At 67.4% G+C, this 53,679-nt stretch carries 51 protein-coding genes; 24 read left to right on the forward strand and 27 right to left on the reverse strand.

Annotation, left to right across the window (positions count from 1 at the left end; translation table 11 throughout):
- Positions 1-14 precede the first annotated feature (14 nt).
- Positions 15-329, reverse strand: coding sequence for a DUF1153 domain-containing protein (locus QFW81_RS05525; protein WP_202841310.1), 315 nt, complete (start codon positions 327-329; stop codon positions 15-17).
- 70 nt (positions 330-399) lie between these two features.
- Here QFW81_RS05525 and QFW81_RS05530 point away from each other — a divergent pair, with 70 nt between their 5' ends.
- From QFW81_RS05530 to QFW81_RS05555, 6 genes are all read left to right on the forward strand, one after another.
- Positions 400-711 (forward strand): hypothetical protein, encoded by a 312-nt coding sequence (locus tag QFW81_RS05530; protein WP_280577635.1) that lies wholly within the window; start codon positions 400-402, stop codon positions 709-711.
- Positions 712-1,440: 729 nt separating this feature from the next.
- Positions 1,441-3,714 (forward strand): S8 family serine peptidase, encoded by a 2,274-nt coding sequence (locus QFW81_RS05535; protein ID WP_280577637.1) that lies wholly within the window; start codon positions 1,441-1,443, stop codon positions 3,712-3,714.
- A gap of 105 nt (positions 3,715-3,819) precedes the next feature.
- Positions 3,820-4,086 carry a hypothetical protein gene (locus tag QFW81_RS05540; protein ID WP_280577639.1) on the forward strand — a complete coding sequence of 89 codons (267 nt, stop codon included), beginning with the start codon at positions 3,820-3,822 and terminating at the stop codon, positions 4,084-4,086.
- 390 nt (positions 4,087-4,476) lie between these two features.
- Complete coding sequence (locus tag QFW81_RS05545) at positions 4,477-5,061, forward strand: hypothetical protein (RefSeq protein WP_280577641.1); 585 nt, start codon at positions 4,477-4,479, stop codon at positions 5,059-5,061.
- A 140-nt stretch (positions 5,062-5,201) separates the two neighbouring features.
- Positions 5,202-5,903 (forward strand): DUF1353 domain-containing protein, encoded by a 702-nt coding sequence (locus QFW81_RS05550; RefSeq protein ID WP_280577642.1) that lies wholly within the window; start codon positions 5,202-5,204, stop codon positions 5,901-5,903.
- Between the two features lie 422 nt (positions 5,904-6,325).
- The gene (locus QFW81_RS05555) at positions 6,326-7,162 is read left to right on the forward strand and encodes an XAC0095 family protein (RefSeq protein WP_280577644.1); all 837 of its coding nucleotides are present in this window, start codon (positions 6,326-6,328) and stop codon (positions 7,160-7,162) included.
- A gap of 127 nt (positions 7,163-7,289) precedes the next feature.
- On the opposite strand, the gene QFW81_RS05560 is transcribed toward QFW81_RS05555, so the two are convergent.
- Complete coding sequence (locus QFW81_RS05560; protein WP_280577645.1) at positions 7,290-8,150, reverse strand: diguanylate cyclase domain-containing protein; 861 nt, start codon at positions 8,148-8,150, stop codon at positions 7,290-7,292.
- A gap of 499 nt (positions 8,151-8,649) precedes the next feature.
- Here QFW81_RS05560 and QFW81_RS05565 point away from each other — a divergent pair, with 499 nt between their 5' ends.
- Both QFW81_RS05565 and QFW81_RS05570 read left to right on the forward strand, forming a co-directional pair.
- Entirely contained in the window at positions 8,650-10,737 is a 2,088-nt protein-coding gene (locus QFW81_RS05565; RefSeq protein WP_280577650.1) for an alpha-L-arabinofuranosidase, read from the forward strand.
- A gap of 102 nt (positions 10,738-10,839) precedes the next feature.
- A complete protein-coding gene (locus QFW81_RS05570) occupies positions 10,840-11,175 on the forward strand; it encodes a hypothetical protein (protein WP_280577652.1) in 336 nt (111 codons plus the stop codon).
- Between the two features lie 384 nt (positions 11,176-11,559).
- On the opposite strand, the gene QFW81_RS05575 is transcribed toward QFW81_RS05570, so the two are convergent.
- The 4 genes from QFW81_RS05575 to QFW81_RS05590 form a co-directional block, all read right to left on the reverse strand.
- Positions 11,560-12,399 (reverse strand): hypothetical protein, encoded by an 840-nt coding sequence (locus QFW81_RS05575; RefSeq protein ID WP_280577654.1) that lies wholly within the window; start codon positions 12,397-12,399, stop codon positions 11,560-11,562.
- Entirely contained in the window at positions 12,396-12,977 is a 582-nt protein-coding gene (locus tag QFW81_RS05580) for a hypothetical protein (RefSeq protein ID WP_280577656.1), read from the reverse strand. Before QFW81_RS05580 ends, QFW81_RS05575 begins: the two co-directional genes overlap by 4 nt.
- Positions 12,978-13,323: 346 nt before the next feature.
- Positions 13,324-14,307 carry a hypothetical protein gene (locus QFW81_RS05585; protein WP_280577658.1) on the reverse strand — a complete coding sequence of 328 codons (984 nt, stop codon included), beginning with the start codon at positions 14,305-14,307 and terminating at the stop codon, positions 13,324-13,326.
- A gap of 22 nt (positions 14,308-14,329) precedes the next feature.
- Positions 14,330-15,772 carry a hypothetical protein gene (locus QFW81_RS05590; RefSeq protein ID WP_280577660.1) on the reverse strand — a complete coding sequence of 481 codons (1,443 nt, stop codon included), beginning with the start codon at positions 15,770-15,772 and terminating at the stop codon, positions 14,330-14,332.
- A 461-nt stretch (positions 15,773-16,233) separates the two neighbouring features.
- Here QFW81_RS05590 and QFW81_RS05595 point away from each other — a divergent pair, with 461 nt between their 5' ends.
- Positions 16,234-16,824 carry a GNAT family N-acetyltransferase gene (locus tag QFW81_RS05595; protein WP_280577662.1) on the forward strand — a complete coding sequence of 197 codons (591 nt, stop codon included), beginning with the start codon at positions 16,234-16,236 and terminating at the stop codon, positions 16,822-16,824.
- Positions 16,825-17,088: 264 nt separating this feature from the next.
- Complete coding sequence (locus QFW81_RS05600; protein ID WP_280577664.1) at positions 17,089-17,598, forward strand: YdbT family protein; 510 nt, start codon at positions 17,089-17,091, stop codon at positions 17,596-17,598.
- 72 nt (positions 17,599-17,670) lie between these two features.
- On the opposite strand, the gene QFW81_RS05605 is transcribed toward QFW81_RS05600, so the two are convergent.
- Entirely contained in the window at positions 17,671-19,050 is a 1,380-nt protein-coding gene (locus QFW81_RS05605) for a glutaminase (RefSeq protein ID WP_280577666.1), read from the reverse strand.
- A gap of 238 nt (positions 19,051-19,288) precedes the next feature.
- Between QFW81_RS05605 and QFW81_RS05610 the strand changes: the two genes are divergently transcribed.
- Positions 19,289-19,786 carry a nuclear transport factor 2 family protein gene (locus tag QFW81_RS05610; RefSeq protein WP_280577667.1) on the forward strand — a complete coding sequence of 166 codons (498 nt, stop codon included), beginning with the start codon at positions 19,289-19,291 and terminating at the stop codon, positions 19,784-19,786.
- Positions 19,787-19,809: 23 nt separating this feature from the next.
- On the opposite strand, the gene QFW81_RS05615 is transcribed toward QFW81_RS05610, so the two are convergent.
- Positions 19,810-20,163: a winged helix-turn-helix transcriptional regulator gene (locus QFW81_RS05615; protein ID WP_280577668.1), complete on the reverse strand. Its 354-nt coding sequence runs from the start codon at positions 20,161-20,163 to the stop codon at positions 19,810-19,812.
- Between the two features lie 103 nt (positions 20,164-20,266).
- Positions 20,267-22,078, reverse strand: a complete 1,812-nt coding sequence (locus tag QFW81_RS05620) for a CocE/NonD family hydrolase (RefSeq protein WP_280577669.1) — start codon at positions 22,076-22,078, stop codon at positions 20,267-20,269.
- Between the two features lie 116 nt (positions 22,079-22,194).
- Between QFW81_RS05620 and QFW81_RS05625 the strand changes: the two genes are divergently transcribed.
- Complete coding sequence (locus QFW81_RS05625) at positions 22,195-22,374, forward strand: hypothetical protein (RefSeq protein ID WP_280577670.1); 180 nt, start codon at positions 22,195-22,197, stop codon at positions 22,372-22,374.
- A 185-nt stretch (positions 22,375-22,559) separates the two neighbouring features.
- Here QFW81_RS05625 and QFW81_RS05630 read toward each other — a convergent pair whose 3' ends face one another.
- Positions 22,560-23,081 carry a hypothetical protein gene (locus tag QFW81_RS05630; RefSeq protein ID WP_280577671.1) on the reverse strand — a complete coding sequence of 174 codons (522 nt, stop codon included), beginning with the start codon at positions 23,079-23,081 and terminating at the stop codon, positions 22,560-22,562.
- Positions 23,082-23,165: 84 nt separating this feature from the next.
- Between QFW81_RS05630 and QFW81_RS05635 the strand changes: the two genes are divergently transcribed.
- Together QFW81_RS05635 and QFW81_RS05640 are read left to right on the forward strand one after the other, a co-directional pair.
- Entirely contained in the window at positions 23,166-23,495 is a 330-nt protein-coding gene (locus QFW81_RS05635) for a hypothetical protein (protein WP_280577672.1), read from the forward strand.
- A 60-nt stretch (positions 23,496-23,555) separates the two neighbouring features.
- Positions 23,556-25,556 (forward strand): M3 family metallopeptidase, encoded by a 2,001-nt coding sequence (locus QFW81_RS05640; RefSeq protein WP_280577673.1) that lies wholly within the window; start codon positions 23,556-23,558, stop codon positions 25,554-25,556.
- Between the two features lie 104 nt (positions 25,557-25,660).
- Here QFW81_RS05640 and QFW81_RS05645 read toward each other — a convergent pair whose 3' ends face one another.
- Entirely contained in the window at positions 25,661-25,981 is a 321-nt protein-coding gene (locus tag QFW81_RS05645) for a hypothetical protein (protein WP_280577674.1), read from the reverse strand.
- 286 nt (positions 25,982-26,267) lie between these two features.
- On the opposite strand from QFW81_RS05645, the gene QFW81_RS05650 reads away from it, so the two are divergent.
- Entirely contained in the window at positions 26,268-27,569 is a 1,302-nt protein-coding gene (locus QFW81_RS05650; protein WP_280577675.1) for a DUF3238 domain-containing protein, read from the forward strand.
- Positions 27,570-27,880: 311 nt separating this feature from the next.
- Here QFW81_RS05650 and QFW81_RS05655 read toward each other — a convergent pair whose 3' ends face one another.
- The 4 genes from QFW81_RS05655 to QFW81_RS05670 form a co-directional block, all read right to left on the reverse strand.
- Positions 27,881-29,092, reverse strand: a complete 1,212-nt coding sequence (locus QFW81_RS05655; RefSeq protein ID WP_280577676.1) for a S1 family peptidase — start codon at positions 29,090-29,092, stop codon at positions 27,881-27,883.
- 390 nt (positions 29,093-29,482) lie between these two features.
- Positions 29,483-29,812 (reverse strand): hypothetical protein, encoded by a 330-nt coding sequence (locus QFW81_RS05660; protein WP_280577677.1) that lies wholly within the window; start codon positions 29,810-29,812, stop codon positions 29,483-29,485.
- Positions 29,813-29,858: 46 nt separating this feature from the next.
- Complete coding sequence (locus QFW81_RS05665) at positions 29,859-30,842, reverse strand: N-acetylmuramoyl-L-alanine amidase (protein ID WP_280577678.1); 984 nt, start codon at positions 30,840-30,842, stop codon at positions 29,859-29,861.
- 332 nt (positions 30,843-31,174) lie between these two features.
- Complete coding sequence (locus QFW81_RS05670) at positions 31,175-32,059, reverse strand: LysR substrate-binding domain-containing protein (RefSeq protein WP_280578334.1); 885 nt, start codon at positions 32,057-32,059, stop codon at positions 31,175-31,177.
- A 224-nt stretch (positions 32,060-32,283) separates the two neighbouring features.
- Between QFW81_RS05670 and bla the strand changes: the two genes are divergently transcribed.
- Both bla and QFW81_RS05680 read left to right on the forward strand, forming a co-directional pair.
- A complete protein-coding gene (gene bla / locus QFW81_RS05675; RefSeq protein ID WP_280577679.1) occupies positions 32,284-33,180 on the forward strand; it encodes a class A beta-lactamase in 897 nt (298 codons plus the stop codon).
- A 137-nt stretch (positions 33,181-33,317) separates the two neighbouring features.
- The gene (locus QFW81_RS05680; RefSeq protein WP_280577680.1) at positions 33,318-34,631 is read left to right on the forward strand and encodes an aminotransferase class V-fold PLP-dependent enzyme; all 1,314 of its coding nucleotides are present in this window, start codon (positions 33,318-33,320) and stop codon (positions 34,629-34,631) included.
- A gap of 418 nt (positions 34,632-35,049) precedes the next feature.
- Here QFW81_RS05680 and QFW81_RS05685 read toward each other — a convergent pair whose 3' ends face one another.
- The 5 genes from QFW81_RS05685 to QFW81_RS05705 all read right to left on the reverse strand — a co-directional run bounded on the left by QFW81_RS05685 (position 35,050) and on the right by QFW81_RS05705 (position 39,634).
- Positions 35,050-35,907, reverse strand: coding sequence for a hypothetical protein (locus QFW81_RS05685; protein ID WP_280577681.1), 858 nt, complete (start codon positions 35,905-35,907; stop codon positions 35,050-35,052).
- Positions 35,908-36,101: 194 nt separating this feature from the next.
- Entirely contained in the window at positions 36,102-37,061 is a 960-nt protein-coding gene (locus tag QFW81_RS05690) for a phosphotriesterase family protein (protein WP_280577682.1), read from the reverse strand.
- 1,072 nt (positions 37,062-38,133) lie between these two features.
- A complete protein-coding gene (locus tag QFW81_RS05695; RefSeq protein WP_280577683.1) occupies positions 38,134-38,610 on the reverse strand; it encodes an OsmC family protein in 477 nt (158 codons plus the stop codon).
- 161 nt (positions 38,611-38,771) lie between these two features.
- Positions 38,772-39,236 (reverse strand): GNAT family N-acetyltransferase, encoded by a 465-nt coding sequence (locus QFW81_RS05700; RefSeq protein ID WP_280577684.1) that lies wholly within the window; start codon positions 39,234-39,236, stop codon positions 38,772-38,774.
- Positions 39,233-39,634 carry a rhodanese-like domain-containing protein gene (locus QFW81_RS05705; protein ID WP_280577686.1) on the reverse strand — a complete coding sequence of 134 codons (402 nt, stop codon included), beginning with the start codon at positions 39,632-39,634 and terminating at the stop codon, positions 39,233-39,235. Before QFW81_RS05705 ends, QFW81_RS05700 begins: the two co-directional genes overlap by 4 nt.
- Positions 39,635-39,831: 197 nt before the next feature.
- Here QFW81_RS05705 and ftrA point away from each other — a divergent pair, with 197 nt between their 5' ends.
- Positions 39,832-40,803: a transcriptional regulator FtrA gene (gene ftrA, locus QFW81_RS05710; protein ID WP_280578335.1), complete on the forward strand. Its 972-nt coding sequence runs from the start codon at positions 39,832-39,834 to the stop codon at positions 40,801-40,803.
- A 353-nt stretch (positions 40,804-41,156) separates the two neighbouring features.
- Positions 41,157-41,765: a class I SAM-dependent methyltransferase gene (locus QFW81_RS05715; protein WP_280577687.1), complete on the forward strand. Its 609-nt coding sequence runs from the start codon at positions 41,157-41,159 to the stop codon at positions 41,763-41,765.
- A gap of 45 nt (positions 41,766-41,810) precedes the next feature.
- On the opposite strand, the gene QFW81_RS05720 is transcribed toward QFW81_RS05715, so the two are convergent.
- Positions 41,811-42,287 (reverse strand): lysozyme inhibitor LprI family protein, encoded by a 477-nt coding sequence (locus QFW81_RS05720; protein WP_280577688.1) that lies wholly within the window; start codon positions 42,285-42,287, stop codon positions 41,811-41,813.
- Between the two features lie 230 nt (positions 42,288-42,517).
- Complete coding sequence (locus tag QFW81_RS05725) at positions 42,518-43,153, reverse strand: transposase (RefSeq protein ID WP_280577689.1); 636 nt, start codon at positions 43,151-43,153, stop codon at positions 42,518-42,520.
- A gap of 149 nt (positions 43,154-43,302) precedes the next feature.
- Between QFW81_RS05725 and QFW81_RS05730 the strand changes: the two genes are divergently transcribed.
- Together QFW81_RS05730 and QFW81_RS05735 are read left to right on the forward strand one after the other, a co-directional pair.
- Complete coding sequence (locus QFW81_RS05730) at positions 43,303-43,692, forward strand: cupin domain-containing protein (protein ID WP_280577690.1); 390 nt, start codon at positions 43,303-43,305, stop codon at positions 43,690-43,692.
- A gap of 354 nt (positions 43,693-44,046) precedes the next feature.
- Positions 44,047-44,802 (forward strand): hypothetical protein, encoded by a 756-nt coding sequence (locus QFW81_RS05735; RefSeq protein WP_280577691.1) that lies wholly within the window; start codon positions 44,047-44,049, stop codon positions 44,800-44,802.
- Positions 44,803-45,068: 266 nt separating this feature from the next.
- On the opposite strand, the gene QFW81_RS05740 is transcribed toward QFW81_RS05735, so the two are convergent.
- Positions 45,069-46,658, reverse strand: a complete 1,590-nt coding sequence (locus tag QFW81_RS05740) for an SDR family oxidoreductase (RefSeq protein ID WP_280577692.1) — start codon at positions 46,656-46,658, stop codon at positions 45,069-45,071.
- Between the two features lie 311 nt (positions 46,659-46,969).
- Between QFW81_RS05740 and QFW81_RS05745 the strand changes: the two genes are divergently transcribed.
- The gene (locus QFW81_RS05745) at positions 46,970-48,364 is read left to right on the forward strand and encodes a DUF1593 domain-containing protein (protein WP_280577693.1); all 1,395 of its coding nucleotides are present in this window, start codon (positions 46,970-46,972) and stop codon (positions 48,362-48,364) included.
- A 444-nt stretch (positions 48,365-48,808) separates the two neighbouring features.
- On the opposite strand, the gene QFW81_RS05750 is transcribed toward QFW81_RS05745, so the two are convergent.
- A complete protein-coding gene (locus tag QFW81_RS05750; protein ID WP_280577694.1) occupies positions 48,809-49,255 on the reverse strand; it encodes a VOC family protein in 447 nt (148 codons plus the stop codon).
- A gap of 239 nt (positions 49,256-49,494) precedes the next feature.
- The gene (locus QFW81_RS05755) at positions 49,495-49,986 is read right to left on the reverse strand and encodes a GyrI-like domain-containing protein (protein ID WP_280577695.1); all 492 of its coding nucleotides are present in this window, start codon (positions 49,984-49,986) and stop codon (positions 49,495-49,497) included.
- Between the two features lie 172 nt (positions 49,987-50,158).
- On the opposite strand from QFW81_RS05755, the gene QFW81_RS05760 reads away from it, so the two are divergent.
- Complete coding sequence (locus tag QFW81_RS05760; protein ID WP_280577696.1) at positions 50,159-51,289, forward strand: serine hydrolase domain-containing protein; 1,131 nt, start codon at positions 50,159-50,161, stop codon at positions 51,287-51,289.
- Between the two features lie 126 nt (positions 51,290-51,415).
- Here QFW81_RS05760 and QFW81_RS05765 read toward each other — a convergent pair whose 3' ends face one another.
- Together QFW81_RS05765 and QFW81_RS05770 are read right to left on the reverse strand one after the other, a co-directional pair.
- Positions 51,416-51,856 carry an FKBP-type peptidyl-prolyl cis-trans isomerase gene (locus QFW81_RS05765; protein ID WP_280577697.1) on the reverse strand — a complete coding sequence of 147 codons (441 nt, stop codon included), beginning with the start codon at positions 51,854-51,856 and terminating at the stop codon, positions 51,416-51,418.
- 343 nt (positions 51,857-52,199) lie between these two features.
- On the reverse strand, positions 52,200-52,556 hold the full coding sequence (locus tag QFW81_RS05770; protein ID WP_280577698.1) for a nuclear transport factor 2 family protein: 357 nt from the start codon (positions 52,554-52,556) through the stop codon (positions 52,200-52,202).
- Positions 52,557-52,732: 176 nt separating this feature from the next.
- Between QFW81_RS05770 and QFW81_RS05775 the strand changes: the two genes are divergently transcribed.
- A complete protein-coding gene (locus tag QFW81_RS05775; RefSeq protein WP_280577699.1) occupies positions 52,733-53,611 on the forward strand; it encodes a 1-acylglycerol-3-phosphate O-acyltransferase, YihG family in 879 nt (292 codons plus the stop codon).
- The last annotated feature ends 68 nt before the right edge of the window (positions 53,612-53,679 follow it).

Raw genomic sequence — 53,679 nt, forward strand, 5'->3', positions numbered from 1 at the left:
CTGGATCGAGACCATCAGGTCTCGTCCTTGCCCAACAGGGACGCCAATTTTTTTCGGGCGCGCAGCTCCAGCATGGCCTCGCCGTAGGCTTCCTGGAGGTCCTTGAGCTGGCGCTCGTACTGCTCCCGGACATCCTCGGGCTTGGCCCGCAGGGCGTTCTCCATGCCGCGCTTGGCGTCGTCCACCCAGCTCTCGATCTCCGAGGGCGTCAGGTCGAACTGCCGGCTCGCCTCGGCCACCGTCGTCTTGCCCTGGATGATCTCCAGCACCAGCGCCGACTTCCGCCGGGCTGTCCAACGCTTGATCTCTTCGTCCATCACTTGGCTCATCGTGCTCTCCTTCGAAAGGTAGCACCTGAGCAGGAAATCACTGGGTCATTACACCAAGTCCGAGGCCTTCGTGCGCCAGACCCTGACCGTGCTGGAGCAGAACCCCGACATCGTGCCGCCGGCGCTGGGCCTGCCCGAGGCGCAGGCCGACCTGGTGGCGATGGACCGCCTGCGCCCGGTGCTCAGCCGCCTGCAGCGCCTGACCGAGCGCGTGTCCGACTCGGAAATGGCGCTGGGCAGCGACCTGATGAACACCGCGCTCGAAGGCTACGGCCTGCTCAAGGTCTCCGGCCGCAACCGCAGCCTAGAAGGCGCCGCCGAAGCCCTGGGCGCCCGCTTCGCCCGCCGCGGCTCGCGGCCGAGCGCTGCGCCGGCGGAGTGATGCTCCGAACCTAGGGGCGGGCAGGGCCCGCTCCCGGCAGTGCACCTCCACCAAGGCCCCGTTCGCGGGGCCCTTCTGTTGGCCGGCGTTCGCAACACCGAGGCGCCGACCGGGTCGGCCTGACATGCGAGGGAATCTGCCGGCCCGTGCTTAGTGCCTTTCCTCTCAGTCAGTCACTCCGGCGGTGAAGACTCTAGCGTTGTGGTCGGCCGGCGTCATGGGCCGAGAGCGGCTCCGGGCGGTGCTCGTTGTTGGCTGTCAGGTCCTGTCACAAAGCCGTCGGCCGGAACACGCCGTTGCTGGTGCAGCTCCGCCTCGCTATAGGTGCGGCTGAAGCACCCCATGTAGGCGTTCTGGTTCCGTTTGCGAGGCCGGAACCCCATCGCCGGGCGGATTCTTGCATGCTGGCATGGATGCCTGACCGGCAGCCAGGCGCCACGGCTTGGAGTCAAAGCGATCCGGGTCTTGCGAACGTCGACGCTTTTATGGGCTTCTTGCTGAAGATCCCAGAAGCCATACCTTCTCGGAATATCCGTTGTAGGAGGCCTTGCGGACCGCAATTGGTGCTTGCACGCGCGGAGATGGCGGAGATATCGTCGGTCCGTGGGCCGACGTGTCAGAACGGCCCATGTTCGCGCCGAGATCTGAAGGATGTCCGGACGCAGTGAGGACGTATGTTGTGGATCTCGTCGCAATCGTGACTCAACTACTACTCAAGGATTCACCAAAATGTCAAAGGAACAGACTCGCGGCTTATTTGTGAATGCGCTGTCGGCCGCAACAGCGCTGGCAATTGCCTCGTTAAGCACCGTCTCGGCGAGTGAAGGAGTCAATCTCATTGACCTATCAGGGTCGCCGCAGCACGACCAACTCATCATCCGCTACAAAGAAGGGACACACGAACGCAATAATCCGTCTGCCATTGCGAGCGGGCTTGAGACCGCTGCCAGAGCCGTCGCAGCTTCCATGCACGACAAGACAATGAGAATCGACCATGTGCGCCGCATGGCCCTGGGCGCGGACGTGATCAGAATCGACCGTAAACTCAGCCGCAGCGACATCGAGCGGTTGATGCGTGAGATCGCTTCAGATCCAGACGTCGAGTATGTTGAACTTGACGTACTTCATCGTGCGCTGGTTAACCCGAATGACCCGCGCTATTCAGATCAGTGGCACTATTACGAAGCTCTTGGCGGCATTAACGCGCCCCAAGCATGGGATCTCTCGACCGGTCAAGGTGTAGTGGTAGCTATCGTGGATAGCGGACACATCTCTCATGCTGATCTGAATGGCAACGTCGTGGGTGGCTACGACATGATCAGCAGTACATCGGGCGGAAATGGTGGTTCCGGAGACGGGAACGGGCGCGATAGCGACTATTCCGACGTGTCCAATGTGCAGCATGGAAACCACGTTGCCGGGACGGTCGCCGCGGTGACTAGGAACAGCATCGGCGTGGCCGGGGTAGCTTACGACGCCAAGATTACCCAGATCCGCGTGCTTGGCAACAATGGCTATGGCAGTCTATCGGACATCGCGGATGGCATCGTATGGGCTGCGGGCGGCGCAGTTCCATTGGCGCCGAGCAATCCCAACCCCGCCGAGGTGATCAACCTCAGTCTCGGTGGGTCAGGCGGTTGCTCGAGTACTTATCAAAACGCTATCAACGCTGCTATACAGAGCGGCGCCGTTGTGGTGGCGGCGGCGGGCAACAGCAATGCGAATGTTTCCGGGTTTGCGCCCGCGAACTGCAGCGGTGTGATAGCCGTCGCGGCGAGCGATCGCCAAGGTAACCGGGCCAACTACTCCAACTATGGCTCGCTTATCGATGTGACGGCGCCCGGGGGTGAGACCGGCGGAAACACGACCAACGCTAACGGCGTGCTCTCTACAGTGGCGGGCAACGGTTACGCCTACTACGAGGGTACCTCGATGGCAGCGCCCCACGTAGCTGGCGTTGCGGCATTAGTGCAGGCGCGCGCTGCCGTTCCGCTAACGCCTTCTGAGATGGAACAGGTGCTCAAGGATACGGCGCGCCCGCTGCCGGGTAGCTGTACAGGTGGGTGCGGCGCGGGCATCGTCGATGCGAGCGCGGCGGTCGCTTCTTTAGCGAGCTCATTGCCGACGCAGAACGTAGGCGCAGATTTCGATGGAGATGGAGCCTTCGATATTCTGTGGCGTAATACCAGCAATGGGCAGAATGTGATCTGGCGATCAGGCAATAGCGCAACTCAACAGAGCGTAACGGCAGTTCCTAGCCAAGCTTGGCGGGTCGTTGGTGTAGGTGATTTCAACGGTGACGGCCAAGACGACATTCTTTGGCGCAACGACATTACCGGCGCAAACTCGGTATGGATGTCCGGCGACGGTGCGACTCAGCTGGGGTTGGAGACAGTTGCCAGCCAGGCTTGGGTCGTTGCTGGCACGGGTGATTTCAATGGCGACGGCAAAGATGACATTCTGTGGCGCAATGGCAGTACAGGCGCCAACGTGATATGGAGATCTGGCGACAGTTCAACCCAGCAGCCGGTCACAGCGGTTACCGATTCGCAGTGGTATGTGGCGGGTGTAGGTGACTTCAATAGCGATGGCTTGGACGACATCCTCTGGCGTAATCGCGATTCGGGTGCGAATTCGATCTGGAGATCCGGCAGTAGCGCGAACATGCAGATGGTCACAGCGGTCACGAGCTCAGGTTGGCAGGTGGCCGGCATCGGAGACTTTAATGGTGACAGCACCGACGACATCTTGTGGCGAAATCTCATTACGGGCGCGAACTCGATCTGGAAATCTGCCAACAATGCCACTCAGCAAGCCGTGACATTAGTAGATAATCTTGACTGGGAGGTCGCAGGCATAGGCGACTACAATGCCGACGGCGTGGACGATATTCTTTGGCGGAATAGTGCTAGCGGCGCCAATTCGATCTGGAGGTCAGGCAACAGCGCTACCGCACAGGCGGTAACGGCGGTTGAGAACCAAGCTTGGAAGGTTGTTCCCTGATCTAGTCGGACTGTTCTTCGGTGCAGCCCGCACATGGGCTGCACCGATCAGATTGCAGAGCATTGTGCGCGAGACCCTGACCGTGCTGGAGCAGAACCCGACATCGTGCCGCCGGCGCCGGGCCGGCCCGAGGCCCAGGCCGACCTGGTGGCGATGGACCTCCTGCGCCTGGTGCTCGGCCGCCTGCAGCGCCTGATCGAGCGCGTGTCCGACTCGGAAATGGCGCTGGGCAGCGACCTGATGAACACCGCACTCGAAGGCTATGGCCTGCTCAAGGTCTCCGGCCGCAACCGCGGCCTGGAAGGCGCCGCCGAAGCCCTAGGCGCCCGCTTCGCCCGCCGCGGCTCCCGCCCGAGCGCCGCGGCCGCGTAGTGATGTTTCGGCCCCAAGGGCGGACAGGGCTCGCTCCGGGCATCGCATCGCCACCAAGGCCCCACTCGCGGAGGCCTTTTTGCTGGCCAGTCGTCCGGGACAGCCGGCGCGCCGCCTGAATCGGCTCGACGGCCGACCGATCCGGGTGGCACGCGTACAAAATTGCCTCTCGGATGGACAGATTTTGTCCATCGCTACAGCGGAAGGCGGTGTCGGGGGAAGGTTCGCTGGCCGTACGGCGGGCGACGAGCGAAGGCAGGTGCCGCCCGGCAACAATTGACCCCAACGGCGATCGCCGACCAAACTTGGCCCGAATGCCTGTCGTCGCAGACCTGTGGATGGTCCGCATCCGGGAGATGTCTCTCCAGATGCGCTCGGGCTGGGGGAAGAATGATCGAGAATCTGTTGGAAATGGCCGACGGAAGGCTGCTGATCCCGCTGGTCGTGGCAGCCGTGGGCGTAGCGATGGCGAAGGGGGCCTTTAGTCTCTTCCGCTCCCGTAGCCAGGATCGCAGAGACTTCCTCGACCTGTTCCGGGACCACGAGGCGCAAAGCGACCTGTGGATGACGGTCGCCGTCCGGCACGTGTTCGGCGCGTATCTTCCCGCGAGCCTGATCAGGCAGTTGATGTCCAGCCCTCAGCCCGGCCGTGCCTTGCTCGAAGTCGGCGGCGCATGGGATTTCATCGACATGGACGACGAGACTGGCGAGCTGACTTGGCGCCGGAAGCTCTTTCACACGCCAAAGAGAAGAAGGGTCGTGGTGTGGACGTTGCACGTGGCCTACTTCGTGCTTGCGGCTACTTCGCTCTGGCTCGCCTACCTGTGCCTAACCGGCCAGCTTGATGGCAGAGCTCTCTGGATCGCATGGGTGTACGCGATCTTGTGCGGGGCCGGTGCATTCGCTGCGCTGGCCTACGGCGATAGCCTCAACGACGCGAGCAAGGCGGCCGAACGCTGGTTGGGCCTCGCGTAGCCCTGAAGACCCGGGTTAGGCTCGCAGGGGGCCAGGGCAGGGGAGGTCGGTGGCCGGCAGGGGGCAATCTGGACTTGGAATGCCTACAGGTCCGATTGCGATCATCAGTCAACGGAAGCTGGCGATACAAGGGGAATGTCATGCGCACACTGGTTCTGGTAGTGGCTTTGCTTTGCCTCGTTCTTCCCGTGAATGCCCAGGAAGCTGGACCGCACGGCTTGTTTCGTGGCGAGGTGGTCACCCGCTGGCTCGATGAGCCGAGGCGGATGCAGCTCGTCGAGGATTTCGCGTACGTGGCCCCGGACGAACTGGTCTGGGACGCGCCCGCAGGGTGGATCATCGATGGCGCATCGATCCCGCGGTTCGCGTGGTCCATCGTGGGCGGGCCCTACGAGGGGAACTACCGGCGCGCCTCCGTGATTCACGATGTGGCCTGCGACCGGAAGGAGCGGCCCTGGAAGCTGGTGCATCGCGCCTTCTACACGGCGATGCTCGCCGCCGGCGTCGATGCGATGAAGGCGAAGCTGATGTATGCGGCGGTGTACTTCGGTGGGCCACGCTGGGACAGCAGCGTCAACGTCGCCACGTCTTCGCCGTTCGGGCCGGATGCGCCTTCGGCGGTATACATGCGCACGCACCGGGTGGAGCCGGACTACGCCATCGTCCATCCAGCCGCGCCGCCGGATGGCACGACGGGTTCCGGGCCGGTCTTCTCCTCGACATTGTTCTTCGAGGCCCACGAAGAGACATTGCTCACCGAGCAGCAGTTCGAGGTGCTGCGGGCGAAGATCGAGGCGGAGGACCTCAGCCTTGAGCAGATCGAGGGCTACGAGCCCGATTGACGCGGAGCAAAGCGGAGCTGCGCGAAGCATGAGGCGAACGGCAGGTTTCGTCGCCTCGCACATTCGGCCGACGGGTGGAGATCCATCGTCGGCCGGGTCGTGGCGTCGTCCCGTTCGGGTGGTTCTTCGGAGTGGTGTTGCCCATTCCGAGGGTTGTTGACACGCCGAAAATCCAGTAGCAGACTCGATTCCAAGGAGCGTCGAAACTCCTCACAGAGCGGTACCCACCTCCGACAAACTGGTGGGTTTTTTGTGCCTGCATGCTTTGCAGGCACAACCGACGCGATGCCTGCGTCGGGAGGGCGGCTAATACAACACCCTTCGGGGAAATACGCCCGCCGGCTCTGTGCGGTTTCGAACCTCCCGACTTCCCGTCGGCCGCAGCGCGGTGGGCGGGCACTTCATGGAACGAGGAGGCGACGATGTCGAAGCACACGATGGACGCGAGGGGCACCACCGGCTACTTCCTGCCCGAGGAGAGCCACTTCCGATTGAAGAAGCTGCACGGCCACATGGAATTCCTGTCGCAGCTCGCGCAGCCGCGCAGGGACGACGAGGAGGACACGGGCTTCGGCCCAGAGATCAGCGGCGACGAGATGGCCGTGTGCCTGGAACTGCTGGCCGAGCAGGCCGGGCGCGTGCTGGACGAGGTGACATGGCCGGCAGAGCGGAAGACTGCTGCACAGCGATCGCAGGCGCGCGGTGAGGACGACCTGGACGATCGGGCGGAGGCCGAGGAGGCCGAGGAGGCCGAGGACGCCGAGGAAGCCGATGAGGCCTTGGACGCCGAACCCCAGGACGACGAGGCTGGCGAGCTACCGCCCGCGAATGCCCAGGAAGATGCGGATTCCGGGACGGACGAGGCGAGCGGTGCAGGCGATGCCGACGCGGACGCCACCGCCGACCCACTTGTCATCGGCATGACCATGGACCAGCTGGACGCCCTCAACCGCCTGCACGACCGGCTGCACGCCTACGGCGACATGGTCCTGGGTCTGGAGCGAATGACCCTGGCCGACGGCACGCCCACCGTGCTTGGCGAAGTGATCTTCGAAGACGCCGAGGCCGCTAGCAAGCTCATGGACCAGGTGGCCGGTCAGTGCCTTCCCGATGAACTCCGCGGGACGCGCGGCGTCCGCGAAGCGCACGCCGCCTACGGCGCGCCCGGCAGCCACGGTCCCAATTTCGACTCGGCCATGCCGAGGCTGCCACCGCCCGTGCCTGCGGGTGGCCACCCGCAGGGAGCCAGCCTGCATTGAGTGGGCAGGGCGCGGTGCCGGACTCGCTGGGAGGCCCGGCACCGTGCCAGTCCTGGGGACACCTGAAAGCACGAGGCGATGGCTGTGAGGTTCGGCGCGCTGCTCCAGGCGTCGGTCCGAACGCGGGCTAACCGGTGCCCGCGCCCGCCCGCCGCTTGACGGCATACATCGCGCGGTCGGCATGAGCGAGCAGGGTGGCGACGTCGTCGCCGTCGCCGGGAAAGCAGGCGATGCCCACGCTGGCATCGAGCTGGAACGGTTGACCGGCGAGATGATCGATCCGGCGCAGCCGGTCGCGCAGCGCGTCGGCGACACGGCGGGCGGCGGTGGCGTCCCTGCATCCGGGCAGCACCACCACGAATTCGTCGCCACCGATCCGCGCGGCGACGTCGCCGTGCCGCAGGCCCTGCGTCAGCCGGGCAGCGACGTCCTGCAGCAGGCGGTCGCCGGCGTCGTGGCCGCCGAGGTCGTTCGCCGCCTTGAAGCCGTCCAGGTCGACATACAGCAGCGCCAGGCCATCGCCGTTCGCCCGCGCGTGCGAGAGCGCCCGCGTCAGGACCTGTTGCAGGTGGTGGCGGTTGGGCAGTCCGGTCAGCGTGTCGTGGTTGGCGAGATGCTCCAGTTCCGCTTCGACGCGGCGCAACTCGGTGGCCTCGCGCCCCACGCCGATGCGCACGCCATATTCGGGGCACCAGCAGGCCGACCACTGCATGTCAACGAGGTGGCCGTCCTTGTGGACGTAGCGGTTGCGGAAGTGGCGCTGGATGGCGCCCGCGGTGACCTCTGCGGCCTGGCGCACGGTGTCTTCGCGATCTGGGGGGTACACGAAGTCGAAGGCCGGCCGGCCCAGGACCTCGTCGGCCCGGTAGCCCAGGATGCGTTCGAAGCCGGCGCTGACGAACAGATAGCGGCTGTCTTCGGCGACCACGCAGACGGCGTCGGGCAGCAGGGCGAGCACATCGGTGAGCGGAGGCAGCCTTGGGTTCATCGTTCGACGCGGTATTCGCCTGGAAACGTGTGGCGAACAGCATGTCAGAGTCCGCGCGCGCGGGGCGGAATGAGTCGCGATTGGGCGGAGGGCGGCGCGGCTGGAGGGCGCGAAGCGCGCCGCCGCCTTCCGATCTTCTGCGGCCCGGTCCAGGTCTCCCCGGATTACCGGGGCGCGGCGGCTGCGCCAGCGTGGACGCAGCGAGGCGGACGGGGCGCCCATCGCCCATCGGCCATCGGGGCTGCCACACGATGTTGGACGACGCCCGGACGCATGGGCACCGAGCCCGGTTTCGGACCCCGGTTTCGCTCCGGGTTTCGCTGCGCTGGCATGTTCGTACTGGGATGCTTCAGTCCGTTATCCGCATGGCTGAGAGCCGGGCGCGGCCGCGCGCCGCGGCTATGCTGTGCCGGCGCGGGGGCGGCGCACCTGGTCACGGGCACGGCACAGGCCTGCGCTGCGCACGCAGAACCCCGAACCATGCTGGAGACGATGACGGATGGAGCATCAAAACAAGGTGGACCTGATGCGGCGCAACCTGCTGCTGGGCTCGGCGGCGCTGGGCGCGGCGGCGTGGATTCCGCCGGTCTTCGCGGCATCCGGCGGCATCACGGCCACGATCGATACCGGGGCAGCGCGTTCGCCGATCTCGCCGATGATCTACGGCGGCTTCATCGAGCACATCGGCAACCTGATCAACCACAGCCTGTGGAGCGAAACGCTCGACGACCGCAAGTTCTATTACGGCGTCGTCGCGGAGCGGGAGCAGAAGCCGACCGAACGGCGCGCCGCGCGCGCTTACGTCGAAAAGTGGGTGGCCATCGGATCCTCGTCGGCCATTTCCCTGGACACCGACCGCCCCTGGGTGGGCGAGCACAGTCCCGTCGTCGCCCTCGACGGGTCGCAGGAACGGGGGATGGTGCAGCACAGCCTGGCCCTGAAATCCGGTCCCGCCTACGACGGCCGTATCGTCCTGAGGGCCGATCCTGGCGTGACGGTGACCGTCAGGCTGGTCCCCGGGACTGGCGGCGAGGCGCTTTCGACCCGGGTGCGCGCCTCGTCGGAGTGGGAGACGCAGCGCTTCAGCTTCAACCCGGGCATCGACACCACCGACGCCCGTCTGGAGATCGTCGGCGAGGGCCGCGGCCGCTTCGGCGTGGGTGCGGTGTCGCTGATGCCGGCGGACAACGTGCGCGGGTTCCGTGCCGACACGGTGGCGCTGATGAAGCAGATGAACTGCCACATCCTCCGGATGCCGGGCGGTAACTTCATCTCCGCCCACGACTGGGAAGACAGCATCGGCGACCCCGACAGGCGCCCGCCCGTCATGGACCCGGTGTGGAGCGCGGTGCAGCCCAACGACGTGGGTGTGGACGAGCTGCTGCAGCTGTGCGAGTTGATCGAATGCGAGCCGTTCTGGTGCGTGAACACCGGCTTCGGCGATCCACGCTCCGGCGCCCAGCTGCTCGAGTACGTCAACGGCAGCGCCGAGACCGAGTGGGGCGCGCGGCGCGCGGCCAACGGCCGCAGCAAGCCCTATGGCGTCAAGTACTGGGCGGTGGGCAACGAGATGTACGGCCACTGGCAGTACGGGCACATGGCGCGCGACCAGTACACCGTCAAGCACAACCTGTTCGTCGACGCGATGCGCAAGGTGGACCCGGACATCTACATCGTGGCCCCCGGCGGTTTCGTCGACGAGATGACCACTGGGCAGGGCATCTTCATCGCCGGCCAGCCGCAGGTGCACGTCGGGTCCGACCGCGACTGGGCCTACGGCATGCTCAAGAACAGCTGGGGCAGGTTCGATGCGCTCGGCACCCACGCCTATCCACCGGCGAACAAGCGCTTCGACCTGGCCAGCGGCAAGCTGGTGGACGTCACCCAGACGCTCAACGAATGGGCACACCAGATGCCCGACCGCATCCGGACCATGGTGGACGCGTGGGAGGAGTACAAGACCCACTTCCCGGAACTGGAGAAGGGCAGCGTCAAGGTGTTCTTCGACGAATGGGCCTTCCATTTCGAGGACGACCTCAAGGGCGCCCTGGCGATCGCCGCCGCGTTCCACGAGTTCTTCCGCCACACCGACTTCATCGAGATGGCCGGCTTCACCATGGCTACCGGGTGGCTCAACGTCGACCGCACGCGCTCGCAGATCAGCATCAAGGGACGGATGTTCCAGTTCTACCAGGCGCATTTCGGCACCGTGCCGGTGGCGGTCAACGGCAATGTGCCAACGCCCGCGCCGAAGTACCCGATCGGTGGCGACCAGCCCAGCGTCAACACCGGTGGCGACACTTATCCGCTGGACGTGTCCGCCGCGCTGACGCCCGATGGCAGGACCCTGGCTGTGGCGGTGGTCAACGCCACCGGGGAGCCACACAGCGTCTCGCTCGCGTTGCAGGGCTTCAGGCCCAAGGGCGCGGGACGGTGCTGGAAGTTCACCGGCCCCGGCCCAGACGCGAAGAACCCGCTCGGGGAGCCGGAGCAGGTCGGTGCGACGGAGTCGGCGTTCGACGCCTCGGCCGGTTCGTTGTCCATCGCTGCGGCAAGCGTGGAGATCTATCACTTCGAACGTGCCTGATCCTGCCATGACCCGGAACCCGCGCCCAGCCTGTCCGACCTGGAATCCCGCCTGTCCGGCCTGCTGGCGCGGGACAACGCCACCCGCCGCCAGATCACCAGGATGGGCGACAAGTCCGAGGCCTTCGTGCGCCAGACCCTGACGGTGCTGGAGCAGAACCCCGACATCGTGCCGCCGGCGCTGGGCCTGCCCGAGGCCCAGGCCGACCTGGTGGCGATGGACCGCCTGCGCCCGGTGCTCAGCCGCCTGCAGCGCCTGACCGAGCGCGTGGCCGACTCGGAAATGGCACTGGGCAGCGACCTGATGAACACCGCGCTCGAAGGCTACGGCCTGCTCAAGGTTTCCGGCCGCAACCGCGGCCTGGAAGGCGCCGCCGAAGCCCTGGGCGCCCGCTTCGCCCGCGGCAACCGCCGCCCGAGCGCTACTCCGGCGGAGTGACGCCCCGGCCCCAGAGGCGGGCAGGGTCCGCTCCCGGTATCGCATCGCTCCCAAAGCCCCGGAAGCCGGTGCTCTGGCCGAATCGTCCCGTCAGTCGAGCAAAACAGCCTGCGCGCCGGGCAAATCAGCGCGTACTCCGGTAATAAAAGCCCGTCTGCCGAGCAAATAAGCCCGTCGACGGGCTTCGGAAGCCGGCCCTCCGGCTTGCTCGGGCGGCGCGCGGGCTTATTGCCCGGCTGGTGGACAAGTGATCTCCATTGCCTCGTCCGGCGCGGCGCAGGTCGGAGAAGGGATGGCTAGCCCGGCTGGGGGCAGGCGTTCACCCCGACAAGGTCACTACCCGATGCAGGCGCAACTACCACCGCGGATCCCCGACAACGCCCGCTAGGTTGACTTCTCGGCCTCTCTCGCCTGGTTGAGAAGCGACGCTATATCGCCTTTACTGATCTTAAGTCGATCCAACAGCTTGGGATCGTCAGCAACGGCGCGGAGCAAGCTCTTGGCCAGCTCTGCAGCGTCTTCCGGACGATTCCGGTTTAGGTTCCACTTGGCGCGATGGTAGGAGAGGCGATACGCATGGTCGGCTAACTCATTCGCTGACCTTTGAAGCTCCGCGACGGGTACGCGCTCGATCTCGAAGAGGTCGCGGTTATTCGGCAGCATTGCAAGGAGATCCTTCCCTAGCGTGGCGGCCTCGGCGCAGTGGTCCACGAATCGCTGGGTGCAGTCTATGAAGTAGGCGCGCCACAAGTTGTAGTACAGGTAGATCCCAAACTGCGTGTCCCGGACGGTCGGACTGGTCTCGGCAACCACGGCGTCCAGAAGGGCGACGGCCCTGTCGACATTCACGGGCTTCAGGAACTGTGTTGCTGCAGCCACCGATCGGCGGTTATGGACGGCCGCAGGATTTCGCGGCGCGAGATGTATCTTGAAGCGAAGGTCCCTCTGCCCGAGCGCCTCTAGGAACAACGTCATCGTACGCGGGTAGTACCCGATGCCGGCGTCAGCACGTACATCCAGCAGGAGGCTGCTCTCCGACCCGGACGGAAGTATGTACTCAGCCTTGACATCCTCTCCATCCACCGTCACTTTCGCGTCGATGGTGTCGCCAGTCTTTGCATCGCGAACCTCAAACTTAATCTTGACAACTCGCTGTTGCGCGATGGCGAGCGGCCCTGCAGTCAATAGTGACAGGGAGAGCAGCAACGTAGTGGCCAGTTTCATTTTTGTTCCCCTTGGCGGCCGGCCTGTGAAATACCGATAAGCAGCGAGATGTATACGAGTAACTCTTTTACGTAGTCCCTGCTCATAGCCAGGAAATGCTCGCGGGACTTCGAGACTACTTCCGGCAATGCATCGGTCTGTCCAAGCATTACGTCTACCCGTGTCGTAATGGCGCAGTAAACGACAATCGACAAGAGAAACAGAAACGTCAGGGTCGCGAACAGCCAGATCGTTCTGGCTTCGATGCGGCCGTCCTTCTGCACGCCAGCCACGGCGTAGGCCATGATGAATGGAACGACGAACGTGCCCAAAGTTTCCCTGACGTCCGACGCGTACAGACCTGCTATCGCCATGCTGAAGGTAATGGTCGGACTAGATCGGGTGTACCAGTCCGAAGCGATGAACGTCGCGAGCAGGACGATCAATGGAAGGGCATAGAGTCCAAGCAAAACGTAGCAAATCGTCAGTATGTCCGAGGGGGACTCCAACCATGACTTGACCCGTAGAAAGAAACTCAGAAGCGCAGATTGCTCGGGCTTGGCCGAAGAATGATCCGTGCCTGGAAGCGGTGTGGCCATATGCGAGTCTCCGTTTCTTTGCAGCGCCCATCGCTCGTGATGTCACTGAGCCCGGTGTAGTGCCACGGCATGGTCAGTTCCGTTGTAGCGAAGTGTCCCCGTCCACTCTTTCGTTGTTCCATCAGGTGGACTGGCAGTAGAAGGGGCGATCTCGAAGTCAGGAGGTACCGAGCCAGAGGGCCCTAGCACTGCCATATTCATTCGGTCTTCCACAATGCTTCCTTCGAACTTCCAGAGAAACCCTTCGTGGAACCGTATGACGTTCTTGATGTCACTCAAAGTGCAAGAACCGGGAATCGGAATGACAAGCGGTTCGTCTTTTTGTTTTGGCATGGCTGTCGCGCCTTCAGTTGGGTATGAAACCGTCCTTCATCAGCTCGTCCACCAGATCTTCGGCGTTCCCCGACGGGCCATGGCGGCGGTAATAGCTTTTGGCCGCTTCGCGGACCTCGGCGGCAGGCGTGCTCTCATCAACGTCGGCCACGTCAATAGCGATCAAAGCCCTGCGTACCGCGGCCTCGTTGGCGGGAGCGTCGACGAAGTCCGAGAAGCTCTGGCCCCGCCTCACCGCAAAGGCCACCTGCGCATCGGTAGGAATAGTGATGTTCCGGACCTTGGCTTGTTCTCGGGATGCTTGGGCCGCTGCAGCCTTCTGCAGGTCTTGAGCCGCCGAGGCGAGCGTGCCGGCGCGGAAGTAGCGGATCGCGTCCCCGAATGCTGTCTGGCCTGGATATTCCTGGATTGACAGCCCCATGCTGCTGCGAATCTCTCCCAGCACGATCGCACGCTGTGCATCCATGGTCGACACCAGTGCCAGGCTGGTCTGGTTGTAGAGAAAGGTGCTGTCAACTTGTGCGCCGCCTCCGCTAAGCAAGGTGCTCAGAGCCGCATAGTTGGCCTTGACGCCAGCGGACTCGGCGAGAGAGGAGGCCACGCTTGACGAGAGAATCAGAATGTTTTTGCCGAACTCAAAGCGGTTCCTTCCTGCGACCACGTCTCCAGCGAAATCGAGATATCGAACATCGATGTCCGAGAGCAGTCTTCGAAGCAGGCTGTTCCTAGTCGATTCATCGGCGGCGTTAAGCAGCGACTTGAGCTCATCTGCGCTGAGCATCAGCGGACTTTCGTCGCTTGCGAACGTGGCTTGGTCGAAGGGTGGTGCAGGCGCCCCTTGTAGCGTTGTACAGCCGCCCATCATCACGATCGCTGTCATCATGAGAGGGCAACTTGCTCGACGCAGGATTATGGATTTCATCTGGCACCCAAAAATGCCCGATAAGTGGCGACGTGCTCTCATCGTCCCAGAGTAATCACGATCGTATTCCTTCATGCGCTTGCCTCCGACCGAGCGGCTATTCGATCCAGCCCGATGCAGGTTTGAACAATCCGCTGGCTCGATCGAATATCGATGCTCCGAGCGTTCCTTGTGTCTCGGCGTCGTTGAGGGACTTGCGAAGCGACACGCAACGTTCGGAGTATTTCTGTTCTCCGATTCGACAGAGGGCGGCCAGCCTGTTGGCTTCCCCACTCAGGGAAAGGGCAGCGCGCACCTCGCTCTTTGTGCCCCGACCCTGATGGTGAATGTCTGCAATGGCTGTACAGACAAGGTCTGATGCACCATCGATGTCATACCAATTGGCATACAGCCGGCGGATCTTCTGCATCGTGATATTTGCTGCAAGACGGACCTGCCAGCGACGAGATGCCTCGTCCGTGTTTGACAGGTGAACCAGACGTGCTGCCGTCGAAAGCTCGGTCTCATCGACACGCGAACCCTCGGGGTTCAAGTACCGCATGAGGTCCCCGAGATTGGACTCGGTAGGCTTCTCCGGACGCGGATGCTCCTTCTCCAGACTTGCTAAGTGTTGCCCCAAGCGTCTATGCAACACTCCATCAACCACAGTCAGCTCGGGAAAGAGTGCCTGGAACGCGGGGTTGTCTGCCGCCAGCCCTCGCAGCAGCAGCACTAGATTGTCTCGGGGTGTATGCGCCGCAAATTGGAAGAAGCCGAATGTAAAGGCCGCACGGTCGTAGCTGTTGATTCGGTTGAATCGGCCGCCGCTTTCGCTGCTACTGATGACATCAAGCATGCCGGCAACACTTTGGTATTCATCGACAAATTGTGTCGCATCAAAGCGCGGCCCGGAAAGCCGTGACTGCGGCTGCATGAGGCCGCGGTACTTGCCGTACGCTACCTCTCGTCCGAGATAGAACTCGGCAGCGCCGGGGAGAGTCGCATAGTAGTCAAGGCTACCGCTAGTGGCACGGTCGCTTCGAATCAGGTGTCCATGACCGGTATTGGGGCGCTGCTCAGCCGTCGCACCTGAAACCCCATCGACCGCAAAGGGAAGTCCGCCAAAGAACAGCGCTTGGTTACCCCCGTAGCTGGCCTGAAAGCGGGCGAGGAACCGTTGTGGTGTCTCCTGCACGACAAGGTCGCGTGTGTTGGAATAGTGATAGATCTGCCCGCCCCAGAAGATCCCGACGTGCTTTTTCGGCACGTTGCGCATGCTGTGCTTGTCCAGGTCGACGTTGGCGCGATCTGTGACGAACACCAAGTGACTGTCGCCCTCCGAGGAGGTCCACTCTCCCACGCGTGGGCAGGTGGCGAACAACTCGTGGACACGCAGCGCCGCGCCACGTGTGCTGCGCCCGGTATGGGTTCGACATGTGTAGCCGGCCTCGATTTCAAGGGCGTGGCTGACGAAGTGCGCGCAGTGATTTTGGTCGGCGGCAGTGAACTTGTTGCCGCAGAACGCGTCGATCGATTTTCCTACCGTAGCCGACAGGTCCATTGCCTGGCCTCGCTGGTGCGTCCACGGGAGTGGCCGTTCAATTAGCTGAACGGGGGCTTATACCGATCTTGGACGACCGTTCGTCGGAAGTTGGCGCCCCATCACGCTGCGACAGGGCGTCAGGCATACTCGCTTGCGCGGGGTTTGGAAAGCCGACGAACCGGTACGACGCGGGGGCAGGCACAGCGACCCAAGGGGGACGGAGGGGATTAATCCGATTTACCTCCCGTCACCTCTTGGAGTTTGTCCTCGGCAAGATTGAAGGGGCGGAGGTGGTCCCGGGCTGCACACCAGCAGAACGGGGCCCGGCTCACCGTTCCGCCATTGTCGATTGAAGACGACGGAAGAAATGTTCGAAGAAGGTCAAGTTCTTGACTTTCGTCCGTTGACGCCTCGCATCGCCTTGCTTAACGCATCGCCAGCCAGAATGCTGCCCGCAGCAGTGGACTGGAGAGGATGCCGTGACTCGCCCCGCACTCGAGATTCGCAGTGCCGCGCCCGATGAGATGCCGTGCGTCGTCTCGACGATCGTGGCGGCCTTCGTCGCAGATCCGCCCGCGCGATTCGCCTGGCCTTCCGCGCATGACTACCTGCGGGCCATGCCCTTGGCCACGCGCGAGTTCGCAGGTGCCTGTTTCGAACACGGGACGGCTTATGCGACCGCCGATCTCAGCGGCGTGGCGCTCTGGCTGCCGCCGGGCGTGGCGCCAGGCGGAGAACGCCTGGCCACGATGTTCCGCGAGACGGCCAGGCCCGAACACCTGGACGACCTGCTCGCCGCGTTCGCAAGGATGGAGCAATGCCATGCATCGGAACCTCATTGGTATCTGCCGCAGATCGCCGTCGATCCGAGTGCTCAGGGCAGGGGCATTGGCGCGGCGTTGATGCGACATGCCCTTGCGCGCTGCGACCGGGAAGAGGCCCTGGCCTACCTGGAAGCGTCGGAGCCCGACAACGTTCCCTTCTATGAGCAGCAGGGGTTCGAGGCAGTCGGCGAGATCCGGGTGGGCAGGGCGCCTCCGGTGGCGCCCATGCTGCGCAAGCCCCGGTAGGAAAGCTATCGACCTGAAGGGGAAGAGGGCGGCCAGAGAACTCCGGGAGCTGTTTCCCGCGGCGCGGTGTGAGCCGGCCTTTCACAAGCGCCCCGTGACGCCCATCCAGGGCATGGAAGACGTCCGGTCCAATCCACACAGGGGCGGAAACAGGGATCCGACTGGCGTCTTCCCGCCCGCGTCAGCACACTCCACGGCGCATCGGAAACTTCCCTTGAGCCACGTTATCCACACTTCGGCACGATCACCGGGTACCACGCGCGCATGGACACTCGCTTTCTGACTTTCATGGAATTCCAAAGCGTCTACTTCTACCGGTTCATTACCCTCGCCATTTTCGTGGCAAGCGGTGTTCTTCTGCTGTTCGCCTTGCCCGGAATGAAGCGCGCCGAGATGTGGGTGATCGTGCCGGTGCTTCTCATCCTGTGGGGGCGCTTTGCTGTTGAATATTTCCGGGTGAAGAAGTCTGGCCCTGCGTTCCTCCATGATGACGAGCTGGTGATCTCCGGCGTCGAAAGCCGCCGGCAGATTCCCTTGACCCGCATTCGCTCGGTCAGCTCCAGGCACAGCGTGTTCATGGTGCGCCGCTATCGCTCATGGACGGATCACCTGGCGTTCCTGCAGGTCACATTGACCAACGGCGAGCGCATCTACACCCTGGTCGAGAGCAAGGTGTTCGAGTTCCCGGCAGGCAAGGGAACGCTGCGCGCGATGCAGGCTGCTGTGCTTTCGGCCAAGACGAAGACGCCTGCACGAGAACACGGGCCCGAATGAGCGAATCGAAAGGAACAAAGTGCCGCCGGCGCTGGGCCTGCCCAAGGCCTAGGTCAACCCGAGCCTGTGGCCTTACCGACCCGTGTCTTCCTGGCTGGCAACAATGCGGCAGGCATCGCCACCTACCACTTCTTGCGCCTCGGCATCGGTAGCGACCACCCGTGGACGCTGCGCCTGGTCGAGGGACGCAAGGTCGAGCACGCCATCGGGATCGACCAGCACTACCGTACGGCGGGCTGCGTTCAGGCGTCGCAGGTTCTCCAGCAGCATGCGCGTGGCGACATCGTTGAGCGAATGGGTGTGCAGCAGGGACAGGATCACCGCGGTGGCTTCGCGATGGCGGCCGCCACCGGCCTCGTTGGCATCGCCGAGGTCGTGCGCCAGTGCGCGCGTCAACAGTTCGGCACCGCCGAACCGCACCGCGCCACGCAGTTCGTAGACCGGCACGATGGCATCGCGCGTGCGTCCCTTGCCGCCGGCCAGCGTCACCACCAGCTTGCGCACGACCGCGCGGCCGATCTGGCTGACATCCATCATGTGCAGGCCCATATCGCGCGAGAGGCGTTCGCAGACGGCCACGCCGCGTGCGCTGTTGCCGTGCGCATCGAGTTTCGGCGAGAACACGGCAAGACCCAGCTGGCCGGGCAGGGCACCGATGATGCCGCCCGCCACGCCGCTCTTGGCCGGGATGCCGACGTTGGACACCCAGTCGCCCGCGGCGTCGTACATGCCGCAGGTGGTCATCACCGACAGCACCTGGCGGACGCCGGCGCGATCGATCACCTGGCGGCCGGTGAGCGGCTGCACGCCGGCATTGGCCAGGGTGGCGGCCATCAGCGCGAGATCGCGCACGGTGACGTTGACCGCGCATTGGCGCACGTAGCCGTCGACGATGGTCTCGGGCTCGGCGTGGATGATGCCGCCGGCGCGCAGCATGTGCGCCAGCCCGCGGTTGCGGTGCGCGTCGCGCAGTTCCGCCTCGTACACGGCTTCGTCGTAGCCGAGTTCGCGACCGGCCATCGCCGACATCAGCGCGCGCAGGCGCTCCACGCGCTGCGGTCCGCTGGCATCGGGGCCGGCGACCAGTGCATGCGTGGCGAGCGCGCCGGCGTTGATCATCGGATTCATCGGCCGATGGGTGCCGTCCTCGAGCGAGAGCTCGTTGAAGGCATCGCCCGACGGCTCGACGCCGATCCGGGCCAGCACCGCGTCCAGGCCCACGTCCTCGATGGCGGCCGCATAGGCGAATGGCTTGGAAATCGACTGGATCGAGAACGCCACGTCGCTGTCGCCCGCCGTATAGACCTCCCCATCGACGGTGGCCAGCGCCACGGCGAGCCGCGACGTGTCGGCCTTGGCCAGCACTTCGATGTAGTCGGCGGGCGCGCCATCGTCGATCGAGCGCACGGCATCGAGCACGTCGGCGAGGTAGTCGGGGACGGGAGATCGCATGGGGTGGTCCGGATCGTGGGGCTGCCATCCAACCGCAGCCGGGGTAGGGATTCAACCCCTTGGCGAGAACAGGGGTCAGAACAGGGGGCAGGTTGGACTTTCCCAGGCTTCGTAGGGGTCGTTGCCGCGCTGCACGATGTGCCGCGGAATGCGGACACTTACCAGCTGGTACGTACTGGACTCCCGGCATCCGGGCTTCTAACTTCGGGCGAATCGCATTTCGCTCCGGAGACATCAGATGACAGTATCAAGCCGCCGCTCGTTCGTGACCGGTCTCGCCACCCTTGCTGCAATTCCCCTGGTGCCGAACGTGCGGGCACGCGTGCCGTCGTCCAACGAGGGTGTCGTACGGGAACTCTATCGGGTCGCCGAGTCCCCGAATCTCGATGCGGATCGGTTCGTCTCGCTCTTCGTGAAGGATGGATACTTCCTCGACGTGTCCTCGGGGCAGCGATGGGTCGGGCAGGAGGTGCGGGAGCCGGTCACCGGTCTGATCTCGGCCTATCCCGACATGCATCGTGAGCTGCTGAAGGTCTACTCCGATGCCGGCGGCGCGGTGATCGTCGAACTCAGGCTGCAGGGCACGCATCGAGGCAATCTTCCGCTCCCCGACGGGGTGCTTCGCGCCACCGGCAAGACGTTCGATGTGGCGTGCTGCGACGTCTGGCAGCTCGAGGATGGCAAGGTGACGTCGTTCCATTGCTACAACAGCCTGGTGGCCTGGCTGAAGGGCTGAGCGGTCGTCGCACCTGCCGCGGGTCAGTCGCTCTGCCCCCGCGGTGCGGCCCGTATCGCCTCGAACTCGGCCCGGTGCGCCGTGCCCCAGTGGCACAGCGGCATCAATACGTGGACCAGCGTCTGGCCGAACGGCGTCACGGTGTAGTCGACCTTCGGCGGCACCTCGCCGTAGTCGTGGCGGGCGAGCACGCCCGCTTCGACCAGTTCACGCAGCTGCTGCATCAGCACTTTCTCGCTGATCCCCGGGATCAGCCGCCGCAGCTCTCCGAACCGCTGTGCATGGTGCTGCAGGTGATAGAGGATCAGCGGCTTCCACTTGCCGCCCATGACCGCCAGCGCGACGTCGAGGCCGCAGTCGGGAACGGGGGTGTTCACGCGCATCCGATGCTCACCTGCTGGCAGGTGCTGGCCATGATGTCAGCGCATCCGCGGGTTGTCATGCCCGACACTGGAGAGGTTGGCATGGGCAACCGGGACGTCACTCGTCGCGCGTTGTGTCCGGCGCCTCGACCACCGGCAGGTGCAGCACGCTCGGGTGCCCGGCGCTGTGATGCAGGCGTACCGTCGCCACGCGCGCATCGGCCAGCGTCTCGTGGCCGATGCGTCCACCGCTGTTGAAGTTGCGCTGCAGCTCGGGCGTGTCCACAGGCGCGATTACCAGCCGCAGCCGGCTGCCTTGCTCCAGTTCGCGGCAGGTCCAGGGGAAGCGGTCGAAGTGCCAGGTGTCGATCGCGCCGGGGGTCGCGAGCTGCTCCGCGTCCAACCCGTGCCGGAACCGGGCGCGCTTGAAGTCACGGCCCAGCCAGCGCAGCTCGTTGCGCGGGGTGACCTGGTACACCTCCACCTGGATATCGGTGTCGGGCACGTCGAGCTCGATGCTGGCGTCGAACGACATCCGTCCGCACAGCGTCTGCGCCCTGGGCAGCGGTTCGCTGTGGAAGAACAGCTGGCCGCCCTGGAGCGCGTCGCCATGCGTGGTGTAGTCGAACTCCACCATGGGCAGCGCGGCCGGGCGGTCGGGCACGTGGTGCGGGTCGAAGCGATAGACCGAGGGCGGCTCGGCGCCGGTTGGCCCGTGCTGCAGGCGACCGCTGCGGAACACGTCGTCGGCCGGCAGCCCGCCGCCGCTGAGCTGGAAGCTGAGGGTGTGCGGGGCCACGGCGTCCAGGTTCGGCGCGGATCGCCACTCCTCGGCACCCATCACGTAGTAGGTCACGCGATCGGGCAGGGCGTCGGGCCGCGGCGCGCCGTCCAGCACGTGTTTGAACCAGTCGATCTGCAGCGCGTCGATATCCAGCACGGCGGCCTCGTCGAACGTCAGCCCGCCCAGCTTGGCGGTGGGGTAACGGGTGCCCGCGTGGCTCCAGGGGCCGATCAGCAGCCAGTGGTTGGCCCGTGCGCGCGGACCGGCGTGCGCGAGGTGTTCGCGGTGGTAGCGCAGCGCGCCGTCCTGGTCGCCGTCGAAGTAGCCGGTGATGCTGAGCACCGGCGTTTCGATCGCCGCGTACTGGGCCGGTGTCGGATTCATGGCCTGCCAGTATGCGTCGTAGCCGGGATGCGCCAGCCAGCGCGCGAACGGCGCCTGCGGCGCACCGCTGACGGCGGGGAGATCGGCGAATGCGATCTCGCCGCGCCAGGCGCGCTCGAAATGGCTCCGCCACAGCGCGTTGTCGGCGAACCACTGGGCGTTGCCGGCGCGGCCGTCGACATAGGCGAGCCACGGCAGGATGAACCCCAGGAAGATGCCGCGCGGCTGCGGGAAATCATCGCCCGGGTAGGCCGACGCGGTGGGCACGGCGGCCTGGATCGCGTCCGGATCCTCCGCCATCGCCTGCCACTGCATCGTGCCGCGGTAGGAGCCGCCCATCATCGCCACGCGTCCGTCGGACCACGGCCTGCCGGCGAGCCAGCGCGCCGCGTCGGCGCCATCCGGCCCGCCGCCTTCCATCGGTCGGAATTCGCCGCCGGAGGTGCCGCGGCCACGGCGATCGACGCTGGCGTAGGCGAACCCGGCGCGGACGAATTTCAATGCGCGCGTGTGCGTTTCGTCGGAGAGATAGGGCGTGTGCTGGAAGACCACGGTATGCCGGCCGTTGCCGGTCGGGCGCCAGACCCGGACCGCGAGCTCGGTGCCGTCGCGCATGGGCGCCCGCAGGTCGGCTTCGATGATCACCGGCGGCGGCGCGGGTGGCGTGGCCGCGAAGGTGGCGGACAGGGCCAGGGAGAGCAGGAGCGCGGCGAGCAGCCGCGCGGCAGGGCGGGGCGCGCGGCGGGGCGATCGAAGGCGCATGTTTGACGATATCCGGATCGGGCCTGCAGGATAGCCTCCGGAACAGGCGAAGCAGGAACACTGTTGCCCCGCAGGCCCTCGGGACATCCAGACGATTGAAGCGGATCAGGACGGAGATGAACATTACTGCCGCGGCAATTCCGGTGTCTTTGCTGGCTCTGGGTGTCTCGTACCTGCTTTGGAGGCAAGGGCTCGCGGCGTCGCCGGGTTGGAACAAGTATCAGCTGTACGTGCTGGCTGCGGGGATCGCCGCGTTCGTGCTGCTCGGCTGGCTGGCAGGCGTCTGGATGAGTTGATTAATGCACCTGCGGCCGGCGCAGGTCGGCGCGTAGGATGCGCCACCCCTGATCACGCTCGCCGCGCCGGCCGGCGTGCGGCTGAACTGACCTCGCGCGGTCTTCCGCATCCCGACTGTCCGCCTGAGGCTCGAGGATCTCTCGCAGCGCTCGAAACGGCAGTTCGGTGCACTCCGTTTATCAGGTCATTCCCCGACGGCAGCCTTCGCGGCATCGGCGCTTCGCTGCGCATCGGCCGCCTCGCGCGCCGCCGCGGGAGATGGTGTCGCTGTCTTCAACCGGGTCGCCATGTCGGTGATCAGCCCGCGCACGATGCTGTCTTCGTCCTGGTACCCGTGGAACGCGGAGTTCTTCCAGTCGCCTGTGACGAGCAGGTCGCCAGTGCGGGCATCGAAGAGCTTGATCGCCACCGACTGCAGGTACATCACGATGTCCCAGCGCCAGACGTCCACGTAGGTCACGAGGGCATCCACCTGGTCGGAGGTGCGTGTGCCTGCGGGGAGAGGAGCCTGGACGGAGAATCCATTCTGGATCAATGCATTTCGCACGCTCGCATCCATCTCTGGTGAATTGCCATCGGACGCGACGGCAGCGACGGTGACGATCGGTGGCGGCACTGATTTCGCAAGCAGCACGTCCTGGTGCGTGGCGCAGGCAGACAGCAGCAAGGCGGCCAAGATGGCCGCGCCCCGGATCATACGATTCATGTCGGTTCCCCCTGTGGAACCCGAACTATAGAACAAAGGGAACGGTGATCAACCCGACCTGTCGAACTTCAGAAGAGGAATGGAGTGGCCCCGATCGTCCGCTCTCTGGCAATGGCTATCATGCTGCGGTGGCCGCGTCGCGGCGGCTATCCAGCGGGCATGGTCCAGACCTTCGTTACCGTCGTGCTTGTCGTGATCAGCGTCGTCGTGCTCTCGCTTGCGCTCGCAATGCTGTTGGCCTCCATCTGGGGACAGTCACTGAGCAGCAGCGCGAGGCCACGGTCGAAGGATTCCTGTGCCTGTGCGTTGCAGGAGATTGGCAGCGCGACCTTCCCCAGCGCGCCGAGTCATCCCCCGGGAGCGGGCGGGGCGCGCCCCTACTATCGCAGTGTCCCCAAGGGCCTGTCGGTGTGACCGAACCGGCACCCGCCGCGCCCAGGCTGTACGCTGCGGCTTCGTCCGGGGAGAAGCCTGATGCATCGCATCGTGTTGTTGTCGTGCCTGGTCGCGGCCGCCGTGCCTGCACACGGGCAGCCTGCCGCGTCCGCCAGGCTCACGGTCGAGCCCATGCTGACGCCCGCGAGTGTCGAGATGGTCGACCAGACCTGCGATCGCCTGCTCGCCCAGGCCAGCGACTTGCGCGATGCGCTCGAGACGGACCAGGCCACCCCGTCGCTGGGCACCCTGCGCCAATACGACGACTTGTGGACGGTGGTGGGCGCGGCGAGGCGCGACGCCAACCTGCTGGCCTCGACCTCGCCGGATGCGGCGATCCGCGCGGCGGGGCGCGCGTGCCTGCAGCGGGCCACGCAGGCACAGGATGCGATGCAGCTGTCGCGCCGGATCCATGATCGCCTGAAAGCCATTCCCCTGGCCGACGCGGATGCGGAGACCCGGCATGTGCTCACGCGCCGCCTGGCCGACTTCGACCGCGCGGGCGTGTCGCGGGACGAGGCGACACGCACCCGGATCGCGACGCTGAACGATGCGATCACCGCGCTCGAGATCCGTTTCGCCGAGAACATCGCCAACGGCCGACGCACGGTGGTCGCGGAGCCGGCCGAACTGGAGGGTCTGCCGGCCGACTATCTCGCGGCACGCAAGGCGGGGGCCGACGGCAGGGTGGTGATCTCCACCGACACCCCCGACCTGACGCCGGTAATGAACTATGCGCGCAGCGACGCGCTGCGCCGACGGTTGAACGAAGCGAACCAGACCCGCGCCCCGGAAAACGATGCTGTCCTGCGCGAGCTCATCGCCCAGCGCGATGCACTGGCGCGCTTGCTCGGCCGCCCCGATTTCCCCAGCCTGCACCAGGAGGGCTCGATGGTCGACAGCCCGGCCAGGGTGCAGTCGTTCCTGGCCGAACTGGCGCGTGCAGGCGATGGTCCCGCGCGCGCCGACCTTGCACGGATGCTGCAACGCCTGCAGCGCGAGCAGCCGGGCGCGACGACGGTCCCGATGTGGAGCGAGGCGTATCTCACCCAGCTGATCAAGAAGGAGGAGTACGACCTCGATCCGCAGGAGGTGCGGCGCTACTTCTCCTACGACCACGTACGCGACGGCCTGCTGCAGCTCACCCGCGACCTGATGGGCGTCGAGATCCGGCCGTGGCGGACGCCGGTGTGGGACCCGTCGGTGGAAAGCTACGAGATGCTGGACGGCGGCCAGGTCATCGGCCGGTTCTATTTCGATACGCATCCGCGACCGGGCAAGTTCAACCATGCCGCGGTGTTCGGAATCCGCCCGGGCGTGGCGGGCGGGTCCATCCCGGTGGCGGCCCTGGTCACCAGTTTCCCCGCCGGCGGCCACGAGACGGGCCTGATGGAGCATCGTGACGTCGAGGTCTTCCTCCACGAATACGGCCACCTGATCCACGCGATGCTCTCCGGCGGCAAGCGCTACGCGCTGTCGGCGATGGGCAACCTGGAGCCGGATTTCATGGAGGCGCCATCGAAGATGCTGGAGAACTTCATCTGGGATTACGACACGCTGGCGCGTTTCGCCGTGGACGAGAGCGGGCGGACCATTCCCCGCGAACTGGTCGAGCGGATGAATCGTGCGCGCTACTTCGGCGAGGCCCTGCGCGACAGGCGCCAGATCAGCCTGGCCAATGCCTCGCTGGCGATGTACCTGGGGCCGCCGGAAGCGGACCTGACCGCGCGGTTCACGCGGGCCTACGACGCCTACGCCCTGCTGCCGTATCCGGCGGGCGTGCAGCCGCAGAATGCGTTCCCGCACCTGGCGCCGTACCCGGGCACGTACTACACGTACATGTGGTCGCAGACGCTGGCGCTGGACATGTTCGCGCGTTTCGAACGCGAGGGCGTCCGCAATCCGGCCGTGGCGCGCGACTATCGCGACAAGGTGCTGGGGCCCGGCGGTTCGATGCCGGCCGCCGCGTTGGTGGAAGGATTCCTGGGCCGCCCGGCCTCGCTGGAGGCGTATCGCGCCCGGCTTGCGAAAGGACAATGAGAGAGGCGCGCCGGAAGGCGCGCCTCTGTGGTGCCGCCGGACCTTCACTGACGAAGACGGATCCGGTTGTGCAGGTTCAGTCCCCCACGTCGGTGATGCGATCGTCAGACCGTGTAGACGCGGAAGTAGCGCGATGTCGGCGAACTGCCCCTGCATTCCACCAGCACCGGGGCGCCCTGTGGAGCAAGCCGCGAGACCTCGAGAGACGATCGGCCGGTCGACGACCGGCAGCGGACGTACATCCGATAGTAGTTGCCGCTGCTGGACGCCGAACAGACGCCCAGGTAGCCGGAGCCCATGCGGTCCGCAGTGCAGGCCAGGTAGGGCTTGGACTGCGCCGACGACACCGGCACCGACCACCCGAGGGTCACGCCTATCGCGGTGGCGGCGACGATGCCGATCGGGGTGCGGGGTGTGAGAGCCATCGGACCTCCAGACGCGGATGCGTGCGTAGCGGGCAACGGCGTCCAGCCTGCGCAGCGCCACGCCCGATGACAACTGGGGAAAACCCGGTGCCGTCGAGAAGGGACGGGGCCAGGATCGGGATCGGCGTCGGCTTGTTCATTCCTCAGCAGGCACGGAAGACAGCACGCCGCAGGCTTCCATTCTTCGCTCGGCCTGATCCGATCCACCGGATCTAGGGTGAGTCCCGATTGCCGGGCCGCGGCCGCTGCGCCAACGTAGGGCGCATCGTTCCCGGAGTACCTGCACATGAGCACCAGCGGCATCGGCCCCTCGCTTCCCCGCCTTCCCGACCTGGATGCCGCCGTCCTGCGCGCCGCTTCCGTGCCAGCGGGCCGTCCGGTGGTGCTGCCGCAGCAGGGCGGCACCGGCGAGACGCCGGCGCTGGAGGTGGAGGTCAACAGCTTCATCCCGCAGGACCAGGTGTCCACGCCCTGGTTCGTGCCCGGCGGCGGGACGTTCGCGGGTGACGGCCGCAGCCTTGGCGAGGACGGCACGCAGCGCACGCAGCAGACCATCCAGGTCTACGAGGATCCGAGCGCGCCGGGCGGCTACCGGGTGGAGATCGACGCCGACACCGGCGAGACGCACCGGCTCGGTGACGACGGCGAAGTCATCGAGACGGGCGAGGCCTCCGAGAGCGACCTGCAGGCCGAGGTGGTGGAGGTACGCGAAGACGGCACGATCGTGGTCCAGCTCACCGGCCAGAGCCCCAACCCGCTGGTGGGCGTGGCGCCCGGCATCACCTACGACGTCACCGTGGAGATGCGGCCGAATCCCGACGGGACCTGGACGGTGACCACCTCGGGCGACCACGACGCGTTCCCCGGCTACGAAGTGCTGGCCACGGTGGACGGCGGCGACCAGCAGTTGGTCTACGGCTACGATCCCAACGTCAGTGGCGCCAGCCCGATCTCGCTTGCGCAGGGCGACGGCGGCCTGCCCGGACTGATCTGGGGCGATTCCGGCGTGTCGGTGGAGGGATCGCTCACCGTCGGCGCCGACACGCTCGCGCCCGCGGACCTGGTCGAGCGGCACACCGACGCGGACGGAAACGTCGACGTCGTTGCGCTCGGCACGGACCTGGCCGGCAACGCCGAGACGGGCAACGTGGATGCGGACTTCGTCGAGAGCGTGTTCGCGAGCCTGCCGGAAGACCAGCGCGAAGGCGCGGCCAATGCCTTCTTCGACAACCTCTCCACCACGCCCGGCGGTGGGGTGTCGCCCTGGCACGACGACTACGCCACGCTGGCGCTGACGCCCGCTGGCATGGACGTGATCCTCGCCGTGGGCGCGCATGCGCCGGAGCGGCTGGCAGCCGACGAGATCGTCTACGCCTTCGCCGCGCAGAACCGCGACGCGATCCACGCCGGCGACCCTGCCGCGAGCGCGACTGCTAGCGCCTTCCTCGATGCTTTGGCGGACTCGCCCGAGGCGCAGCAGTCGCTGGCCGGCTACCTCGAGCCGATCTACGACGACGACCGCACCGGCATCGCGTCGACGCCCGAGGGGCGTGCGCTGCAGGACCGGATCGAACGGGCGCTGGGCTGAATCAAACGGCCGATGGCCTGATCCATGGGCGTCGGCAAGGTGGGCATCAGCTGGATCGGATTTTCTTCTGCACATCGAGGCAGGCGTGGGGCAGAGCCACTGTTTCCGATGAGCCGCGGCACGCGCTGCGGTGGTCCTTCGTCCTGCCCGGCTGCGCTGCGCGCGCGCAACGGCCGGCGCCCATTGCGACCGGCTGTCGGACTTGTCTGGGCAGACCGCGAATCCGCAGGACAGTCGACTCTGCCCCCGATTTCAGGCCCCGCTGTCAGGCTTGTGCGGAGGCGCGCATCCCTGCGCGCCTCCGCCGTGCCTCAACCGCGTACCAGGCTCAGGCCGTACTGGCTCAGGATCGGGTTGATCCGGTCGAAGTACGTGCGTCGCTGCGAGGTGGGCAGGCTGCAGTTGCTGTTGCTGCCCGAGGCGCGGTTGCCGCCGGAGGTCACGCCCTGCGCCTGTCCGGCACCGGTGATCCAGGAGCCACCCGAATCGCCACCGCCGGCGCAGGCGTTGGACTGGGTGAGTCCGAAAACGGCGCCTTCGGCGTAGTTCACGGTGACGTTCTTGGCGGTGATGGTGCCGCACCGGTAGCCGGTGGTGCGGCCGGAACGGCACAGCGACGCGCCGGTCGCGGCCTCGGTGCTGCCGCGCACGACCACGTTGCCGCCGCTCCAGTTGCTGACCCACGGCTGCAGCGTGTGCGCACTGCCCACCTGCACCCAGGCGCGGTCGGTGCCGGGGAAGTTGGACTGGGCGAACGAGCCGACGTTCTGGTTGCTCACGCGCACGCTGTTGCCGGCGTTGCCGCAGTGGCCGGCGGTGGCGAAGCCCTTGGTGCTGCCGCGCGTCACGGAGAACCCGACCGAACACAGGTACTGGTTGTTGATCACGTACTCGATGCCGCCGCGGATGGTGGCGAACAGTTCCGGCTCGCCGACCATGGTCTCGAACCGGATCGCGCTGGTATCGGCCCGGCTGCGCGCGACCAGGTCGATGCCCTTGGCCAGCGAATCGGGCGCGACCGCGACCACCACGCTGTTGCTCTGCGGGTCCACGTGCCAGGCGTGCACGCCGCGCAGTGGCGCCATGCCCTTGGCCGATTGCCGCACCAGGTCGTCGAGCGCGGTCTTCGCCGTCTCCAGTTCCCTGAGGCTGTGGCGGACGTTGCGCACCTCGATCTCGCCGGGCAGCGCAGCCTTCGCCGCCGACAGGCCGCTGGCGGCCACGACGAAGACGAAGCGGCCGTCGTCGCGCCGTTCGATCCAGCTGCCGGCATAGTCGTCGCCGAGCTGGCGGCGTGCGAGCGCCTCGTTCTGTTCGGCCAGGCGTTCGGTGCGCAGGTACTGCGCGGCTTGCGCCGGCGCGATGCCGAGGTCGCGTTCGATCGCGGCGCTGAGCGCCGGGTCGAACCTGTCGCTCGCCGACACGGTGGCGGCGGACAGCATGACAGCGGAAGCCGCGGTGGCCAGGGACAGCAGCACGGCGCGTCCGAGCCTGCTGCGACGGGGGGACAGGAAGTTCTTCATGAACAGTCTCCTTGGACTTGCGAGGTGGGTAAGGACCGCGGGGGCGGTCGCTGCACGCCACGTAGGGGGAAGTCGCCGCAGTCCTCGATGTCGCGGCGACCCGTGCAGTCAAACCCAATCGCCAACCTGAATTCGTGTCCCGGCTCACAGCCGCGCGCGATGTACAGCGTTGTCAGCGCCGCCATCCGAATCGTCACGCGAAGTTCTCATGGACGCACTACCTGTCGCCGCGGAGTCCGCGCCGCCCGGTGCCGTTGAACCGAGGTCTGGCCCCGTCGCGTAGCCCGGATAAGCGAAGCGCATCCGGGACCGCGACAGACTCGACGCGCTGCAGACCCGGATGCGCTTCGCTTATCCGGGCTACGGTCCTGATCAGTCGCCCCTCGCGCGTCAGTCCCGCGTTCGCTCCGGCATGAGCAACACGTAGGTCTCGCATTCGCGACGGTCGCAGCCCAGCAGCCGGGTCTCGTCTCCACTGCGCCAGATGCTGGTGGCGGCCGCGTTCACCTCGAACGTCCACTCGCGCCCCTCGGCCCGCAGGCGCCCACGGATCGAGCAGGGCAACCAGTCGAAGTCGTGCAGTTCGCCTTCCGCCAGGGGTCTCGACAGGGCGAAGAACACCTCGAGCTGATGCGCATCGAGCGCCCAGCCCTGGCAGAGCGCCGCCTCGTCGGGCGCTGCAGGCGCGGCCCCGGTCGGGCGGTACTCGGCCGCCGTCACGTCCAATACCTTGATCGACGCGGCGCGTGTCGGGATCGCACCGCGGCTATCGCTCGACGCCGGGGACTGGCACGCCGCCAATGTCGCGAGCAGGGGAATCCACATCGCGCGCGACACCCGGCGCATACAGACCCGCGCCTTCGCCGGGCGTCTTTCTCGAGATGACGTCATGTTCGTATACATCCTGATCGTTGAGCGCGAAGTTGCGCTGGAGTACACCCATCAAACGCGTGATCGCAGCGGCTTGCTCGGGGGTCGGCGCGTCCCATGTCTGCGTGGCGGGCCGGTAGCGGCCGACCACTTCGATGCCGATGCTGTCGGCATTGGTGGGGTAGCGTTCCGGATACGGCCTGGAGGATTCGATCCGGCTCACGGCGCGCACCGCGGGACCGCGCCACTCCGACTGCCCGTTGCGGGCCGCCACGAGCTGGCGCTGGTCCTCGTCCGGGATCGTGCCCTCGACCTCGCCGCGTGAGCGAATGGCCCCGACGTGCCAGGCTTGCCGGTCGACACTGACGGTCTGGTGGATCGCGCCGTCGCGATCGATCAGGAAATGCGCGCCGGTGCCCGCATCGCGATTGCGCCAGGTCGCGAGCGTGCTGCCGGCGGTACTGGATTCCGTGCGATGCAGCACGATGGCGTTCACCTGCGGCATCGGTCCATGGCTGATCCGCTCGATCGGCGTGTGCACGATGCCCGGATCGGTCAGGTAGCCGTCGGCATCGATCGTCACCTGTCGCCGCAGCGGCGCCAGCGTATCGTCGGCCGGCCTTTGCGCCATGGCGATCGGCGCGCTGAAGACCAGCGCGACAGGATCGCCGGAATGATGGTGATACCCGTGGCGCGGCGTGACGAACAGCGAAGGGACCTGCGCCTGCGGATCACCGGGGATGACCGGGCCGATGTCCCGTGCCGCCATGTCAGGTTGTTTGGCCCGCAGATCGACGTAGAGCGCAGCGGCGATGTTCGCGGACTCGGACGAGGTCCATCGACCCAGGCCGTGCACCCCTTCCCGGAGGCGCACGAACATCTCGTGGTCCGGGTGTCGCGGGTCGTTGGGAAGGCGGAACTCCGGAGTCGTCGCCACGTCGCTTGCTCCATGCGAACCGATGTTGCGTCCTTGCCATAGGCGAAGGACTGCGGTGTCCTTCGCTGCAGACGGAAGACTACATCAAGCCACGCATGGGCGGTGGGATCGGTCGTTCCGGAGACTGTGCCGGCCGGTGTGCGGCCGACGGGGGCTTGGCACCACACCGTAGCCCGGATAAGCGAAGCGCACCCGGGTCTGCGCGCGCCCTGATCTGCCGCGATTCCCGGATGCGCTTCGCTTATCCGGGCTACGGGTGGAAGGCGTTCGAGGCGTTACTGCGCCGGTGTTGGCGGTTCGCACGCGCCCACCAGCCAGTCCCGGAACGCGCGCATGGCCGGGCCCGGCGTGCGGGTCTTCAGGCGCGTGAGCCAGTAGCGCCCGGTGTCGATGCCTTCTGCGAACGGGGCGACCAGCGATCCGTCTTCCAGCGCATCGGCGAACATGGCCGGGGGCAACAGCGCGACGCCGGCGCCCGCCCGCGCGGCGGCGGCCATCGTCACCGACGAGTCGAACACTGGCCCGGCGAGAGGCGGGCAGGCGAGGTGGACGGCGGCGAACCAGCGCGGCCACTCGTCGGCGCGATACGAGCGCAGCAGCGTGGTGCCCGCGAGCGCCGCCGGCGAGCGGCAACGCCCGGCCAGGCGCGGGGCAAGCATCGGTGTCAGCGGTGCGGCAAGCAGCGGATCGGCATCGACCCCGTGCCAGGCGCCATCCCCGAAACGGATCGCGTAGTCCAGCCCCTCGCCGGCGAGGTCGACACGGTTGTTGTGGGTGCGCAGCCGCACGTCGACGAAGGGATGCGCGGCGGTGAATGCGTCCAGGCGCGGCAGCAGCCAGCCGATGGCGAACGTGCCCACCACGCCGAGCGTCAGCGGCTCGCGCGGCTGCCCGCTGGCGTAGCGGTCGAGCATCGCCGCCATGCGGTCGAAGCTGTCGACGAGCATGGGCACCAGCGCGGCGCCCTCGTCGGTCAGCGCCAGGCCGCGCGGCAGGCGGTGGAACAGGCGCACGCCGAGCAGCGCCTCGAGCCGGTTGACCTGGTGGCTCACCGCAGCCTGGCCGACGCACAGTTCCAGCCCTGCACGGGTGAAGCTCAGGTGTCGTGCCGACGCCTCGAAGGCGCGCAGGGCGTTGAGCGGCAGTTGCGCGCGATTCAGGGAAGCCTCCGATTTTTCTATTGGCTGGTTCTAGAAATGATCGATTGTGGGAGCGTCGATCAGGTCGCAGTCTGGAGCCCCCGACGAGCGAGGAAGACGATGCGACTGTGCGAAATGATAGCGATCCACCACGCGCGCGGTGGCGGCCGCCTGCATGCGCGGCGGATGCCGCCATGCGTGGTCTCCGCCGCCCCCGGCGCCCTGGAGCCCGATGGAGCCGGGCCATGATCGGCCGGCGCAGTTTCATGCTCGGGGCGATCGCGGCGCTGTGCGCGCCGGCGCTTGCCGGTTCGCGGGGGACGGCGGCCGATCCGGTTGCGCGCCTGCAGGCGCTGGAACGGCAGGCGGGCGGGCGGCTCGGTGCGTTCGTGCTCGACACCGGCAGCGGCCGCAGCTTCGGCCTGCGCAGCGACGAGCGCTTCTGCCATTGCTCGACGTTCAAGCTTTCGCTCGCCGCCATGGCCCTGCACGAGTCCGATGCCGGTCGCATCGACCTGGACGAGCCGCTCGCCTTCGGTCGCGCGGACCTCATGTTCCACTCGCCGGTGCTCGAAGCCAACCTCGACAAGGGCGCGCTGCCCGTCGTCGCGTTGGCCGAAGCGATCCAGGTGACGAGCGACAATGGAGCGGCCAACGTGCTGATGCGCCGGCTCGGTGGCCCGGAGGCGCTGACCCGGTTCTGGCGCGGGCTCGGCGACGAGGTCAGCCGCATCGACGGCTACGAGCCCGAGATCAACGTCATCCCGCCGGGCACGCAGCAGAACAGCACCACGCCCCGGGCGATGGCCGGCACCCTGCAGCGGATCGTGCTCGGCGACGTGCTCGCCGCCGGCAGCCGCGAGCGGCTGCACGGCTGGATGGAGGCCACGCGCACCGGCATGCAGCGCATCCGCGCGGGCCTGCCGCCCGGCTGGCGCGGACTCGACAAGACCGGCACGGGCATGCGCGAGGGTGTCGGCAACAAGACCAACGACGTGGCGATCCTGTTCCCGCCGGGCGCACGCGCACCGCTGGTGGTCACCGGCTATTTCGAGCATCCCGTGTATTCCGGGCGCATCCGTCCCGGGGACGAAGCGGTGCTGAAGGGCGTGGGCGAGGCGGCAGCAGCCTGGGTCGGGTGAGAGCTGGAAGACCGCGCACGGGTCGGATTCCACGGTGCGTGTCGGACCGCGGTTTCGGTCCGGGTCGTCTGACCGCTCCCGGCCGCCGCTCGCGTTGACCCGTCATCGGCCCCGCGGGGCCAGCCAGGGAGACGCTCATGCCCATCACGCGACGCGGGTTCCTGGCGGCGCCGGCCGCCCTGTCCACCGCCCTGCTGCCGGGGAGCCTGATGGCGGCGCTGGAGGCGGAGGCGCCGCCCGTGGCGGACCTTTCCACCTGGGAGGCCGTCCGCGCCCAGTTCGCGCTGGATCCGGACTGGATGCACTTCGCCAGCTTCTTCATCGCGAGCCACCCGGCGCCGGTGCAGGCGGCGATCGAGGGCTACCGCCGCGCGATCGACCGCAATCCCTTCGTCACCGTCGAGCACGGCATGTTCTCGGAAGGGGCGGACAACCTGCACGTGCAGGTGCAGGAGGAAATCGCCGATTATCTCGGCGCGCGGCCGCAGGACGTCTGCCTGACCGGCAACACGACCACGGGCCTGGCGCTGGTGTACCAGGGCCTGCCGCTGAAGGCCGGCGACGAGGTGCTGTGCACCACGCACGACCACTACTCGCACCACGAGTCGATCCGCCTGGCCGTCGATCGCGCCGGCGCGAGCATGCGCATGGTGCCGCTGTTCGCGGACGCGGCGTCGGCCACCATTGAATCGATCATCGACGCGCTGCTCGAGGGCATCGGACCGAAGACGCGGGTGGTGGGGCTCACCTGGGTGCATTCGAACAGCGGCATCCGCCTGCCGATCCGCGAGATCGCCGCGGCGCTGCGTGCGCGTCCCGGACCGCCGCTGGTGCTGGTGGTGGACGGTGTGCACGGCCTCGGGTCCACCGACGAGACCGTGGCGACGATGGGCTGCGACTATTTCTGCGCCGGCACCCACAAGTGGATGTTCGCGCCGCGCGGCACCGGCCTGGTGTGGGCCAATGCGGAGAACTGGGCGCGGCTGCGCCCGCTGATCCCGAGCTTCACCGACTTCGACCAGTACATTGCCTGGGAACGCAACGTGGCGCCGGCCACGCCTACCACCGCCGACCGCATGAGCCCGGGCGGCTTCCACGCCTACGAACACCAGTGGGCGACCGCCGCGGCGTTCCGCATGCACCGGCAGATGGGGCGCGCACGGGTCGCCGCGCGCATCCGCGAACTCAACGACCAGTGCAAGGCCGGGCTGGCGTCCAACCCCAAGGTGAAGTTGCACACCCCGATGTCCGGCGAACTGTCGGCGGGGCTGGTGTCGTTCGAGGTGGAGGGTGTGGCGCCGGCGGAAGTGGTAAAGCAACTGCTGGCGCGTCGGATCATCGCCAGCACCAGCCCCTACGCGATCACCTATGCGCGGCTGGCACCGAGCCTGGTGAACACGGGCGACGAAGTCGATCGCGCCGTGCGTGCGGTGCGGGAGATTTCGGGGTAGGGCGGCCGCGCTGTTCGGTTCCAGGCCTGAAACACGACTCCGGCGTCTGCCGGAGTCGCAGGTCTGAGTGCACTCGGATAGGTGGCCCAAGACTTCCTGCACGGCTCGAGGATGGATGCGGCTTGCGGCACGCAGGCTAGGGATGTCCCCAGATTCCCGCCTGCCACCGGCGCCATTGCCACGGCTGAGGAACGCGGCGACGGCCGCTCGAGCGTATCGCCAGGCGCTGTCGCGGACGGCAAGCGCGCTTGAAATCGTCCACCACCGCGGCCGTAGCCCGGATAAGCGAAGCGCATCCGGGTCTCACGGCAGGTCGTGATCACGCGTCCACCCGAATGCGCTTCGCTTATCCGGGCTACGTGCGGAGTTTCCAACAGCGGTGGCGGTCGCGGTCCAAGGGCCCGGTTCGAGTTGCAGTTCAGGCCGCCGACGCGCGGCTCCTGTCCCACCGAGCATGCGCATGCCGCCGCAGCGCGTCCAGTTCGGCCTCCTCGAGGACCGGGGCGAAGAAATCCAGCCAGAAGTCGGCATCGTCGCAGAAGGCTTCGCGCGCGAGCGCCAGGTGTCGACGCCGCTGCGGGCTGTCGGCGTCGAACTCCGCCTCGGCCGCGGCCAGGAACGCCGCACGCCCCTCGCGGGTGTCGATGTACTCACGCAGGCCGGCGTCCAGCCAGCTGGAAAACTGCTCCTCGCCGTGCTGGCCATGGCAACTCGCCAGGCGGGCGGCCGCCAGCGCGCAGGTGTCCGGCTGCCAGCCGTAGCGCTCGACCACCGCGTCCATGTCGCCCCACTGGTCCACCTCGTGGTCCATGTCGCAGCTGCGCAGGAACTCCACGTAGGCGGGGATCCAGGCGCGGTCGCGCTCCACCAGGGCCCGCATGGCCGCCGTGCCGGCGGGCGTTTCCGCATCCGCCCACATCCTGCTGCCGTGCGCGCCATTTCCGGTCGCGACGGCATAGGCATGCAGCGCCGGGTGCAGGGACTCAAACCGGGCGGCCTGTTCGCAGAACCCGGCCTCCGACCATTCCGTCTCCGCATGGCCGTCCCCGTCCACTGATCGCAGCTGGAAGCCGAACGTGGACACGGCGCCGTCGTGCGATGCGTGCGTCAGCTCCGCCAGCGAATCCCGCAGGGATTCCAGCACGCGCAGGCACAACGCCTCGGAGATGTCGGAATCCCCGGATGCGTCGGATGGACATCCGGCCGCATCGGAAAGCGGGATGGCGACGATCGTGGGGGCCGAATCCTGCCTGCGCGACTCGATCTGCAGTTGCATCTCCATTCCGGCGGAGCTCCCTGATGGCGGTGTCGCGCAGGATAGCCGGATCCGGCGCGGACACCGCGGTCAGGTTCGACATGCCCTCGCCCACGACAGGACGTCCCGGCACCTGCCCCGAAGCGGGCTACGTTGTTGGGTGCGCAATTCCGGGTCCAATCCTCCACGGTCGAACCGATGGGGCCCCGGGGGGCTCAGCGGCGCTTCGTGCCGTACGCAAATGCCTGCGCGGGATTGCGCACGAACAGCAGATCGATGTCGTCGTCGCCGAAGCCATTCGACCGCAGGGCCGGCACCAGTTCGGTGAACACGGGATGGAATGGATGGAACTCGCCGCCGCCCGGCGCGCCGGCGTTGTACCAGCCTGCATCCTGCGAGAGCAGCACCCTGTGCAGCAGGCCATGCGCGCGCATGCGCTGGACCAGCGCCAGGTAGGTGTCGACCTGGCCAGGGCGGAACCCGTCGAACGAGACCCAGGCGCCGCGCTGCGCCGCGCGCACGTGCTGGTCGGCCAGGGTTTCGTTCTGGGCGTGCACCCAGAACCAGGCCGTAGGCGACACGCCCGCCGCCTCCAGCAGGTCGAGCTGCTCGAACGCGCAGCGTGCATTGCGGCCGGGCGCCACCGCGTCCCAGGGGCCGATATGCGCTGCGATGGTGAGGCCCGTCTCGAGATGGGTCATCGCGGCCGCGCGCACCACCTTGCGTTCGAGCTCGCTGAGCGGGTCACCCTCGAGGCCCAGCTTGACCAGCCCAGGACGCACGTCGGTGCCGTCGATGCCGTGCCGCCATTCGCCGGTCCAGCGCGCGGCGAGCTGTTCGTCGCCCTCGTCTACCACATAGGGCGGTGTGAACCGTCCGCCCACGGCGACATACGCGCCGGTCGCGGTGACCATGTGCAGCCCGCTGGCGTCGGACAGGCGGCGGATCAGCAGGGGATTGCGCCCCAGTGTGGTCGCCGTGCAGTCGATCAGCGTCCGGCAACCGAGGCGGTGGATCTCCTGCAGGTGCGGCAGCACCACCTCGACGACATCATCGATGTCCGGCGTGATCGGTTGGGCCGCCTGTTCGGCGTGGGGACGCAGGTCGGCATAGAGATGCTCGTGCACGAGCGTGATCCCCATCTCGGCCACGTCAACCGGACCCTTCACGGTCATGACCCGCGCACCTGCCGGGCCGCCGGGTCGTGTGCGTCCAGCGCAGCCGGGCAGGGCCAGGCTGATCGAAGACGCCGCCAGCGTCGAGAGAAATGCCCTGCGTTGCATTCGAAGCCTCCTGCGCGACAGCGCGCTCGTCATGTCATGGCGCTTGCGCGCGGATATCGGCCTGGACGTGGAACACGCCCAACTTGTTTCGGTCCGGATCACGGAAATACGCGGCATGCGTTCCGGGCCTGCGCTCGCCGGGAGGCCCCTCGCAAGTGCCGCCCAGTGCCAGTGCGGTCGCGTGGATGAAGGCGACTTCAGCCGGGGAGCCGGCGCGAAGGCCCACCATCGTGCCGTTGCCGTTGGTTGCGGGTCGACCGTCGTAGGGTAGGGCATGCACACGGCCAGGCCACTCCCGCCACCGGCCGGCGTCCAGAGAATCGAGCGGGCGGTCTTCAGGGCCTGCCTGGCATCGAAGCATGCGAGCAGCCCGTCGTAGAACACTTCGGCCCTGCCGAGGTCGTTGGTGCCGAGGATGATGTTGGTGAAGATCGAAGAACGCATGGCGTGATTCCCGTGCGGGCTGCAGCATTGGATCCGGTCCGCGCCGTCAGATTCCAACCGGACGACTGCACGGCGCGTGTCGGCGCTCTGCCTGACTAGCGCTGGGAACCGGGGGCGTGGGGCCCGCGCCGCAGCCGGTGTATCGCGTGCCACACCAACGCGAGACCTACTGTCATCGATGCGATGCCGGCACAGATCCACATTGCGGACACGCCCTTGATGGTCTCGCAACTGGCCGCGCAGGCCACCGGCTCGATGTGGACCAGCCCGGCGCCCTGGAGCGTCCACAGTACGCCGATCGCCCCCAGCAGGGCTCCAGGCGCCGCCAGGCTGCGCACGAACAGTCCCGCTGGCTTGCGCCACTGAATTGCCGATGCCTCCTGTGCTCCCCTGATGTGGACCGGACCGATCTGCGGTGCGGATTCGGGACGGCGGATCGCGTCGCCGCTCCCAGCCGGTAGATGGCCGCGGATCGGTGGCGGCGCGGTCGGCTCGAATGATGTGCATGACCAGCATGCCGTCAGGGTCCGTCGGCATGCGCGGGCTCGCAGGCGACGACGGTCCTGACGGAGTTCGCGATGTAGCACTGGTGATGGGCGTCCCGGTGCATCCGATCGATCTCCAGCCGGGCCGGACGCCGCTCGCCCGAGAAAACCACCGCGGGTTTCAGCGTGACCGAGGACATCCAGATATGCCCCGCCGGGTCCTTGTCCAGGACGCCGATGGCCGTGTCCTGGTAGGCATCGACGACATACCTGCGTTTAGCCGCGATGGAGAGGAACAGCAGCATGTGGCAACTGGAGAGGGAGGACACGAACGTTTCCTCCGGGTCGATCGCGTCCGGGTCGGAGCAGGGCACCGGCACCACATGGGGCGACGACGATCCCGGAACGTCGATCCCGGCATCGAAGCGCAGGATGTGTCGCCTGCTGTAGCGATGGTCGAGGAAGACCTGGTCGCCGCGCGACCAGAGCGTTTCGACGATGTATTGGGCCATCTGCGCTCTCCGTGAATGGGATCCGCCACTCCCGACGGTGCCCGCGGGAGGGCGGTGGGTATGGCGCACGGTCCCGCAGCCCTGGTGGTGTCGTGACGATGGACGGTCGGCGTCCAACGTCTCGGGGCGCGAGGCAACGGAACCGGTCTGCCGCATTTCCGCTAGATCCCGGGCGGGGAGTAGCGAAAGCGCAGCTTCCCCACGCCTGTCGCCCCGAGGCGGCGATAGAAGCGTGCCGCGCGATGGTTCCAGTGCGGGGTCTGCCACTGGATCTCGTCGATGCGCGCATCCCGTGCGAAGTCGAGCAGGGCGGCGAACAGGCTCGCGCCCACGCCGTCGCTGCGATGGCCTTCGGCCACGTAGAGGCAGTCCATGTGCAGGAACGGTGCACAGCGCCAGGTGGAGAAATCGCGGGTGGCTGTGAGGTAGCCGATGGCGGTGTCACCGCGAGCCGCGATCCATGCGAGCAGGTGCGCCGGTGCTGCGCTCCGTTCGAACAGGGCCGCGTCCAGTCCCGCCCTGGTCGCCGCCGGCGGACGCGCGCGCTCGAAGGCCGCATGCGCCTGCACCAGCTCGAGCAGGGCTGCCAGGTCGTCGGGCGCGGCGCGTCGGACCTCGAGACTCATGTGCCATCGCCGGCCAGGGCGAACCCTTCGTCGATCCAGCCGGTGATGCCGCCGGTCATGATCTTGACCGCCCGTCCCAGGCCAGCAAGACGCACCGCCGCGCGCGCCGCGCCATTGCAGTGCGGCCCTGCGCAGTAGGCGACGAACAGCGTCTCCCGCGGCCACGCGTCCAGGCGCGAGGCGATGATCTTGCCGTGGGGCAGGTGGATCGCACCCGGCACGTGGCCGGCGGCGTAGGCCTCCGCACCCCGCACATCCAGCAGCACGAAATCAGGGCTGCCACTGCGAAGCGCTTCGTGGACGTCCCAGCAGTCGGTCTCGAAGGCGAACTGCCGCTGGAAATGGATCAGCGCCTCGTCGGCGGGTGCGGCTCGATCGGCGGTGACGGCGTTGCGCATGTGCGGCCTCGTCGGGAACGTGCGTCGGCGATTGCGGTCGGGACGGGACCGATTGTGCGGGCGCAGGCGCGCGGCGTAGAGTGGCGGGAATGCCAACCAGCGATCAAATGCCGCCAGGGCCGGCCCGGGCCAGCCGCGAGTCCCGGACAACGCGTCGGTCGGCGCAGGATCGACCGGCGTCGAACCGGCCCACGGACATCGCGCCCGCGCCCAACCGGAACGTCGCCGTGCTGGTGTACGACGGCCTGTGCCTGTTCGAGTTCGCCTGCGTCGCGGAAGTCTTCGGCCTGCACCGCCCGGAAGCCGGCCCGGACTGGTACACGCTGAGGACCGTCTCGCTCGACGGCGGCCCGGTGCGCACGCCCTTCGGCGGCAGCGTGGTGCCGGCCGGTGGCCTGGCGCGGCTTCGCAACGTCGGCACGATCGTCATCCCGGGCTGGCCCGGCGTCGACGTTCCCGTGCCCGACGTCCTGGTCGCCGCGCTGCGCAGCGCCCATCGCAAGGGTGCGCGTCTGCTGTCGATCTGCTCGGGCGCATTCGTGCTGGCCGCCACCGGCCTGCTCGACGGTCACCGCGCCACCACCCACTGGCGCTACGCGCAGACCCTGCGCACCTGCTTTCCGCGCGTCCACGTCGATCCCGACGTGCTCTATGTCGACAACGGCCAGGTCCTGACATCCGCCGGCAGCGCAGCGGGCCTCGACCTGATGCTGCACCTCGTCCGCCGCGACTTCGGCAGCCGGATGGCCAACACCGTCGCGCGCCGCCTGGTGGTGCCGCCGCACCGCGAAGGCGGGCAGGCGCAGTTCGTGCAGCGGCCGGTCGCGGCACCGGGCCGCGACCGGCTCTCGCCGCTGCTCGATCGCATGCGCCGCAGCCTGGACCGTCCGCACACCGTCGCCGACCTGGCCTCGCAACTCGCCATGAGCGAGCGCAGCTTCCTGCGCCACTTCCAGGCGGCCACCGGCACCTCGCCGCACGACTGGCTCACCGGTGCACGCGTGCAGCACGCGCAGGAGATGCTGGAAAACACCCGCCTTCCTGTGGACCGCATCGCGGAGAAGTGCGGCTTCGGCACCGCAACCACGCTGCGGCACCACTTCAGGCAACGCCTGGGCACGAGTCCAACGGCATACCGGCAGCGGTTCGGCGCGGTGGCCGGGCGATAGTGGGGCTGTGATGCCGCTATGGATGGAGCAGCGGTCATGCGCCGGCTTCTCGACATGCGTGCACCTTGCGGTCGAGTTCGATGTAGCGATGGCAGCGCGGCAGATAGTGGTCCGCCATGAATGGGCAGGCCCTGTACCGGACTTCCAACGACGTAACGGTACGATGGTCATGGGCGTTGATGGATCGCTCGGGCCACGCTTCAGCGTCTGTATCATGCGCGCCGTGTGACCGGGTTGCCATCGGGTGACCAGCAGGTGGACGTCGTCGATCATCAACACGTATGCACGGATCCGTCCGATGCGACGCCCGACCGGCATACTCCACGCCTCCGACGTCGTGGAGCGCATGTCTCATGTCCAGTGATCGGGTTGGCGAGAACCGGCGCGCCGTCGCCGACTACGAACGCACTGCGGGCGAGTACGTGTCCACGGTGGACGGGCGTCCATCGGCCAGTGCCGACGCGCTGCATCGGCTCGCCGGGGCCGTTGGCCCGGCGGGGCGCGTGCTGGAGATCGGGTCGGGCCCCGGATGGGATGCCGATGCACTGGAGGCGCTGGGCATCGACGTGCATCGCACCGACGCCGCCATGGCCTTCTGCGAGTTCCAGGCGGAGCGCGGCAAGCGCTGCGACCGGCTCGATCTGCTCGCCGATCCGATCCAGGGGCGCTACGGCGGCGTGATGATGCTCTGCGTGCTGCAGCATTTCGCGCGTAGCCGGCTGGAGGGAATCCTGCGCAAGCTGGCGGGAGCGCTGGAGACGGATGGCGCGCTGCTCCTGATGTATCCGGAAGGCGAAGACGACGCGTGGGAGCATGGCAGTGCCGGCGACTACCGCGTGGTGCGCTGGACGGTGGTGGCCATGGATGCGCGCCTGACGCAGGCGGAGTTCGAGGTCGCTTGGGACGAGGCGCGGGAGGGGCGAGGCGGCAGCTGGCGCACGGTGCTGGCGCGCAAGAGGTAACGTCAGCAGGGGCCGGAGTCATTCGCGGCTTGTACTGCTGGCCCGCTACGGTTCCCCCGTTTTCCCGTCGACCAGCGGCTGCAGGCATGCTTCCTCGTCGGACGGATAGCGCTCCACGGGCAGGCGCTGCAGGCAGGCGGCAGCCGTGTCGAGCACCGCGGTGCGCTGCGCGAGCAAGGCGTTGCTGCACGTCAGGGCATGGACGTGCGGCCACGCGCCGCCCGCGCCGGTGAGCATGCCGGCCAGCTGGCAATCGCTGTCCCGGTACGCCAGCCACGCCTGTTGCTGTGCGGCGACGGCCTGGGCGAGCGGAGCGGGATCGTCGGCCGTGTCGTCGAACGCAGCGAGCAGGCGCGCGTAGGCCGCATCCAGGGCCGGGCGCAGGGCCTGTTCGCGCTCCGCCTCGACCAGCAGCGTGTGCCGCGCACTGCCTTCGGGCCATTGCTCCCGGCCATCCTGCGCGGTTGCAGGGCCGGCGAACGCGAGCGCCCCGTTGGCAAGGAGGATGAGGATCGACTTCATTGGTCAGGGGCCCGGCGCCGGAGTGGACATTCGTTGCGACAAGGGTGCGCCTGATCCACCGCAGGCGGAAGTGTCCGCGGGCCGGTACCCGGGCGCGGTTGTCACTGCAATCCGGGCGGTGGGGATCGCGCACGCGGAGGCGGTCGGGGCCCGATCGTCCACCCCTCCGTGCGCGTCGATGACGCGCGCCTGGCGCGTACGGTCCTGCGCGGCCCGTCGATCCGGCCGGGTCAAGCGTCGAGGGCGTCGCGCAAGCGATCCGGCCCATGGAGATGCTGGCGCTGCAGGTGCAGATGGATCGCGGCGGTCTCGTCGGGGTCGACGACCTGCGTGACCATTGCCCGCCACGCACGCCGTCGCGCGGCGACGTCCGGCCCGAGTGCGGTCCAGGCGCGATGCGGGGTGAGCAGGGGATCGCCGGGCGGCACGGTATTGCCGCGATGGCTGGACCAGCGGTAGTGCGCCGGATCCACGACCATGCGCGCGCGCAGGGGCTGGAGTTCGATGTCGCGCTGGCAGCGCAGGACGTAGGTGTCGTCCATGACCGGACACGCCTTGTACCGGCGGTGCCAGAGCGTGCCCGTGCGGCTGTAGCGGTCATTGAAGTACCTCGCGTAACCGCATCCGAGCGCCTGCATCAGCCGCGCCAGATGCCCGGGCGCCATCGGCGTCACCAGCAGGTGGACGTGATGGGGCATCAGCACGTACGCGTGGACGCTGCAGTATTCGCGACGGGCGAGCTCACACAGGTACTGCAGGTAGCGGACACGGTCGACGTCGGAGCCGAAGCATGGCTGGCGGTCGCTGGCGCGCTGGACGATATGTTGCGGAACACCGGGCAGGTCGATGCGGGGCGGGCGGGGCATGATCGCGTCCTTGCGATGATGAGACGTCAGCTTGCCGCATGCACGGGTCCCCGGCACGAAGGAACGGCCGCGTCGGGCTGTCGGAAAACTTCCCTCCGGCGCCGGGCGCCGTTACCGTTCCCGGATTGAATCGATCGGGAGACCACCACATGGCGCGCAAGGACTTCGACCCATCCAGCGTCAGGCCGGATGCGCGACCTCCAGCGCAGGCGAGGCTGTTCGATCCGGCCGGTGAAGGCCCCTGGCGCGGTTCGGTCGAAGGAATCGCCATGGGAGGAGACGTCACCGTGCTCGCGTACGGAACGGATACGCCGGGTGCGGGCCCGCGCCTTCACGTGCATCCGTACGACGAGACCTTCATCGTGACCGAAGGGCGCGCCCGGTTCTTCGTCGGAGATACGGTCATCGAGGCGGCGGCCGGCGAGATCGTCCTCGGCCCCGCCGGGATTCCACACAGGTTCGAGAATCTCGGCCCCGGCCGCCTGCAGACGATCGACATCCATCATTCGCCGCGCTGGATCCAGACCGATCTGGACTAGCCGGCCGCGGCACGCATGCCATGGCCCGGACCCGTAGCTCGGATAAGCGAAGCGCATCCGGAGATGCCGGCGTGCTCCGGTCCACCTGCCCTGGATGCGCTTCGCTTATCCGGGCTACGCGGGGTTCGCTGCGGGGTGTGGGGCGGGTACGCTCTGCCTGAGCCGACCGCGTGCCGGGAGCGTGAGCGTGGTCATCCAGCAGAGGCAGAATGAGAGTGCCAATCGCAGATTGAGGAATCCGCGCGCGGCTCCGTGCCGAAGTGCGCACGAGGTCATTTCGTTCGTGTCGACGTGCGACTGTCGAGGTCTTCGTGCGACGCAACGCTTGTGGGGAACAAGGTGGCAGGACAAGGAATGAAACGATGGATCGTCGTGGCGCTGGGCGTCTGGCTGTTGCCATGGTCGCAGCCTGCGGCGACGCGTGAGCCGCCCGCCGCAGGCTGCATCGATCTGCACGCACTCGATGGCGGGTGGCGGATCGGGGAACGCGAGCTCGTGATCCACGCGGACGCGCAAGTGGGGGTACGCCTGGAACTGGATACCGACTGCCCGGTGCTCGCCGAAGGCGTGGATCTGGTCGTCCTCGCCCCGAACGATTGGGCCTGCCCGGGTGGACGCATGTTGGTGCGCAGCGGGAGCGCCACCTGCCCGGTGATCCGGATGCGTACGCTGTCGGCGCCGGAGTTGGCCGATGCGCTGCGTGTGCAAGATTCGCCTGCACAATCGAGCGCGACGCTGGAGCGGGTCCAGGTGCGGGGCCGGCATTGGCGGGAGATCCGCGGAACCACCGATTACTGCGTCGACGCCCGCTTCCTGCGCGGCTGGCGCGAGGACGCCGACGGGCTGGTGGTCGAGGTTTCGCCACGACGCCATGCCGGGCATCGGTACTACCGCGTGGAGACGGCCACCCGGTGCCCGGATCTGTCCGGCGTCCGCTCGATCCGGCTGTTGTCACGGAACGGCGGCGCTGCAGTGTGCGGGTATCCCGGAGACAGGGTGGTGCTGGTCGACGATGCGTCGGGCGGCTTCAGCCGCATGGGCGGTCCGCCCACGGCGGCGTATGGACGCGGTTGCGAGATCAAGCGGGTGACGCCCTTTCCGCGCGAGTAGGTTGTTCCGTGGGCTGGCGTTGGGCAGTTGGCTCGGGACGCACCGGGATCCCCGGATGCGCTTCGCTTATCCGGGCTACGCGCTGGGTTGCGGTCTGCGGCTCGTATCGAAGCGGGTGTGGAGCCGGAGGGCGCCGTCGTGATGCTCAGGGCCCAGGGTCTTGCACGCACGCGGCGCTCGGGACGCCGGATTGCCGAAGTGGGCAGGCACGATCACGCGGGCCCCTGCTTCTGTACCGTCTCCGGGAATGAACCGCTCGTCGACCCTCACCAGTCCGTCGGCGCGTAGTCCTTCAGGAACTGGCCCCAGACGTGGTTGCCCGTGTTGATGCCGTCGATGATCGGGTCGACGATGCGGGCGGCGCCGTCGACGATGTCGAGCGGCGGATGGAAGCGTTCCTCGATGATCTTGCGCGCGGCGATCTCCACCGGATCCTCGTCGGTCACCCAGCCGGTGTCGACGGCGTTCATGTGGATGCCGTCGCCGTGGTAATCGGCGGCCGCGGTGCGCGTCATCATGTTCAGCGCGGCCTTGGCCATGTTGGTGTGCGGGTGCTTGGTGGTCTTGAAGTTCCGGTAGAACTGGCCTTCGACCGCCGAGACGTTGACGATGTGCTTGTCGCGGCGCGGTGTCTCACCGGCCGGCGTGCGCAGCATCAGCGCCTTCAGGCGCGCGTTGAGGATGAAGGGCGCCACCGCGTTGACCAGCTGCGTTTCCAGCAGTTCGATCGCGGGCACTTCGTCCATCTGCAGGCGCCAGGAATTGCGCCCGCGCAGGTCCACCTGCTGCAGGTCCTGGTCGACGCGCCCAGCCGGGAACAGGTGCGCCTGGCCGAGCAGTTCGTCTGCCAGCAGCGGCACCTGGGACAGTTCCGCCGCGCGTGCCAGCCCCGCGGGCGTGGCTGCGGACGCGCCGGTGACCAGCGACTGGCTGCCGCCCGGCAGCAGGTCCGCCGCGCGCAGGCCTTCGTAGCCGCCTACCAGCTTGCGCACGTGCTCGGGCAGGGTGTGCAGGGCAGCGGTTTCGCCTTCCATCATGTGCGCGTAGAACGCCGGTGGACGACGCACGGTCTGGCAGGCGTTGTTGACGATGAAGTCGAGCCGGTCGCGGGTGGCGATGAGCTCCGCGCAGAACGCTTCGACGCTGGGCGTGTGCCGCAGGTCGAGGCCGAACACCTCGAGCCGGTGACCCCAGTCGCCGAAGTCGGGCTCCTGCGCGTAGCGCTGCGCCGAATCGCGCGGGAAACGCGTGGTCACGATCAGCGTGCAGCCCGCACGCAGGAGCTTCAGGCCGGCCTGGTAGCCGATCTTCACCCGCCCGCCGGTCAGCAGGGCGACGCGGCCGGTGAGGTCCGCGGTTTCGGTGCGCTTGCGGAAATTGAGCTCGGCGCATTCCGTGCACAGCTGGTCGTAGAAGTGGTGGACCTGGGTGTACTTGCGCTTGCAGACGTAGCAGTGCAGCAGTTCGGGCGACTCGCCGTGCGAGACGGGATCGGCCGCGTTGTTGCGCGGGTCGTGCTGCCCGGGCGGCTGCGGCGGAAAGTAGTTGGGCGTGGTGAACACCGGTTTGCGGCGCAGGGTGCGGATGCCGGTCTTGTCGAGCAACGCTTCAGTTGCGCGCGCCTTCTCGCGGGCGCGTTCGCGGGCGTCGGTCTTCGCCTGCTTGCGCCGCGCGCGCGGTTCGGGATGGTGCACCAGTGCGACCGCCTGCAGCAGGCGGATGCGGTCGGCCTCGGGCAGCGCGTCGAGCAGGCGGCGGTCGTCGCGGATCGCTTCCAGCACCTCGAGCGCGATGCGGGCGCGGTCGGGCAGGGTGGCGTCGCCTTCTGCACTGGAGGCGCGGAGCGGGGTGTTCATGGGCAACGGATTCGGATCGGAGTGGCGCGGGGCGAGGCGGCGAGCGCTCGCGCGGGTGACCGGGCGGGGCAGGGCCTGCCGCGGGCGCCATGGTACGGCATCCACTGCCGTGCCCTGCGGGACGCGCGGCCAGGTTCGAGGATCGGCGAGTGTCGAATGCGTCTTGGCGGCTGGATCCCCGGCAGTCCCGGGCAGTCCCGGTGTACGTCCGTGACCCCATGGCCCGATGGCTTTACATTTCCCTCTTCGAACGAGAGATGCCCGCTGTGATCGTCCGATTGCTGTGCACTGCCATCGCCCTGTGCGGCGCCATGCCCACGTGTGCCGCCGGCATCGCGCCCGACACGCACGACGCCGACGACACGCGGCAAAGGCTCGTCGTCCTCACCGACATCGAGGCCGATCCGGACGACACCCAGTCATTGATCCGCCTGTTCCTGTATTCGAACGAGATCGACATCGAGGGCCTGGTGGCCACGACGTCCACGCACAGGCGCTCGTCCCCCATGCCGGCGTCGATCCATCGCCTGGTGGACGGCTACGCCAGGGTGCAGCCCAACCTGGTGAAGCACGACGACCGGTACCCAGAAGCCGAGCGCCTCGAGCAGGTCATCGCCGAAGGTGTCCCCGTCTACGGCATGCAGGGCGTGGGCGACGGCAAGGACACCGCTGGATCGGACCTGATCATCCAGGCACTGGAGCGCCAGGATCCGCGCCCTCTCTGGGTCTCGGTCTGGGGCGGGGCCAACACACTGGCCCAGGCGCTGCACAGCCTGAAGCGCACGCGCAGTGCGCAGGAACTCGACCGGCTGCTGGCGAAGCTGCGGGTCTACGCGATCTCCGACCAGGACGATGCCGGGATCTGGCTGCGCCGGGAATTTCCGCAGGTCTTCTACATCGTCACGCCGGGCGACGACTACGGCCAGGCCACCTGGAACGCCATGGGCCGCACCATCGACGGGATCGACAACACCACCGTCGGCAACCCGTGGCTGGCGCAGCACATCCAGCAGGGACACGGCCCGCTGGGTGCGCTGTATCCGGACGTGGTATGGGGACTGGAGGGCGACACGCCCGCCTTCCTGCACCTGATCCCCAATGGCCTGAACACGCCGGAGCGACCGGACTGGGGCGGCTGGGGTGGCCGCTACCGGCTGTACATTCCTTCCGGCGACACGATGCTCAACGACACCAGCCACGGGCCGGAAACGCGGCCCATCTGGACCAACGCCATCGACGCGTACGCGCCCCCGGTCCAGGCCGAATACGGCCGCCCGGTTCGCGACAGCGAACCCCGGTACCGGGATGCGCTGGTGTCGCTGTGGCGATGGCGGGACGATTTCCAGAATGATTTTGCCGCGCGCATGGACTGGACCATCCAGCCCTACGCCGACGCCAACCATCCGCCGCAGGTGGTGCTGGGCCAGTCGGCGCGACTCACGCTCAAGTCGGGCCAGGGCATGGTCCTCAGCGCGCGCGGGAGTTCCGATCCCGATGGAGACAGCCTGGGCTTCCACTGGTTCTGGTACCCGGAGGCCGGCGGTTTCGAAGGCAGCCTGCCGCATCTGGCCAACGGGGATACGACCTGGATCCAAGCGCCCAAGGTCGACAAGCCCGTCGCCCTCCACCTCATCCTGCGGGTGAGCGACAAGGGTTCGCCTTCGCTGGCCCGCTATGCGCGAACCGTCGTGCACGTGGAACCCTGACCGGACCCGGATCGATGCGGGCCGCGGCAGGGCGCGGGTGCGGGTTTCGCCCCCGTCCTGCCCCCGCCAGGCCGCGCGACCGGTTGGGGCCGGCCAACGGAGCCCCCGTAACCGACGCACAACCTGCAGTGCCATGGGCACCTGTCCGTGCCCGTTCGCGTGCTGAAACGCGGCTTGCGACGCAAGGTGCGCATGCGGGTCCGGTCGAAGAGCGCTTTGGCCGCGCGCGCCTTCTCGCGGGCGGGTTCGCTGGCGTCGGTTTCGGCGTGTTCCCCGGCAGTGCGGCCGGTGCGCGGGGCTTCCCCACAGTCGGCGGTCGAAGCATGGTCGCGGGCTCGGTCCTCGTGTCGTGGCGATGACCCCGTGCCGTCTTGGTACGTCGGGAAGGCGCGCCGTGTCGGGAACGGGAGCCGGTGTGCAAAGACGCCTGCTCCCGCCCGGAGCTCAGCCCTTCGCCGGCTTCCAGTCCCCCGCCGGCACGGTGTTGACCATCCACGGCACTCCGAAGCGGTCGACCAGCGAACCGAAACCGGGCGACCAGAAGGTCTCCTCGAACGCCATCACCTGCCGGCCGCCTTCGGATAGCTGTTCGAACCAGCGCCTGGCCTGGTCGATGTCGTCGGTGTGCAGGGTCACATCGAAACCGTTCTTGGGCTTGTCGACGTCGGGTGCCCAGTCGACGTCCATGTCGGCCCCCATCAGCGACTGGTCCCCGGCGTCGAGCCAGCAGTGCATGAGCCAGGTCTTGTATTTCTCGTTGGTGATCGGCATGCCCGGCGGTGCGTCGGCATAGGGGATGGCGGCGGTGATCTTGCCGCCCAGGACCTGCGCATAGAACTCGAACGCTTCACGGCATTGGCCCTGGAAGCTCAGGCTGGTCACGATCTTCATGTCATCTCCTTGTTGGTGGGGCGGGGTGGGTGGTGCGGTGGCGGGTTCCCTGGCCTGCGTGCGCGGGCGCGTTGTGAATGCGCGCCCCGTCAGCGGGTAGGCTTGCGACCACGGGAGCGGGCTGTACGCATTCGGGTGCGGAACGGGCGAGGCATCCGGGTACCCGACGGACAATTAGGCGGGAATTCGACAGTGCGGGAGCAGGCGGCGAACGCAAGCCGGCGAGGTCGGGGTCGGTACTAATCCTGCAACCTGATCGTGACCGTGGTGTGCAGCCTGGCGGGATCCGGCTCCTCGTCCGGACTGTTGTGGTAGATCTCCGCACGATGCGCGAACCACTCGCCGTCCGCCTGCGGTCGGCTGTCGAACGCCAGCCCCGAATGGCGGGCCCAGCCGATCAGTACGGCGTTGACGGTGATCAGATCGTCGTAGGGGCCGAAGTAGTCGATCTCGGCGTACCGTCCGGCCGGCAGCATTCCGCCCGTGAAATCGCCCCCGGCGGCCACCGGATGCGCCAGCGGCACGCCGAACTCCATCTCGAGCCGCGGCATGTCGACCACCGTGTGCTTGAAGAACACCGGTCCGGCGGGCTCCAGGCCGTTCGCGCGCAGGTGGGAGAACAGCCTGTCCAGGATCGCGGGAATCTCGTCGTCGAACGGCAGGATCACTTCCCGTTTCAGGGCGATGTAGGGCGTAGCGGGGCGTTGCACGACGTGGGGCAGGGTCAGCATCGGAGTCTCCAGGCAGCGGGCGATGAACGCGTGATCCGTCCGTTGCAGGTCCGACGTAGGTGGGGCCGCGGATCGACATCCCGCAGCGGCGGACATCGAAAGCGGTGGATCGCGGGCCCCGGCTCTGCTTCAATCGGACGCGCGTCCATGCCGGGCGCAACGGGGAAGCGCCATGCTGCGAAGCGTCGTGTTCATCGCGTTGCTCGGGCTGGCGGGGCCGCTCCAGGCGCAAGCGGCCCCGGATGAGGAGACGCTGGCGGACTTCAAGGCGTTCGCGCAGGCGTACCGCGCCGAGCGCGGGGTGCTCAGCTTCTCCTACGCCATCGCCAGGGACGGACGCATCGTCGCCGCGGAGGGCTTCGGCTGGCAGGACCACGATGCCGAAGAACCGACCACGCCGGACACCACCTACCTGGTGGCGTCCATCACCAAGACCTTCAGCGCGGCGACGCTGTTGGCGATGGAGGCGGACGGCCTGATCGACCTGGACGACGCCTTCACCGACCTGTCCGACTGGCCGGATCGCTGCGAGTGGCTGGCCACCAGCGGCAACATCTTCGGCGGCGGCGTCGCACTGGACGATGGCTACGTGCCGCCGAAGATCGACTGCACGGCGCGCTTCAGCCTGCGCCAGGTGCTGCAGATGCGGGTGCTCGGAACCCCGGGAAGCAACTTCCTCTACAACCCGATCGTGTTCGGACGGCTGTCGAACTGGGTGGAGGAACACACCGGCCGGCCCTTCGATCACTGGGTGCGGCGCTACGTGATCGACAAGGCGGGCCTGAAGGACATCGCCGCAGGCTGGCGCGACCCGCAAGGGGCGATGGCACTGGTGCACCTGGCGCCGCCGTTCCGGATCGCGAAGGACGAGGAGGACGGGCTGGCGCCGTCGGTGTTGCCGAACCCGGAAATGAATGCCTCCAGCGGCATCATTGCCAGCGCACGCGGGCTGGCGGAGTACTCGCTGGCGCTCGACGACGGACGGATCCTGCCCGCGGCGCTGCTGCAGCAGATGTGGACGCCGCCGACCGAACCCGATGGCACGCCCGCGAGTTACGCCTACGGCTGGTGGACCCAGCAGTGGCGCGGCCAGCAGCTCGTGTGGCACGGCGGCTGGTGGCCCGATGCCTACGCCGGCCTGCTGCTGAAGGTTCCCGCCAAGGGCCTGACCCTGGTCGCCCTGGGAAACACCGACGGCCTGCACTGGGGCAACCGCCTCCAGGTGGCGGAGGTCGAGAAGAACCCGTTGGCGCTGAAGTTCCTGGAACTGTTCGCAGCCGGTACCTCCGCGCCGACACCGTAGCCCGGATAAGCGAAGCGCATCCGGGTCCCGCCTTTCGAGTTGCAGCCACCGCTCCCGGATGCGCTTCGCTTATCCGGGCTACGGGTGTCTTGAAGGACCGGGGGCTGAACTCGGCGACGCGTGACGCTATTCGCCGACTGCCAGCAGCTCCACCTCGAACACCAGCGACGCGCCAGGCGGGATCGCGCGGCCGGCGCCGGCAGCGCCGTAGCCGAGCCAGGCGGGGATGTGCAGTTCGCGCGTGCCGCCGACCCGCATGCCCGCGACGCCTTCATCCCAGCCCCGGATGACACGGCCGGCGCCAAGCGGAAACACGAAGGGCTGGCCACGATCGCGGGAGCTGTCGAACTTGCGGCCACGCCTGTCGGGCGCGTCCTGCTCGTAGATCCAGCCGGTGTAGTGCACGCTGACCTCGTTGCCGACGACGGCGGGCGCGCCCTCGCCCACGGTCAGGTCGATGCGCTGCAGGTCGGGCACCTCCCCGCCGGTGTAAGGCGCAGGGCTGCCGCATGCCACCAGCAGCACGGCGGTCAGGAGGAGCGCGAAGCGGAGCAGGCGAGGGGTCATGTAGGACGTATTCGTGGAGGGCACGACAGGATAGCCGCGCCGCGATCGCGGAGTCGTCAGCGCGGACGCGACCGCGCCATGAGTCCGACGTCATGCGCGTTTCCAGTCATCGGCGCGCCGTGGCAGCGTGCGTCAACGACATCGCATGCGTGGGGGAGCCTGGGGTCAGGCACGCGGGCGGCCCGGGAATGGCCGGGTCCTGCCCCATGTAAACGCAAGAGCGCAGCGCATCCGGGGCGCGTCGCCTGGCGCCGGGTGCGAAGTGTCCCGGATGCGCTGCGCTTATCCGGGCTACGCAGGGATACCCCTGCCGGGACGCGGATGGGAGCGTCTGCCGCGGGCGTCAGGCGCCGTCGGCCTCGACGACGAAGGCGCGCAGTTCCGCGAGTTTGCCGTCGCGCAGCCGCCAGGCGTCGGAGTAGTCGAAGGTGGAGCGCTTGCCGTCGGCATCGATCAGCGTGATCCGCCCGATGGCCACCACGTGGTCGGCGTCGGCGATCATCAGCTCGACATCGAACTCCGGCGGCTGGATGTAGGTCTCGTCCATGTACGCCCTGACGGCCGGCTTGCCTTCGATGGTACGGTCGCCGATGAAATGCCAGACCACATCGTCGGTGCAGTGGGCGAGGAAACCGCCGTGGTCGCCGCGACTCACGGCTTCGTTGGCGGCGGCGAGGACGGACTTGGGGTCGCTGGACATCCGCAGGTCCTGGAAGAAGTGATCGCCACCCTAGCGCGGCGGCCGTGGTCGGGCTGTCATGGCCCGGCACCGGGCGGCGCAGCTGAGCCGTCCCCCCGACGCCGGCCAACGGGCGGCCTGCAGCCCCTGCCCGGTTTCCGCGACAATGGGCGCCCCGTCGCAACGCGTCCCTCCCCATGTCCTCCCTGCGTGCAGCGCTGATCCTCCTCGTGATTGCGGCCAGTACGGTGGTGCACGTGGTGCCACTGCTGGCGGTCGCGCTGGTCAAGGCAGCGCTGCCCTTCGCGCGCCTGCGCAAGGCCTGCAACGCCGTGTTGAACGCGATCGCGGAGAGCTGGATCGGGGCGAACAGCGCGATGGCGGAACGGCTGCTGCGCACGCGCGTGCAGGTGCAGGAGGACGCGGCCCTGCGGCGCGACGGCCACTACCTGGTGCTGGCCAACCACCAGAGCTGGGTGGACATCGTGATCCTGCAGAAGGTGTTCAACCGGCGCATCCCGCTGATGCGCTTCTTCCTCAAGCGGCAGCTGTTCTGGGTGCCGCTGCTGGGGCTGGCGTGGTGGGCGCTGGATTTCCCGTTCATGGGGCGGCACACGCCGAAGCAGATCGCGCGGCGCCCCGAGCTGGCCCGCCGCGACATCGAGACCACCCGCCGCGCCTGCGAGAAGTTCCGCGACATGCCGGTGGCGATCATGAATTTCGTCGAGGGCACCCGGTTCACGCCCGCCAAGCATGCCCGGCAGGGCGCCCCGTACCGGCACCTGCTCAAGCCCAAGTCGGGCGGCGTGGCGTTCGTGCTGGATGCGATGGGAGAAGGCCTGCATGCGATCCTGGACGTCACCATCGCCTATCCCGGCGGCCGGCCTTCGATGATGGATCTGCTGGCCGACCGCGTACCGATGGTCCACGTCCACGTGCGCCAGCGCCCGATTCCCGCCGAACTGCTGCACGGCGACTATCAGAACGACCGCGCCTTCCGCATCCGCTTCCAGCACTGGATGAACGGCCTGTGGCAGGAGAAGGACGCGGAAATGGCGCGGTTGCTCGGGGAATGAGGCGAGGCGGCCGTTGGCGCAGCGCGTAGCCCGGATAAGCGCAGCGCATCCGGGTCTTGCGTAGCGAT

This window comes from Luteimonas kalidii (assembly GCF_029887935.1).
Lineage (GTDB): Bacteria > Pseudomonadota > Gammaproteobacteria > Xanthomonadales > Xanthomonadaceae > Luteimonas > Luteimonas kalidii.

Coding starts and splice junctions, on each gene's coding strand:
- QFW81_RS05770 (WP_280577698.1), bottom strand. CDS start 52,556: ATGTCCAGCGACCCCAAGTCCGTCCTCGCCGCCGCCAACGAAGCCGTG.
- QFW81_RS05625 (WP_280577670.1), top strand. CDS start 22,195: ATGAACATTACTGCCGCGGCAATTCCGGTGTCTTTGCTGGCTCTGGGT.
- QFW81_RS05775 (WP_280577699.1), top strand. CDS start 52,733: ATGTCCTCCCTGCGTGCAGCGCTGATCCTCCTCGTGATTGCGGCCAGT.
- QFW81_RS05575 (WP_280577654.1), bottom strand. CDS start 12,399: ATGAAACTGGCCACTACGTTGCTGCTCTCCCTGTCACTATTGACTGCA.
- QFW81_RS05765 (WP_280577697.1), bottom strand. CDS start 51,856: ATGACCCCTCGCCTGCTCCGCTTCGCGCTCCTCCTGACCGCCGTGCTG.
- QFW81_RS05715 (WP_280577687.1), top strand. CDS start 41,157: ATGTCCAGTGATCGGGTTGGCGAGAACCGGCGCGCCGTCGCCGACTAC.
- QFW81_RS05620 (WP_280577669.1), bottom strand. CDS start 22,078: ATGCGCCTTCGATCGCCCCGCCGCGCGCCCCGCCCTGCCGCGCGGCTG.
- QFW81_RS05605 (WP_280577666.1), bottom strand. CDS start 19,050: ATGCGATCTCCCGTCCCCGACTACCTCGCCGACGTGCTCGATGCCGTG.
- QFW81_RS05700 (WP_280577684.1), bottom strand. CDS start 39,236: ATGAGTCTCGAGGTCCGACGCGCCGCGCCCGACGACCTGGCAGCCCTG.
- QFW81_RS05740 (WP_280577692.1), bottom strand. CDS start 46,658: ATGAACACCCCGCTCCGCGCCTCCAGTGCAGAAGGCGACGCCACCCTG.
- QFW81_RS05690 (WP_280577682.1), bottom strand. CDS start 37,061: ATGACCGTGAAGGGTCCGGTTGACGTGGCCGAGATGGGGATCACGCTC.
- bla (WP_280577679.1), top strand. CDS start 32,284: ATGATCGGCCGGCGCAGTTTCATGCTCGGGGCGATCGCGGCGCTGTGC.
- QFW81_RS05545 (WP_280577641.1), top strand. CDS start 4,477: ATGATCGAGAATCTGTTGGAAATGGCCGACGGAAGGCTGCTGATCCCG.
- QFW81_RS05590 (WP_280577660.1), bottom strand. CDS start 15,772: ATGGACCTGTCGGCTACGGTAGGAAAATCGATCGACGCGTTCTGCGGC.
- QFW81_RS05705 (WP_280577686.1), bottom strand. CDS start 39,634: ATGCGCAACGCCGTCACCGCCGATCGAGCCGCACCCGCCGACGAGGCG.
- QFW81_RS05725 (WP_280577689.1), bottom strand. CDS start 43,153: ATGCCCCGCCCGCCCCGCATCGACCTGCCCGGTGTTCCGCAACATATC.
- QFW81_RS05735 (WP_280577691.1), top strand. CDS start 44,047: ATGAAACGATGGATCGTCGTGGCGCTGGGCGTCTGGCTGTTGCCATGG.
- QFW81_RS05600 (WP_280577664.1), top strand. CDS start 17,089: ATGGACACTCGCTTTCTGACTTTCATGGAATTCCAAAGCGTCTACTTC.
- QFW81_RS05720 (WP_280577688.1), bottom strand. CDS start 42,287: ATGAAGTCGATCCTCATCCTCCTTGCCAACGGGGCGCTCGCGTTCGCC.
- QFW81_RS05630 (WP_280577671.1), bottom strand. CDS start 23,081: ATGAATCGTATGATCCGGGGCGCGGCCATCTTGGCCGCCTTGCTGCTG.
- QFW81_RS05695 (WP_280577683.1), bottom strand. CDS start 38,610: ATGGCCCAATACATCGTCGAAACGCTCTGGTCGCGCGGCGACCAGGTC.
- QFW81_RS05525 (WP_202841310.1), bottom strand. CDS start 329: ATGAGCCAAGTGATGGACGAAGAGATCAAGCGTTGGACAGCCCGGCGG.
- QFW81_RS05685 (WP_280577681.1), bottom strand. CDS start 35,907: ATGCAACTGCAGATCGAGTCGCGCAGGCAGGATTCGGCCCCCACGATC.
- QFW81_RS05755 (WP_280577695.1), bottom strand. CDS start 49,986: ATGCTGACCCTGCCCCACGTCGTGCAACGCCCCGCTACGCCCTACATC.
- QFW81_RS05565 (WP_280577650.1), top strand. CDS start 8,650: ATGGAGCATCAAAACAAGGTGGACCTGATGCGGCGCAACCTGCTGCTG.
- QFW81_RS05570 (WP_280577652.1), top strand. CDS start 10,840: ATGGGCGACAAGTCCGAGGCCTTCGTGCGCCAGACCCTGACGGTGCTG.
- QFW81_RS05535 (WP_280577637.1), top strand. CDS start 1,441: ATGTCAAAGGAACAGACTCGCGGCTTATTTGTGAATGCGCTGTCGGCC.
- QFW81_RS05555 (WP_280577644.1), top strand. CDS start 6,326: ATGTCGAAGCACACGATGGACGCGAGGGGCACCACCGGCTACTTCCTG.
- QFW81_RS05680 (WP_280577680.1), top strand. CDS start 33,318: ATGCCCATCACGCGACGCGGGTTCCTGGCGGCGCCGGCCGCCCTGTCC.
- QFW81_RS05745 (WP_280577693.1), top strand. CDS start 46,970: ATGCCCACGTGTGCCGCCGGCATCGCGCCCGACACGCACGACGCCGAC.
- QFW81_RS05650 (WP_280577675.1), top strand. CDS start 26,268: ATGAGCACCAGCGGCATCGGCCCCTCGCTTCCCCGCCTTCCCGACCTG.
- QFW81_RS05665 (WP_280577678.1), bottom strand. CDS start 30,842: ATGTTCGTGCGCCTCCGGGAAGGGGTGCACGGCCTGGGTCGATGGACC.
- QFW81_RS05655 (WP_280577676.1), bottom strand. CDS start 29,092: ATGAAGAACTTCCTGTCCCCCCGTCGCAGCAGGCTCGGACGCGCCGTG.
- QFW81_RS05610 (WP_280577667.1), top strand. CDS start 19,289: ATGACAGTATCAAGCCGCCGCTCGTTCGTGACCGGTCTCGCCACCCTT.
- QFW81_RS05730 (WP_280577690.1), top strand. CDS start 43,303: ATGGCGCGCAAGGACTTCGACCCATCCAGCGTCAGGCCGGATGCGCGA.
- QFW81_RS05645 (WP_280577674.1), bottom strand. CDS start 25,981: ATGGCTCTCACACCCCGCACCCCGATCGGCATCGTCGCCGCCACCGCG.
- QFW81_RS05560 (WP_280577645.1), bottom strand. CDS start 8,150: ATGAACCCAAGGCTGCCTCCGCTCACCGATGTGCTCGCCCTGCTGCCC.
- QFW81_RS05640 (WP_280577673.1), top strand. CDS start 23,556: ATGCATCGCATCGTGTTGTTGTCGTGCCTGGTCGCGGCCGCCGTGCCT.
- QFW81_RS05585 (WP_280577658.1), bottom strand. CDS start 14,307: ATGAAGGAATACGATCGTGATTACTCTGGGACGATGAGAGCACGTCGC.
- QFW81_RS05760 (WP_280577696.1), top strand. CDS start 50,159: ATGCTGCGAAGCGTCGTGTTCATCGCGTTGCTCGGGCTGGCGGGGCCG.
- QFW81_RS05580 (WP_280577656.1), bottom strand. CDS start 12,977: ATGGCCACACCGCTTCCAGGCACGGATCATTCTTCGGCCAAGCCCGAG.
- QFW81_RS05750 (WP_280577694.1), bottom strand. CDS start 49,255: ATGAAGATCGTGACCAGCCTGAGCTTCCAGGGCCAATGCCGTGAAGCG.
- QFW81_RS05550 (WP_280577642.1), top strand. CDS start 5,202: ATGCGCACACTGGTTCTGGTAGTGGCTTTGCTTTGCCTCGTTCTTCCC.